This window comes from Bradyrhizobium sp. CCGUVB1N3, assembly GCF_024199925.1.
GTDB lineage: Bacteria > Pseudomonadota > Alphaproteobacteria > Rhizobiales > Xanthobacteraceae > Bradyrhizobium.
Window position 1 is genome coordinate 9730606 of record NZ_JANADR010000001.1, and the last position, 55819, is coordinate 9786424.

General features: G+C 64.5%; 54 protein-coding genes and 1 pseudogene (1 of these 55 cut by a window edge). 25 read left to right on the forward strand and 30 right to left on the reverse strand.

What is annotated here, in order from left to right:
• Positions 1 to 81, forward strand: partial view of a GntR family transcriptional regulator gene (locus tag NLM33_RS45930; protein ID WP_254105331.1) — the end only. It extends 639 nt beyond the left edge of the window; 81 of the gene's 720 nt are visible here — the last part of the coding sequence; its start codon lies off the left edge, out of view; the stop codon is at positions 79 to 81.
• 48 nt (positions 82 to 129) lie between these two features.
• Here the strand turns inward: NLM33_RS45930 and NLM33_RS45935 are convergent, their stop codons facing one another.
• From NLM33_RS45935 to NLM33_RS45960, 6 genes and pseudogenes are all read right to left on the reverse strand, one after another.
• The gene (locus tag NLM33_RS45935; RefSeq protein ID WP_254105332.1) at positions 130 to 357 is read right to left on the reverse strand and encodes a hypothetical protein; all 228 of its coding nucleotides are present in this window, start codon (positions 355 to 357) and stop codon (positions 130 to 132) included.
• Between the two features lie 430 nt (positions 358 to 787).
• On the reverse strand, positions 788 to 1417 hold the full coding sequence (locus NLM33_RS45940; RefSeq protein WP_254105334.1) for an FMN-binding negative transcriptional regulator: 630 nt from the start codon (positions 1415 to 1417) through the stop codon (positions 788 to 790).
• A gap of 60 nt (positions 1418 to 1477) precedes the next feature.
• A complete protein-coding gene (locus NLM33_RS45945) occupies positions 1478 to 3013 on the reverse strand; it encodes a PLP-dependent aminotransferase family protein (protein WP_254105336.1) in 1536 nt (511 codons plus the stop codon).
• A 218-nt stretch (positions 3014 to 3231) separates the two neighbouring features.
• Positions 3232 to 3858 (reverse strand): transglutaminase-like cysteine peptidase, encoded by a 627-nt coding sequence (locus NLM33_RS45950; protein WP_254105338.1) that lies wholly within the window; start codon positions 3856 to 3858, stop codon positions 3232 to 3234.
• A gap of 331 nt (positions 3859 to 4189) precedes the next feature.
• A complete protein-coding gene (locus NLM33_RS45955; RefSeq protein WP_254105341.1) occupies positions 4190 to 4801 on the reverse strand; it encodes a PilZ domain-containing protein in 612 nt (203 codons plus the stop codon).
• Positions 4802 to 4909: 108 nt separating this feature from the next.
• Positions 4910 to 6148, reverse strand: a pseudogene (locus NLM33_RS45960) (MFS transporter).
• Between the two features lie 143 nt (positions 6149 to 6291).
• Here NLM33_RS45960 and NLM33_RS45965 point away from each other — a divergent pair.
• On the forward strand, positions 6292 to 7443 hold the full coding sequence (locus tag NLM33_RS45965) for a zinc-binding dehydrogenase (protein WP_254105343.1): 1152 nt from the start codon (positions 6292 to 6294) through the stop codon (positions 7441 to 7443).
• Positions 7444 to 7601: 158 nt separating this feature from the next.
• Positions 7602 to 8114 (forward strand): hypothetical protein, encoded by a 513-nt coding sequence (locus NLM33_RS45970; protein WP_371930091.1) that lies wholly within the window; start codon positions 7602 to 7604, stop codon positions 8112 to 8114.
• Positions 8115 to 8137: 23 nt separating this feature from the next.
• Here the strand turns inward: NLM33_RS45970 and NLM33_RS45975 are convergent, their stop codons facing one another.
• Together NLM33_RS45975 and NLM33_RS50080 are read right to left on the reverse strand one after the other, a co-directional pair.
• Positions 8138 to 8491, reverse strand: coding sequence for a cupin domain-containing protein (locus tag NLM33_RS45975; protein ID WP_254105348.1), 354 nt, complete (start codon positions 8489 to 8491; stop codon positions 8138 to 8140).
• Positions 8492 to 8641: 150 nt separating this feature from the next.
• On the reverse strand, positions 8642 to 8953 hold the full coding sequence (locus tag NLM33_RS50080; protein ID WP_371930092.1) for a hypothetical protein: 312 nt from the start codon (positions 8951 to 8953) through the stop codon (positions 8642 to 8644).
• Between the two features lie 323 nt (positions 8954 to 9276).
• Here NLM33_RS50080 and NLM33_RS45985 point away from each other — a divergent pair, with 323 nt between their 5' ends.
• Both NLM33_RS45985 and NLM33_RS45990 read left to right on the forward strand, forming a co-directional pair.
• Positions 9277 to 9468, forward strand: a complete 192-nt coding sequence (locus NLM33_RS45985) for a hypothetical protein (RefSeq protein ID WP_254105352.1) — start codon at positions 9277 to 9279, stop codon at positions 9466 to 9468.
• 45 nt (positions 9469 to 9513) lie between these two features.
• Positions 9514 to 9735 carry a hypothetical protein gene (locus NLM33_RS45990; RefSeq protein WP_254106180.1) on the forward strand — a complete coding sequence of 74 codons (222 nt, stop codon included), beginning with the start codon at positions 9514 to 9516 and terminating at the stop codon, positions 9733 to 9735.
• 1081 nt (positions 9736 to 10816) lie between these two features.
• Here NLM33_RS45990 and NLM33_RS45995 read toward each other — a convergent pair.
• Together NLM33_RS45995 and NLM33_RS46000 are read right to left on the reverse strand one after the other, a co-directional pair.
• Positions 10817 to 11890 carry a tartrate dehydrogenase gene (locus NLM33_RS45995; protein ID WP_254105355.1) on the reverse strand — a complete coding sequence of 358 codons (1074 nt, stop codon included), beginning with the start codon at positions 11888 to 11890 and terminating at the stop codon, positions 10817 to 10819.
• The gene (locus NLM33_RS46000) at positions 11883 to 13214 is read right to left on the reverse strand and encodes an MFS transporter (protein WP_254105357.1); all 1332 of its coding nucleotides are present in this window, start codon (positions 13212 to 13214) and stop codon (positions 11883 to 11885) included. Before NLM33_RS46000 ends, NLM33_RS45995 begins: the two co-directional genes overlap by 8 nt.
• 129 nt (positions 13215 to 13343) lie before the next feature.
• On the opposite strand from NLM33_RS46000, the gene NLM33_RS46005 reads away from it, so the two are divergent.
• On the forward strand, positions 13344 to 14249 hold the full coding sequence (locus NLM33_RS46005) for a LysR family transcriptional regulator (RefSeq protein ID WP_254105360.1): 906 nt from the start codon (positions 13344 to 13346) through the stop codon (positions 14247 to 14249).
• Positions 14250 to 14741, forward strand: coding sequence for a DUF5680 domain-containing protein (locus tag NLM33_RS46010; RefSeq protein ID WP_254105362.1), 492 nt, complete (start codon positions 14250 to 14252; stop codon positions 14739 to 14741).
• 133 nt (positions 14742 to 14874) lie between these two features.
• Here the strand turns inward: NLM33_RS46010 and NLM33_RS46015 are convergent, their stop codons facing one another.
• The 3 genes from NLM33_RS46015 to NLM33_RS46025 form a co-directional block, all read right to left on the reverse strand.
• Positions 14875 to 15174, reverse strand: coding sequence for a hypothetical protein (locus NLM33_RS46015; RefSeq protein WP_254105365.1), 300 nt, complete (start codon positions 15172 to 15174; stop codon positions 14875 to 14877).
• Between the two features lie 141 nt (positions 15175 to 15315).
• A complete protein-coding gene (locus NLM33_RS46020; protein WP_254105370.1) occupies positions 15316 to 15837 on the reverse strand; it encodes a GNAT family N-acetyltransferase in 522 nt (173 codons plus the stop codon).
• A gap of 29 nt (positions 15838 to 15866) precedes the next feature.
• On the reverse strand, positions 15867 to 16421 hold the full coding sequence (locus NLM33_RS46025; RefSeq protein ID WP_254105372.1) for a PAS domain-containing protein: 555 nt from the start codon (positions 16419 to 16421) through the stop codon (positions 15867 to 15869).
• A gap of 453 nt (positions 16422 to 16874) precedes the next feature.
• On the opposite strand from NLM33_RS46025, the gene NLM33_RS46030 reads away from it, so the two are divergent.
• Together NLM33_RS46030 and NLM33_RS46035 are read left to right on the forward strand one after the other, a co-directional pair.
• Positions 16875 to 17681: a rhomboid family intramembrane serine protease gene (locus NLM33_RS46030; protein ID WP_254105374.1), complete on the forward strand. Its 807-nt coding sequence runs from the start codon at positions 16875 to 16877 to the stop codon at positions 17679 to 17681.
• Between the two features lie 191 nt (positions 17682 to 17872).
• Positions 17873 to 18301 carry a CBS domain-containing protein gene (locus NLM33_RS46035; RefSeq protein WP_254105378.1) on the forward strand — a complete coding sequence of 143 codons (429 nt, stop codon included), beginning with the start codon at positions 17873 to 17875 and terminating at the stop codon, positions 18299 to 18301.
• A 3-nt stretch (positions 18302 to 18304) separates the two neighbouring features.
• Here NLM33_RS46035 and NLM33_RS46040 read toward each other — a convergent pair whose 3' ends face one another.
• Positions 18305 to 19393, reverse strand: coding sequence for a patatin-like phospholipase family protein (locus tag NLM33_RS46040; RefSeq protein ID WP_254105381.1), 1089 nt, complete (start codon positions 19391 to 19393; stop codon positions 18305 to 18307).
• A 235-nt stretch (positions 19394 to 19628) separates the two neighbouring features.
• Between NLM33_RS46040 and NLM33_RS46045 the strand changes: the two genes are divergently transcribed.
• Entirely contained in the window at positions 19629 to 20690 is a 1062-nt protein-coding gene (locus tag NLM33_RS46045) for a hypothetical protein (RefSeq protein ID WP_254105384.1), read from the forward strand.
• A gap of 307 nt (positions 20691 to 20997) precedes the next feature.
• Here the strand turns inward: NLM33_RS46045 and NLM33_RS46050 are convergent, their stop codons facing one another.
• Complete coding sequence (locus NLM33_RS46050; RefSeq protein WP_254105386.1) at positions 20998 to 21891, reverse strand: LysR family transcriptional regulator; 894 nt, start codon at positions 21889 to 21891, stop codon at positions 20998 to 21000.
• Positions 21892 to 21992: 101 nt separating this feature from the next.
• Here NLM33_RS46050 and NLM33_RS46055 point away from each other — a divergent pair, with 101 nt between their 5' ends.
• The 3 genes from NLM33_RS46055 to NLM33_RS46065 all read left to right on the forward strand — a co-directional run bounded on the left by NLM33_RS46055 (position 21993) and on the right by NLM33_RS46065 (position 26258).
• Positions 21993 to 22976: an aldo/keto reductase gene (locus tag NLM33_RS46055; protein WP_254105389.1), complete on the forward strand. Its 984-nt coding sequence runs from the start codon at positions 21993 to 21995 to the stop codon at positions 22974 to 22976.
• A 272-nt stretch (positions 22977 to 23248) separates the two neighbouring features.
• Positions 23249 to 23443: a hypothetical protein gene (locus tag NLM33_RS46060; RefSeq protein WP_027525651.1), complete on the forward strand. Its 195-nt coding sequence runs from the start codon at positions 23249 to 23251 to the stop codon at positions 23441 to 23443.
• Between the two features lie 352 nt (positions 23444 to 23795).
• The gene (locus NLM33_RS46065) at positions 23796 to 26258 is read left to right on the forward strand and encodes a bifunctional diguanylate cyclase/phosphodiesterase (RefSeq protein ID WP_254105392.1); all 2463 of its coding nucleotides are present in this window, start codon (positions 23796 to 23798) and stop codon (positions 26256 to 26258) included.
• Here NLM33_RS46065 and NLM33_RS46070 read toward each other — a convergent pair.
• From NLM33_RS46070 to NLM33_RS49435, 3 genes are all read right to left on the reverse strand, one after another.
• A complete protein-coding gene (locus tag NLM33_RS46070) occupies positions 26244 to 27518 on the reverse strand; it encodes a serine hydrolase (RefSeq protein WP_254105395.1) in 1275 nt (424 codons plus the stop codon). The two genes, NLM33_RS46065 and NLM33_RS46070, sit on opposite strands and share 15 nt — an antisense overlap.
• A gap of 117 nt (positions 27519 to 27635) precedes the next feature.
• Entirely contained in the window at positions 27636 to 28199 is a 564-nt protein-coding gene (locus tag NLM33_RS46075) for a nitroreductase (protein ID WP_254106181.1), read from the reverse strand.
• 112 nt (positions 28200 to 28311) lie between these two features.
• Entirely contained in the window at positions 28312 to 31461 is a 3150-nt protein-coding gene (locus NLM33_RS49435; RefSeq protein WP_256570598.1) for an autotransporter domain-containing protein, read from the reverse strand.
• Positions 31462 to 31655: 194 nt separating this feature from the next.
• Here NLM33_RS49435 and NLM33_RS46085 point away from each other — a divergent pair, with 194 nt between their 5' ends.
• Complete coding sequence (locus tag NLM33_RS46085) at positions 31656 to 32570, forward strand: hypothetical protein (RefSeq protein ID WP_254105399.1); 915 nt, start codon at positions 31656 to 31658, stop codon at positions 32568 to 32570.
• On the opposite strand, the gene thrS is transcribed toward NLM33_RS46085, so the two are convergent.
• A complete protein-coding gene (gene thrS / locus NLM33_RS46090) occupies positions 32567 to 34615 on the reverse strand; it encodes a threonine--tRNA ligase (RefSeq protein ID WP_254105402.1) in 2049 nt (682 codons plus the stop codon). The two genes, NLM33_RS46085 and thrS, sit on opposite strands and share 4 nt — an antisense overlap.
• Positions 34616 to 34840: 225 nt before the next feature.
• Here thrS and NLM33_RS46095 point away from each other — a divergent pair, with 225 nt between their 5' ends.
• From NLM33_RS46095 to NLM33_RS46105, 3 genes are all read left to right on the forward strand, one after another.
• Positions 34841 to 36181 carry a hypothetical protein gene (locus NLM33_RS46095; protein ID WP_254105406.1) on the forward strand — a complete coding sequence of 447 codons (1341 nt, stop codon included), beginning with the start codon at positions 34841 to 34843 and terminating at the stop codon, positions 36179 to 36181.
• 49 nt (positions 36182 to 36230) lie between these two features.
• On the forward strand, positions 36231 to 37409 hold the full coding sequence (locus NLM33_RS46100) for an MFS transporter (RefSeq protein ID WP_254105409.1): 1179 nt from the start codon (positions 36231 to 36233) through the stop codon (positions 37407 to 37409).
• A gap of 104 nt (positions 37410 to 37513) precedes the next feature.
• A complete protein-coding gene (locus NLM33_RS46105) occupies positions 37514 to 37909 on the forward strand; it encodes a hypothetical protein (protein WP_254105412.1) in 396 nt (131 codons plus the stop codon).
• Positions 37910 to 37955: 46 nt separating this feature from the next.
• On the opposite strand, the gene NLM33_RS46110 is transcribed toward NLM33_RS46105, so the two are convergent.
• Together NLM33_RS46110 and NLM33_RS46115 are read right to left on the reverse strand one after the other, a co-directional pair.
• Positions 37956 to 38282, reverse strand: a complete 327-nt coding sequence (locus NLM33_RS46110) for a GrlR family regulatory protein (RefSeq protein WP_254105415.1) — start codon at positions 38280 to 38282, stop codon at positions 37956 to 37958.
• 158 nt (positions 38283 to 38440) lie between these two features.
• Positions 38441 to 39751, reverse strand: coding sequence for an alpha/beta hydrolase (locus tag NLM33_RS46115; protein WP_254105418.1), 1311 nt, complete (start codon positions 39749 to 39751; stop codon positions 38441 to 38443).
• A 347-nt stretch (positions 39752 to 40098) separates the two neighbouring features.
• Between NLM33_RS46115 and NLM33_RS46120 the strand changes: the two genes are divergently transcribed.
• Positions 40099 to 41466, forward strand: coding sequence for an APC family permease (locus NLM33_RS46120; protein ID WP_254105420.1), 1368 nt, complete (start codon positions 40099 to 40101; stop codon positions 41464 to 41466).
• 2 nt (positions 41467 to 41468) lie between these two features.
• Positions 41469 to 42683: a hypothetical protein gene (locus tag NLM33_RS46125; protein ID WP_254105422.1), complete on the forward strand. Its 1215-nt coding sequence runs from the start codon at positions 41469 to 41471 to the stop codon at positions 42681 to 42683.
• A gap of 127 nt (positions 42684 to 42810) precedes the next feature.
• On the opposite strand, the gene NLM33_RS46130 is transcribed toward NLM33_RS46125, so the two are convergent.
• The 4 genes from NLM33_RS46130 to yidD all read right to left on the reverse strand — a co-directional run bounded on the left by NLM33_RS46130 (position 42811) and on the right by yidD (position 44901).
• A complete protein-coding gene (locus NLM33_RS46130) occupies positions 42811 to 43017 on the reverse strand; it encodes a hypothetical protein (RefSeq protein WP_254094631.1) in 207 nt (68 codons plus the stop codon).
• Entirely contained in the window at positions 43014 to 44117 is a 1104-nt protein-coding gene (locus tag NLM33_RS46135; RefSeq protein WP_254094633.1) for an IS5 family transposase, read from the reverse strand. The genes NLM33_RS46130 and NLM33_RS46135 overlap by 4 nt, the downstream gene beginning before the upstream one ends.
• A 171-nt stretch (positions 44118 to 44288) precedes the next feature.
• Entirely contained in the window at positions 44289 to 44459 is a 171-nt protein-coding gene (locus NLM33_RS46140) for a hypothetical protein (protein WP_254105425.1), read from the reverse strand.
• Positions 44460 to 44562: 103 nt separating this feature from the next.
• Positions 44563 to 44901, reverse strand: coding sequence for a membrane protein insertion efficiency factor YidD (yidD, locus tag NLM33_RS46145; RefSeq protein WP_254105428.1), 339 nt, complete (start codon positions 44899 to 44901; stop codon positions 44563 to 44565).
• Between the two features lie 228 nt (positions 44902 to 45129).
• On the opposite strand from yidD, the gene NLM33_RS46150 reads away from it, so the two are divergent.
• A complete protein-coding gene (locus tag NLM33_RS46150; RefSeq protein ID WP_254105430.1) occupies positions 45130 to 46023 on the forward strand; it encodes a hypothetical protein in 894 nt (297 codons plus the stop codon).
• Between the two features lie 119 nt (positions 46024 to 46142).
• Here the strand turns inward: NLM33_RS46150 and NLM33_RS46155 are convergent, their stop codons facing one another.
• A complete protein-coding gene (locus tag NLM33_RS46155) occupies positions 46143 to 46598 on the reverse strand; it encodes an iron-sulfur cluster assembly scaffold protein (RefSeq protein WP_254105432.1) in 456 nt (151 codons plus the stop codon).
• 256 nt (positions 46599 to 46854) lie between these two features.
• On the opposite strand from NLM33_RS46155, the gene folE reads away from it, so the two are divergent.
• The 4 genes from folE to NLM33_RS46175 all read left to right on the forward strand — a co-directional run bounded on the left by folE (position 46855) and on the right by NLM33_RS46175 (position 50527).
• Positions 46855 to 47544 (forward strand): GTP cyclohydrolase I FolE, encoded by a 690-nt coding sequence (gene folE / locus NLM33_RS46160; protein ID WP_254105435.1) that lies wholly within the window; start codon positions 46855 to 46857, stop codon positions 47542 to 47544.
• A gap of 30 nt (positions 47545 to 47574) precedes the next feature.
• Positions 47575 to 47997, forward strand: coding sequence for a phosphoribosyl-AMP cyclohydrolase (hisI, locus tag NLM33_RS46165; protein WP_254105448.1), 423 nt, complete (start codon positions 47575 to 47577; stop codon positions 47995 to 47997).
• Positions 47998 to 48188: 191 nt separating this feature from the next.
• Complete coding sequence (locus NLM33_RS46170; protein ID WP_371930093.1) at positions 48189 to 49205, forward strand: lytic transglycosylase domain-containing protein; 1017 nt, start codon at positions 48189 to 48191, stop codon at positions 49203 to 49205.
• Positions 49206 to 49351: 146 nt separating this feature from the next.
• The gene (locus NLM33_RS46175; protein ID WP_254105451.1) at positions 49352 to 50527 is read left to right on the forward strand and encodes a DUF2336 domain-containing protein; all 1176 of its coding nucleotides are present in this window, start codon (positions 49352 to 49354) and stop codon (positions 50525 to 50527) included.
• Positions 50528 to 50648: 121 nt separating this feature from the next.
• Here the strand turns inward: NLM33_RS46175 and NLM33_RS46180 are convergent, their stop codons facing one another.
• From NLM33_RS46180 to NLM33_RS46190, 3 genes are all read right to left on the reverse strand, one after another.
• Positions 50649 to 51227, reverse strand: coding sequence for an Hpt domain-containing protein (locus tag NLM33_RS46180; protein ID WP_254105454.1), 579 nt, complete (start codon positions 51225 to 51227; stop codon positions 50649 to 50651).
• Between the two features lie 30 nt (positions 51228 to 51257).
• Positions 51258 to 51803, reverse strand: a complete 546-nt coding sequence (locus NLM33_RS46185) for a response regulator (protein WP_027525630.1) — start codon at positions 51801 to 51803, stop codon at positions 51258 to 51260.
• 78 nt (positions 51804 to 51881) lie between these two features.
• Entirely contained in the window at positions 51882 to 52661 is a 780-nt protein-coding gene (locus NLM33_RS46190) for an NAD kinase (protein ID WP_254106184.1), read from the reverse strand.
• 190 nt (positions 52662 to 52851) lie between these two features.
• On the opposite strand from NLM33_RS46190, the gene NLM33_RS46195 reads away from it, so the two are divergent.
• The gene (locus tag NLM33_RS46195; RefSeq protein WP_371930182.1) at positions 52852 to 54417 is read left to right on the forward strand and encodes a S10 family peptidase; all 1566 of its coding nucleotides are present in this window, start codon (positions 52852 to 52854) and stop codon (positions 54415 to 54417) included.
• Here the strand turns inward: NLM33_RS46195 and NLM33_RS46200 are convergent.
• On the reverse strand, positions 54407 to 55792 hold the full coding sequence (locus tag NLM33_RS46200; protein WP_254105459.1) for a serine hydrolase: 1386 nt from the start codon (positions 55790 to 55792) through the stop codon (positions 54407 to 54409). The genes NLM33_RS46195 and NLM33_RS46200 overlap by 11 nt on opposite strands.
• Between the last annotated feature and the right edge of the window lie 27 nt (positions 55793 to 55819).

Sequence of the window (55819 nt, forward strand, 5' to 3'; positions counted from 1 at the left end):
CTCACGGAGATCGAAGCCGAGCTGTTTCTGAAAGAGCCGGCGGCCGACGAGCCGCGGCTTTCCGACGTGCTTGGCGCCTGAGGAACGCAAGCCTGCGGCGGACGGTGGGGCCACGCCTGAGGCCTAGCGTCAATGCAAGCTTTCACTTTCGGCGGCGAGCTGTCCGTCTTGTGTGATCTCGTATTGGCCGTCTCGCTTCCTCATCCACCCGGACCTGACCATCTCCCGCGCGGTCTGAATGGAACAGATCGGATGGTTGCCGCCGGGGTGATACAGCCTGTCGTTGCGGACAACCAGATGCCCGTAGAGCTGAGCCTGGCGCAGTGCCCTGCGCATTCCGGGCGAAAGGTTTTTCATGTCGCTTCAAGCCACCCCCATGTCCTCGGCACTTTGTGCTTCAGGAGGTCGAACGAGATGCGCAACTGCTCGAGTGATTGGGCGGCTGCGAAGTCCGGTCGGACTGCAAGGCGACGCGCAATCGGTTACGCGCATGGTGGCGATCCTCCGGCCGCAATTGAACGATCTCGGAGCTCGGCTGTTCCTTTCTTCGGAACCGATTTCGAGCCGACGTCAAATTATGCCCAATAGGATGAAACACCCGACCTCAACCAGGAAAACGAGGCCGGTGACCACCGACATGAGAAAGACATCGCCCGGCGTCAGGAAGTGCATGGCTCGCCTCACCACTTGCGAGCCCCCATTGGCAATTCACATATGTTAGAAAAGTTTCGGTTCCCCGGTGGGTAACGTACGCGAAAGCGCGGCGGCCTTCGCCGCAAGCGCGCCCCTAGGTCTCTACCGGGATAAGGGAGGCCACTTCCCGATCCCGCGGTTTTTCGCTTGCCGCAAGGCCGCCAGCAACGCCGGTGCGGTCGGCGGCGGGACGGTTCTGGCTCATCTTGCGCTTGCCCTCGAACCGGCTGACGGGAATGCGCACGCCCACGATCCCACGCAGCTGCGCGGCGATGAAATCAGCAGGCGCGTCGCCGACCGCCCAGGGCTTGGTGCGCGAGCCCTCATGGAGGTTCGTCAGCCGCGTGACCACCTCGAGCAATCGTTCGCTCTCCTCGAAGAACTCAACCGGGCCATAGGCGTGGACGGCAATATAGTTCCATGTCGGCACCACCTTTCCGGTTTCCTGCTTGGTGGCGTACCAGGAGGGCGTCACATAGACTTCCGGACCCATGAAGATCGCGAGAGCTTCGCCGATGGGCGCGGCACGCCATTGCGGATTGGCCTTCGCCAGATGCCCGTACAGCACCCCGTTCTCGCTTTCGGTCTCATCCAGGAATAGCGGCAGGGGTGTCGCGGCCGGCCCTTCCACCGTGGCCGTGACCAGATTGGCGAGGCGGGCGGAGCGGATCGTGGCGCGGATGCTCGCGATATCGTCATCCCTGAAGGCAGGGGGCACATACATGGTGGTTCTCCGTTCTCGGGCCCGAGATAACCCCAAGGCTGGTATGTCGGAAACTGCCAGTTATCGAAGATTTTGGTAGTCCAGTTGCCGGCGCCTCTGCCGCGTCGCGTGGCGCGTCGAGCGCAGCTGCTCGACCGCTTGCACCAGGAGCTCGCAGCCGCGCTCGATCTGGCGGGTCTCCAGCGCGGCGTAGCCCATGACGAGGCCGACGACATCCGGCCGATGCCGGCGAGCCTGGCGCCGCTGATCGAACAGGGACGAAACAGGGTAGATGCCGACTCCTTTGGCGAGGGCAGCTTCGATCAATGCCGCTTCCGACGTCGGGGGCAGATCACGAAACCAGACCACGACATGCAAACCGGCCGCGGCGCCGTCGATCTGGATCCGGTCGCCAAATCGGCGGTGCAAGGCATCGAGCAGGGCTTGCCTGCGTTCGCCGTTGCGCCGTCGGGCGCGTCTGACGTGGCTGTCATAGACGCCGGTCTCGAGCATCGTCGCAAGCGCGTCCTGCCCGGCCAGCGGCGTGTGCCTGTCCATGATCAGCTTGGCCGCGGCGAACGCCGACCGAAGTTCTGGCGGCACGACCAGATAGCCGATCCGCAGCGTCGGCGAGAGCGTCTTGGAGACCGTCCCGAGATAGATGACGTTCTCGCTGCCTTCGAGGGCGTGCAGAGGGGGAACAGGTTTGGTGTCGTAACGGTACTCGCTGTCGTAATCGTCCTCGATCACGTAGGCATCGAACTTTCGTGCCCAAGCGAGCAATTGATGCCGGCGCCCGATCGGCATGACGGCGCCGAGCGGAAACTGATGCGACGGCGTCACGTAAGCGAGCCGTGCTTCGGTCTTCACAAGCTGCTCCGTATCCAGTCCGTCCGTGTCGACTGGAATTGAGACCGCGAGCGCACCCGTGGCCGAGAAGACGTGACGCGCCATCAGGTAGCCTGGATTTTCCATCACGAACCGATCGCCCGGGTCGAGCAGAAGCCGCGCGCACAGATCGAGCCCTTGCTGCGAACCGTTCACGGCGATGATCTGGTCGACCTCGCAGCGGACGGTCCGGGTGCGCCAGAGATAGGCTCGCAGTGCCGTTCGCAGCCGCCGCGAGCCGGAGGGATCATCGTAGGTCAGTTTTGTGGGCCTGCGGGTCATGGCGGCGACCACCGCTCTTTTCCACGCGAGCACGGGAAAGTCCGATGGTGAGAGATCACCGTAGCGAAAGTTTGCAATGAAGTTGCGAGATGGTTCGCTCGGGCGGGGCGCGACTTGGCTCAATCGCTGACCGTATGTCGAGAGCCGTACCTTTCGCGATGACGGGCGTGACCGGGTGTCCCGGTTCCGCGCCTCGGCAACAGCCTTCGCGACGCGCGGCCTTGCCCCAGGCCGAACATCGATGAAGCCCTCCGCAGCGAGTTGCTCGTAGGCGACCGTCACGGTCGAGCGTGATACGCCGAGTTCGCCGGCGAGCGCGCGCGAGGAGGGCAGCAGACCATCGGCGCCGTACACGCTTTCCAGGATCTGATCCCTGAGCGCTTCATAGATCTGGCGCGCGCCCATTTTCCGGATGCGCTTCTGAGCGGGCGTCTTGGTCTGGACCATCGAAAATTCAAAAAACCGGCTATTTGGCGATGCCAGTCTGCGGCCATCCGGTCCTGATGCCAAGCGGTTCCGATGCACGACGGAGCCGTCGAAGCTTTTGCTGTGGGCCCAAAAAGTTGCGGCCAGCCATTGGGGGATGGCTGGCCGCGCGCGAACCGGTCTGGGACGGGGAGGGGTGGGGATGTGACCGGGTCGCGTAACTCGCTTGTTGGTTCCTGCTACTGATCCTTGGCGCTGGCGGTGGAGACCGCCGGCTTGGTATCGCCGAGCGAGACCCAGACGTTGGGATCGCTCTGCGACTGGCGCTTGACGAAGCGGTAGCCGGTCTCGGTCCAGGCGACGACATTCTCGTTCTGATTGTCGAGAATGAACTCACCCTTGTCGGTCTTGACCGTCAGCACCGCGTGTCCTTCACCCTTCTTGTCGCGCACGACGGTGATCAGCAGGGCCTCGCGGGGCCATCCGGCATCGATCAGCATCTTGCGCTTCAACAGCACATAGTCCTCGCAGTCGCCGTAGCCGTCGGTCGGCAACGACCACTTCTCGATCACGCCCCAGTGCTCCATGTCGGTCAAAGGCTTGACGGTCTCGTTGACCCAGCGATTGACCTTCAGCAGATCGCGCCATGCCGTCTGCGACATCACGATGTCGCGCGGCTGCGACGGACCGCCCTGGCATTGGGCAGCATTGTCGTTACAGAACTCGACCCAGCCGATCGGCGCACGCGTGCTGTCGCCGAGGCTCGCGTAGAGCAGGCGGCCTTCGCCGGCCTGCACCGTCGCGCTGATCCCGAAGAGCATGGCGCCAACCGCCAGCCCTTTCCCCTGTCCCCTGAAGTCGAACATCGTGGCCCCCGTTTCTTGTTGGGACCACAATTGCCACGAAGCTTTTGCGTTGCCGCTAAGTGAGCCAAGTCAAGTCGAGACGAATGAAAGTAAAACGAGCGCTGAATTCGACTTTTACTTGAATATATTTCGAATAAAATTTGAGAATACTGCAATTGAGTAAAATTGTAGGCGTTAACGCGGAAAACCCGGGGAACTCAGCGTTTTCGCTCCGCACTGCCGCCCGCGTTAACCGGCTGCCGCATGCGCGCGAGATGCGAAAAAGGCGGCGTCCGCGCTGCGGAGGCCGCCTTTTTTTGCTCGATTGCTGGATTTTTCGGGCGGTTGCGCTTTACCGCGCGGTAACGCTCTCTTCGAGAGTCTCGATCGGCTGCTCGTGGACGAACTCGAGCGCAAAGCCGTCTTCGAGATTTCTGACCACGCGGCCCTGCACGCGGCCGAGCATGACCTGCGATTTCAGCGGCGGGCGGTTCTCCGCGGCAATGGCGGCGCCGGACAGCGACAGGTCGATGATGCGACAGGTCATCTTGGTGCCGTCCTCGAGCGTGAGCACCGCGATCGGGTTGCGCGGCACGATACGGTCGTGGCGGCGATCCTCCGGCAAATTGAGGATATCGCGGTTGGCGAGCCAGGTGAGCTGGGCCGCCAGCTTGTCGCGCTTGCGGGGCGTCGCACCCACCGTCATGGCGAAGCCATTGTCGATAATGCGGGTGATCTTGCCCTCGACGCGGCCGATATGGTCGAGATAGGCGACCACGCGATCGCCGACATTGCCGATGCCGGGGGCCAGCAGGGCCAGTCCGCCCGGTGACATGTTGATCACCTGGCAGGGGAATTCACGGCGGTCCGGCAGCATGTAGCGGCCGAGCAGGTGAACCTTCACCCGCTGGAAACGCCGACGTTCCTCGGCGGCCGGAAGAAATTTTTTGTTCGCCAACGCCATTTTCACTACCCGACCCCCGCCCGGGCGGAGTCCCAACGACCGTAAGGTGCACAGGGTTAACGCGCCGTTAGCGGGACACGCCGGACGTGCAGATTGGTGGGGCGGCGGTCATGCCCTCCAGGCCGCGCGATAATAAAGGACGAGCAGCAGCGCCAGCAGGACGGCGGCCGACAGGGCGAGCGACCAGTGAATGCCGATCGCCGCGCCGAACAGGCCGACGGTGATGCCGCTGAAGGCCCGCATCCCGAGCCCGGCCATGTTGAACAGGCCGACGACGCGGCCGCGGATATCGGCCGGCGCGTTGAGCTGCACCAGCGCCTACGCCATGGTGTTGAACGACAGCTCGAAGAAGCCGGCGGCAAACAGCAGCATGATTGCCAGCGGATAGATACGCACCGATGCGAAGGCGAGTAGCGAGACGCTCCACAGCATGGCCAGCGTGATCGCGGTCCGCGGCGTACCCTTGAGCCGTCCCCACGATTCCAGCGCAATGCCGGCCAGCAGCGCGCCGGCGGCGTCGGCCGCCAGAAGGACGCTGTAGGATACTCCGGGATCGCCATGGCCGAGATCGCCGGCAAAGCCCGGCATCTGCGCGTGGTAGGCGTTGCCGATCATGAAGGAGGTGAGCCCGGCCAGCCACGTCATCGCAGTCAGCACCGGCTGCGTGCCGATGGAGCGGATCGTCAGCACGATGTCGGCAAGGCCGCGGACGGCGAAGTGCCGCACTGCGACGCTTTTGTCCCGCGCCGGCGCCGGGAACAGCCAGAGCAGCATGGGCAGGTAGAACAACGTATTGAGGATGATGCCGTGCGACGACCCGAGCGTCAGCATGATGACGCCGCCCACGGCAGGGCCGACCAGGATGCCAAGGTAGCGCGCCATCGCATTCAGACGCACCGCGCTCGGTAGATCGGCAGGTCCAACGAGGTCGTAGAGCAGGAGCTGGTTCGGCGTCTGCCACAAGACGCCCGCGCAGCCATGGATGACCAGCAGCAGCATCGCGTGCCACATCTGGATCGTATCGGTGATGAAGAAGATGCCCCATCCGGTGGATGCGACGATGAACAGCAGCATCCCGCACTGGATGATGCGGCGCGGATCGAAGCGGTCGGCGAGGCTGCCGACCGCGACGGAGAACAGCAGGAACGGCAACCAGTGCGACAGCACCGCAAAGCCCGCGAGCGCCGGCGAGTGGAATTTCTGGAACACCACCCAATAGCTGATCACGTGCTCGATATTGTCGGCCATCATGGCCAGCACGTAAGCCATGAACTGCGCGCGATAGGGCCGCGACTGCATCGCTGCGAACGAGCTCGGTGCAGCCGCCGGTTTCGTCGAGGTGTGAATGTTCAATCGATCACCCGGGTAAGAACCTGGCCGGCTTGGGGTTACGCCCTGACGCCCTTCGCGGTTGGCATCACGCCGAACCTCACATAGGCTCCACCGCAGCCCGCGACATTCAACACAAGACGGGCAGCGAGGAAATAGCCATGGAGTCAATCCGCGTATGCACGCATGCTGGGCCGGGCGCTGAACCCGTCATCCGCACCGTGCCGTGGCCGAAGGTCGGGAAGAAGGCCGCGTTGATCAAGGTCGGCGCCTGCGGCGTCTGCGGCACCGACCTGCACATTCTCAGGGGACATTGGCCGAAGCCGCTGCCCTGGCCGTTCACGCTCGGACACGAACTCGGCGGCGTCATCGTCGAATGCGGCGACGAATTCACCGAGGACTTCATGAGCAAGCCGCTTCACGTCGGATCGAAGGTGATGATCCCGCCGCTGATGCCCTGCGGCCGCTGCTACTACTGCATCCATTATCCGGCGACGGCCAACAAGTGCCTGACGCCCGTCTATTACGGCCGCTATCTCGGCTTCGACAAGGCGCCGCATCTGTGGGGCGGCTGGGCCGAATACGTCTATGTCGATCTCGACCTGCTGCCGGGCACCAAGATCTACAAGCTGCCCGACGACATGTCGCTGCGTCTGGGCGCGCTGTCCGAACCGCTGACGTCCTGCATCCGCGCCTTCAACCGCGCGAGCCGCGCCGGCGGCTTCACCTGGGGCGACACGGTCGTGATCCAGGGTTCGGGTCCGATCGGCATTCTGGCGGTCGCGGCTGCGCGGGAGATGGGAGCAGGGCGCGTGATCTGCGTCGGCGCTCCGGAAGAGCCGCGGCTCAAGCTCGCGCGCGAGTTCGGTGCGGAGGCGACAGTGAATATCGAGGAGCTGAAGACGCCGCAGGATCGCATCAAGGCCGTGCGCGACATCGTCGGCGGTTTCGGCGCCGATCTCGTGATGGACTGCTCGGGCCATCCCTCTGCCGGCCCCGAAGGCATCGAGATGCTGCGCGACGGCGGCACCTATGTCGAGATGGGCCAGTTCACCGATGCCGGATCGATCGAGACCTCCTGGCATCGCATCTGCACCAAGGACCTCAACGTGCTCGGCTCCTGGGGCTTTACCGGCAACGACCTGCCGCTCGGCGTCGACATGCTCTACCGCACGGCGGGCAAATATCCATGGTTGAAGATGCAGACGATCTATCCGTTCACGGAACAGGGCGTCGCGCAGGCGGTCGCGGATGCGATAGCGATGAAGACGGTGAAGTCGACCATCGTGCCTTGGCCGGAATTGGTGGGGTAGAGGAGTTGCTGTCGGGTGGGTTGGAATCCACCCTGCGTTCGAGCCAGCCGCGCGTCGCCCTTTCACCGCCCAAAAAGTTCCATCAGGAATCCGCGAGATATCCCCGCTGAGGTGAAACTTAAGCCCAAGTTCCGGCTTTCACTTCTCGGGAGATGACTGTGAAGCGAATCCTGAAACCCCTGACTTACATCCTGGCCGTCGTCTACTTCCTGGTGGACGCGGTCTTCATGTCCGTGGCGAGGCCCATATCGCGCTGGCTTGGGCGGCATCTGGAATTCAAGCGGTTACGCGCCTGGATCAGATCGCTGCCGCCTTATCCCTCGCTCGCCCTGTTTTCCGTGCCCGTGATCGTCCTGGAGCCCGTCAAGCCCGTGGCAGCCTACCTCGCCGCAACGGGCCAGATTGTCAGCGGCGCTGTGGCTTTCATCATCGGCGAATTGCTCAAGCTCGTGCTGGTCGAGCGCCTGTTCCATCTGACGCGCGACAAGTTGATGAGGATTCCGGCTTTTGCCTGGGCTTATGGGAAGTTCGCCGAGGTGAGGGCATGGCTGCAAGCAACCGAGGCTTGGCGTGCCGTCCGCGCCTTGAGCCGCGCGGCGCGGGACCTTGTCGTGCAAGCCAAATCGAGGCTCGTCGGTGGCGTCAGCAAGCTCGCGACCTTTCGGGACTAGCGCTCGATAGAGCAATCTGCCCTTCAGGCGAGCTTGCGCGGTGCCGCGGTTGCCTTGTCTCCGGTGTTCGGCGTGCCGGTCGGCTCAATCAACAGAAGATGAACCTCTTCACGCGCCACGGGGCGATGTTCGACGCCCTTGGGGACGATGTAGAGCTCGCCTGGCTCGAGCGTCACCGTGCGATCGCGCAATTCGATGTCGAGGCTGCCTTTCAGGACGAGAAAGAAGTCGTCGGTGTCCGCGTGGCTATGCCAGGTGAACTCTCCCTTCACCTTCACCACCATCACGTCGCAGTCGTTGAAGGTGGCGACGGTGCGCGGAGACCAGAACTCCCCGAATGTCGCGAGCTTGTCGGCAAGCGATATCTTGTCGGCCATGCATCACCCGTGTTGCGTTGATCTCGTGCAGTAGCGATTTGGGATCGAACTGCTGACGCGACAAGGGGAAACCGGGTTGTCTTGGGATCCCTGGGTTGCTGCCCAGCAGGTTCGTTGACCTAGGTCAACATTCTCAGAACCAAAAGAATCTCATGCTGCACCACCATCATCTTGCCAGCGGATCGGCATCACATTCGTCGAGCGAGCAACATGAGATTTCCAGCAGGGGTCGTCGCGGGAATGCTCTTGCTCACAGGCACGGCGACGAGCCATGCCGTGGTTCGCATTACGAATGATCGAGGCGGACAGATTGGCTACTACATCGAAAGATACGAGAAATTGCGTGCCTCGCGTCAATCGGTCGTCATCGACGGCCTTTGCGCCTCCGCCTGCACGATCGTCCTTGCAACCATTGCTCCGGATAACATCTGCGTAACGTCCAGGGCGAGACTTGCCTTTCATGCTGCATGGGACTTCGGCAGGAATGGGCGCACATTTACAGATCGTGGGGCGACCCGGATGCTGTATTCGATGTATCCCTCGCCAATTCAACAGTGGCTCGATAGTCGCGGAGGTCTAACTCCCCGCACGGTTTTCCTCGAAGGTAAACAGCTGCATGGAATGTATCGGGGATGCGATCTTGATCCCCGGCCATCCGCCACACGATGAGCGACGCGATTATCGCCCCTGCATCCTCCTTGTACCAAGGGCCGATGGCACAAAGTACACTTGCCACACGTGGGGGTTGCGTTTTGAATGAGCATCAACACCGGCAGGGTTGAGTGATGGTGGAGAACACGCAGGATTTGCCTCCCGAGATCGCAGAGTTGTTTGCGGCTGCGGAAAAGCTGCCGGTGGGCAAAGAGCGCGACGACTTGCTTTGGAAGGCGCTGGAATTGGAAGCCAGATTGAAAGTCGAGCGCTGGGTCAGCTCGCCCGGGCTGCGGCCGCCGTGCGGAACGGCAGACGAGGACTGATTGGCTGCATTGCCATCCCTGCAGTTCCACCGTGCCGTCGAGCACATGGAAATATGGAGCGCGAGCAGCGACGGCTTTTCGTTCGTGATCAGTTTCGAAAGTCGCGATGGGACCGGCTTTCACGGAAGGCCAGGCTATGTCGCGTCATGGCGTCCAGTTTACCCGAGCCGTGGTGCGATCAGGATTTTCGGCTCGCCGTTCAAGACATTCAATGAGGCCGAGGCCGCCTGCGATGCCATGCTGAACCAACTGACGAGTGAAGATTGAAAGTCTTTGGGGGAGCGTCGACCACGACGCTCAGGGCTACTCCGCCTTATTCGGACACCGGGCCCAGGCCGCTATGTCGGCGCGGATGTCTCACCAACCGGGTTTCACAACAATGACGCGCCGCTGCCGTATCCTGCACAAGATCAAGTGCGGTCATTGCCGGGTCTAGGATCGTGGCGAGGGCTGGCGGATGTACCCAACCTCACACGTCCGAAACGCCCCCGGAGTTCCAACTCCGGGGGCTTTTTCTAGCTAGTCGGCCGGATCGCCTGCGGCGAATGCGCGAAGTCTATCGAAGGCCGACATGGCAGTGGTTGGTTCCTTGTCAGGAACAGAGCCAAATGATGACCACAGCCATTGGCAGGCCCACACCCAAGGCACCGACAATCATCAGCGCAAAAGCCGAAAGCAGGTTGGCCTCGGGCTGCATCTCACGCCCGTGCATCTCGTCGCCTCCATCGAGCCCCGCCCAAGGATGAACGATCCCCACCGAGTACAAGGCTGGACGCGCATGGTTAAGAAAAGATTAACAGGCTCCCGCAATCCACAATGCAGCTCTGTGCGGCAGCGGCTAAGCGCCGAACAGACCGGCACATTCGAAAACACGGGGATCGGCGGTGAGCCCTCTGGCGCCACCGCCGACAACACGGCATCTCACCAACAAACGTTCACGGGGACGACGCGCCATCCCCAGCCAGTCCAGACCCGACGCCATCTCGTACATCCATCCCACCCGGCATAGCCCCAACCCGGGGCACCCCAGCCCCAACCGGGCCCCCAAGCTGCCGCACTGGCGATGCCTAATCCGACGCCGAGGCCCACAGCCGGTCCGCCCCAACCCCAGCCGCCTCCACGCCACCCGCCGCCCCAGCCGCCACCGTGCCATCCTCCCCCTGCAAAGCCGCCGTGAAAGCCACGCTGTGCGGAAGCAGCGCCCGGTGCGAGAGCAAGGATCGCAGCAACACCGAGCGCGAAAAGCGCCTTCTTGACCATGAGAACCTCCGTAGGTCGAGGAATTGCGCGAAGTAAACGGCTCACAGTCGCGTTGGTTGCAGTCCCGCGGGACCGGTAGCGCGACAACTCACACGTTGGAGCTATGGATCGCGTCCACGACAGCTTCCGTCACCTGCTTCGTCGTCGCGCTGCCGCCGACGTCGGGCGTCTTGATGCCGGCGGCCGAGACCTTTTCCACCGCACGCATCAATCGTGCGGAGGCGTCGCGCTCGCCGAGATGATCGAGCATCTGCGAGGCCGTCCAGAAACTCGCCACCGGATTGGCGATGCCCTTGCCGGTGATGTCGAAGGCCGAACCGTGGATCGGCTCGAACATCGAGGGGAAGCGGCGCTCGGGATCGATGTTGGCGGTCGGCGCGACGCCGAGGCTGCCGGCGAGGGCGCCGGCGAGGTCGGACAGGATGTCGGCGTGGAGGTTGGTCGCGACGATGGTGTCGAGGCTCTGCGGCTTCAGCGTCATCCGCACCGTCATCGCATCGACCAGCATCTTGTCCCAGGTGATGTCGGGGAATTCCCTGGACACTTCGTCGGCGATCTCGTCCCACATCACCATGCCATGGCGCTGCGCGTTGGACTTGGTGACGACCGTGAGCAGCTTTCGGGGCCGCGACTGCGCAAGCTTGAACGCGTAGCGCATGATGCGCTGGACGCCGACGCGGGTGAACACGGCGACCTCGGTGCCGACCTCCTCGGGCAGGCCGCGATGCACGCGGCCGCCGCAGCCGGCATATTCGCCTTCCGAATTCTCGCGCACGATCACCCAGTCGAGATCGCCGGTGCCGACATTGCGTAAGGGAGAGGTGATGCCCGGCAGGATTTTTGTCGGGCGCACATTGGCGTATTGGTCGAAGCCCTGGCAGATCGGCAGGCGCAGGCCCCACAGCGTGATGTGATCAGGCACGTCCGGCGCGCCGACCGCGCCGAAATAGATCGCGTCGAATTTCTTCAGCTTCGCGAGCCCGTCGGTCGGCATCATCACGCCATGCTTGCGATAATAGGCCGAGCCCCAGTCGAAAGTCTCGACGTTGAACTTCACGTCGCCGAGGCGCTTTTGCAGGCTCTCCAGCACGGTGACGCCGGCGGCGATCACTTCGGGGCCGATGCCATCGGCAGGGATAGCGGCAATGGAATATTCACGCATGGTTGGATCTCCGTGGGAATGAATTGGCGTTGGGGATGGCGTCAGCGACGTCGCGCGCGGCTTGCGAGCGGGAGAGCAGCCAGGTCAGCAGGGCTGATAGCACGAGCAGGCCGGCGACGAAGAACAGTCCGCCTTGAAAACTGCCGGTCATGTCCTTGATCCAGCCGATCATGGCGGGACCGACGAAGCCGCCGAGATTGCCGATCGAGTTGATGGTGGCGATGCCTGCGGCCGCTGCCGAACCGGACAGGAACAGCGTCGGCATGCTCCACAGCGGCGGCTTGGAGGAGGAGATGCCGATATTGACGAGGGTGAGCGTCAGCACGACGGAGGCCACCGTGCCAGCGAAGCCGGCCATCGCAAGGCCAAGGGAGGCGAGCAGGCAGGCAGACACCACGTGCCATGTGCGTTCGCCGGTGCGGTCCGAATGCCGCGCCCATGCGACCATCGCGATCACGGCGACGATACCCGGCACCGCGTTGAGGAAGCCGACCTGGAGCGAGGAGAGCCCGAGCTCCTTGATGATCTGCGGGGCCCAGATGCCGAGCGTGTAGAGACCGGCCGAGGTGCCGAAATAGACCAGCGACAGCGCGAGCACGCGTGGATCCGCAAGACCGCGCCAGATGCTGTGGCTCGCCACATGCGCCTTGCTGGTCACCTCCGCATTCATCGTCAGCACCAGCCAGCGGCGTTCGTCGTCGGTGAGCCACTTCGCCTTTTCGGGCCGATCGGTCATGTAGAACAGCACGATCACGCCGAGCACGAGCGCAGGCGCCGCCTCGATCAGGAACATCCACTGCCAGCCGGCCAATCCGAACAGGCCGTGCATCTCGAGCAGCGCGCCGGACACCGGCGAGCCCAGCACTGTCGAGAGCGGTGCGGCGGCCATGAACAGGGCGGTGACGGCGGCGCGCTGGCGCGCCGGAAACCAGTAGCTGAGGTAAAGGATGATGCCGGGGAAGAAACCGGCTTCCGCAGCACCCAGCAGGAAGCGCAGGGCATAGAAGCTGTTGGGGCCCTGGACGAAGGCCATCGCGCCCGAGATCAGGCCCCAGGTGATCATCACCCGCGCGATCCAGATCCGCGCCCCGACCTTGTCGAGCACGAGGTTGGAGGGCACCTCGAACAGGAAATAGCCGAGGAAGAAGATGCCGGCGCCGAAGCCGAACACGGTCGGCGAGAAGCCGAGGTCCTTGTTCATGGTCAGCGCCGCGAAACCGATGTTGACGCGGTCGATGAAGGCAATGAAGTACAAGAGCATGATGAACGGGACGATGCGCAACGTGATCTTGCGCAGCACCCGTGATTCCAGTTCGGAACTCATCGAGCGATCTCCTCGCCTGACTGTTGTCGTTATGCTTGACGGCTCCCTGCACGAAAGACCCGGCAGGGCTCAAAGACAATCGGCTCGCGTTTATTCAAAAAATTGATATAATCGCACGCGGAGGACGGAATGGACCTGCATCAATTGCGCTGCTTCCTCGCGGCGGCCGAGGAGCTGCATTTCGGCAAGGCGGCGCAGCGGCTCGACATGCTGCCTTCGGCGCTCGGTCGTCACATCCGCCTCCTGGAGGAGGATCTCGGCGCGCGCCTGATGACGCGCACGACCCGCAGCGTTGCGCTCACGGAGGAGGGCGAGCTGCTGGTCAAGGAAGCCGGCCAGCTCCTGGCACAGGCCGATGCGATCGCCGACAAATTCCGCAACCGCGCGCGCAAGCGCGCCGCAAAGGTGCGCCTGGGCGCGATCGACAGCGCGGCGGCGGGCCTGCTCCCGATGCTGCTGCACGATTTCAGGAAGCGCAGGCCCGACGTCACGGTGCAGCTGGTTGAGGACAAGACCATCCGCCTGTTGCCGCGTCTTCTGTCCGGCCGGCTCGATCTCGCGCTGGTCCGCCCGCCGCAGCAGGCCGACAAGCGGCTCGAGTTTCTCTTCCTGTTTCACGAGACGGCGGTCGTCGTGGTGCCCGACCGCCACCGTTTGGCGTCGCGCAAGCGCGTCAGAATCGCCGATCTCGAAGGTGAGGCGCTGATCGTGCCCGAGCGCAAGTCGCGCCCGCACAGCCACGACCTCACCATAAAACTGTTCGCGGAGGCGGGGCTGGATGCGCATATCGCCCAGATCGCCGAGGAGAAGCAGACCATCGTCAATCTGGTCTCTGCCGGCCTCGGCGTCGCCATCGTCCCGCGCTGGACCGCGCGCATGGCGACACGCGGCGTGCGCTACATTCCGCTCGCGGCCTCCACGGCCAACAAGCTGCCGCTCGCCGCGGCCTGGCCGCGCGGCACCAGCGACCCGGTTCGCGACGAGATGCTGGCGATGATCAGGGCGGGGCTTGCAGCTTACGCGAAGGAGGCGTGAGTGACCCATCGCTTGCCTGATGCCCTCAGCGATCTTGCCGCCTTCCTCGTCGAGGCCAAGCGGCGCACCTACGCCGGTCTCGATGACGACGCGACCATCGCAGCGCCTCTGCTCGCCGGCTCGAAGCAGCTCGAGCACCGCGCGCCGCCTTACACATACCGCGACATCTATTTCGGCATGGGCTTTTTCGTTGGTCAGGAGACCGTGTCGCGGGATGACAGGGTCATCTGGTCGATGAGCTACTCGGGTGGCGCGCGGAGCGACATCGATGACCGTGCAACGCTGCTCTCGATCTACCAGTTCTTGCGCCAGGCGTTGCTCGCGGTGAGCGTCGACATGCCCTATCGTGGACCGGCGAGTCTCACCGCCGATGACTTGGCCTATCGCAACGATGTCGAAGGTTCGCTCGAACGCTTCCACGGCGTCGAGGTGATCGCGCAAGGCGGCGTCGATCTGTACGAGCTGCGCTACGGGGGCGGCCTGTTGAGATGACGTCGCGCGGATGAGGGACAGCCATCATGGTCGCTTCTCGCATCGATCCGAGTTTGTCAGCGCTCAATCCGCAAAGCAAATAAACGCCGCCGGAGCACGCCGGCGGCGCCGTATTCGGTCACGTCAGGTGAACTCAGCGGCCGCCACCGCCACCACCGCCACCACCGCCTCCTCCGGCGTTATTCATCGCGGAGCTGTAGCGGGGATCGGTCTGCTTCATGTAGGTCGGGGACGTGTCGCGGGGAGGCGGCAGACGATCGGTCCGGCGGGGGGCCGGCGCTTCAGTCAGAAACAGCGGGCCGCAACCCGCGACGAAGAGGATATCGCAGGTCGTAACGCGCTCGTGGAATGCGTTGGCGTTGGTCGTGGCCATCGCGGTCGTGGCGGCAAAACTGATCAATGCAATTGCTGTCAATCTGGATTTCGTAAACATGGGAGTTCTCCAGTCTTCGATTCAGCGAAGCCCGGAACGGCCCGCTCAGCCGTTGGACGGAGCCGGACGAAAACCGGTTCGAGCGCGTACACGGCAACGTGAATGGTCTGCGGCGACTGGGCAACGTGTCCACTGCGCCCACTATGCCTCGCGCAAACGGCTCTCAGCGAGATTGCGGACCATGTATCTTGCGCCGTCGCCATAGGACACGAGCTTGGTGCGCAACGCCGCATCGGGCGCGATCACGCGAAAATCGTGGCGCGCCCAGAACGGAGAGGTGTCGTAGACGGAGACGAGCGCGAGATGTTCGATTCCGCTCGCGCGCGCCAGGCGTGCGAGCGTCTCGATGTACGATGTCGCGACGCGGCTGCCGCGCGAGGCAGGCATTACCGCGACGTCATGCACGTAGAGGCAGTCCGGCGCAGGCGGCAGTCGTTGCAGGAAGTCGTCGAGCGGCGGAATCTGGTGGAGCGTCCAGGGATGAGCGATACCGTAGCCAAAGACGTCGTCGCCTGCGATGAGCACCCGGCAGCCCTCCGGAAACAAGCTCATCTTCTCCGCAAGCACGTCCCCGCGTTCCGGCAGATCGGGATGGACGGCCGTCGCGATCGCGTTGATCGCCGGCAGATCGGAAGGCTCGGCGCGGCGCCAATGTGATTGCACGTTGCTTCCCGCGCGCCCGGGGCGGGCGTCTATCTCAGCCCCTCATATACCATCAATCCGCGCGCGATCTGCAGCTTGCGGATGGCGCGGGGCAACAGCTTCTCAGGCTGGTGCAGATAGCGCCAGGAGGTGAGGGCGAATTCGCCGAGCGCACCATATTCGTCGTTGAACGGGGCGAGCACGCCGGTGACGCTCACCGGGGTATGCGGACGCGCGTTGAAGGGCAGCAGCAAGAGCTCGAGATGCGCGCGCGTGCCGTCCTGCCGCGTCGCGGTGAGGCCGGCGATGGCGCCAAGCGTCTCCTCTGCGACGATTGCAGTGATCTCCTCGATCTCGGAGCGGCACTCGCGCGCAAACAGCGCGGCAAAGCTCTGGTCCTTGAGGTCGCGTCCCGTGAGCGCGCAGACGCGCGTGCCGGCGACGCGGAAGGGAAAGCCAAGCGTCGGCTCGCAGGACAGGACAAAGATGTCGCCCAGCAGGCCGCGGACGGCAGCCGGATCGATATCGGCGCGGTCAGGCGCCCGCGCGGTGCCGCGCTTGTCGTCCCAATAGGCGAAGAATTCGCGGCTTGACGGATGCTTCATGACTCTACGCTCGCCCCTCGGCCGCACGTCATGGGACAGACTTGTCCCGCTTCAGTGCACCTCGGGTCCCCTTCTGTGTTGTGCAGGAGCGGATTTGCAGCGTCCATGCCGCAGGCGCGTTTTTTGCCCTCAAGGGCGGGTCTTTGCGTCGTTAACGTTAAATTAACGATGGGCTTTAACCCGTTCGCGCGGCTGCTATGGTCGCCGCGGTCGCAAGCTTCGCCGTTTTCCAGGTTTCGGCGAGGCCTGTACACAGGGCGTCAAACAGTTTGGTCACGGGCCGCGGGGAGGGGTGGGGATACTCCTTTTTCCTCCAAGTCCCGGAAGGCCGACACGGACAGGGAGGGCTTTCCCAGGGCCCTCCCTTTTCCTTTTGTGCACTTGCACGGGGTGGGCAAAGGCGACTATCTCCACGCCTGTCGCTCTGTTCGCGCTTTGAAAGCCAAAAATCCCTTGGACGCCCCGCCAAATTCTCCGCCGGATGAGCCGGCCGCACTTCAGGACGCGCGGCACGAGCCGGTTTTGACGCTGCCGGGGGCGCTGACGGCCTACATCGCGCTGCTGGCGGTGATCCATCTGCGGGTGCTGCTGCCGCCGGAACTCGAGAACTGGACCATCGACATCTTCGGCTTCATCCCGAAGCGCTATGATTCCTCGCTGCTCAATCTCGCGATCCCCGGCGGCAGCGGTGCGAAGGTATGGACCTTCGTCACCTATTCGCTGCTCCACGCCAATCTCACCCATCTCGGCTTCAACGTGCTGTGGCTGTTGCCGTTCGGCAGCGCGCTGGCGCGGCGCTTCGGGCCGGTGCGCTTCTACCTGTTCCTGGCGGTGACGGCGGCGGCGGGCGCGCTTGCCCATCTCCTCACCCATGAGCATGCGGTGGCGCCGATGATCGGGGCGTCGGCGTCGGTATCCGGCGCCATGGCGGCCGCGATCCGCTTTGCCTTCGTGCGTGGCAGTTTCCTGTCCTTCAGCCGCAGCGATGCCGACACGGCGGCAAAGGTGCCGGCGCTGCCGCTGTCGCGGGCGCTGCGCGACGGGCGGGTGATGGGCTTTCTAGCGGTGTGGTTCGGCGTCAACATCATCTTCGGCATCGGGGCCATCGGGGTCGACACCGAGGGCGCAACCGTCGCCTGGCAGGCGCATATCGGCGGCTTCTTCGCGGGGCTTCTGCTGTTCTCGCTGTTCGACCCCGTGCCGCGCGCGCGCCCCGATGCTGCAGATGCGTCATCACAGGACATTTCAGACCGCATTTGAAGCGGCGCTTGCGAGATGGAGCGATTTCATCCATCATCTCATGCGAAGAATGTCGTGATGCGACAAGCCGGTAGCGGCCCTGCTTCGCGCGGTGCCTGAGAATGAAACCGGCACTGAGACTGTTAGTTGAAGACTCGCGAACAAGTCCGGCCCGAAGCTTAGAGGGCTGGGTTGGATTCAGGGAGGCGGCAATGACGGTACGTTCTATCCTCAACACCAAGGGCCACCAAATCATGAGCGTCGAGCCCGACGCGAAGATGTCGGCCGCAATCAAGCTGCTGGGCGAGAAGAAGATCGGCGCGGTGCTGGTGATGAATCAGAGCCGGCTGGAAGGCATCCTGTCGGAACGCGACATCGTGCGCGTGCTCGGCGAGCGGGGTGCAGGGCTGCTGGAGGAGCCGGTCTCGAGCGTCATGACCCGCAAGGTCGTGACCTGCAAGGAGACCGACACGGTCGCCGAGATCATGGAGATGATGACCACAGGAAAGTTCCGGCATCTGCCGGTCCTCGACAATGGCAAAGTGGTTGGCCTGATCTCGATCGGCGACATCGTCAAATGGCGTGTGCGCGAATACGAGACCGAGCAGGAAGCCCTGCGCGACTACATCAAGACGGCATGAGCTCTATTCGCTGACTTTCTCGCCGGGCTTGTCGCCCGTCTTGGGCGCGGTGTCTTCCAGCGCCGGCGCCAGCACGTGGATCGCCTCCTGGATGGACTCGATCGCGCGCTCGGCGGCGCGGACGCCGAAGGCGATCAGATCGTCAGCGCGATGGAAGTCGAACCAGCCGATCTGGCCGACCCGCGGCGTGATCAGCATGTCCGGCGGATCGCCCGCAAGCCGCGCGCGGGTGATGCGGTCCTGCATGATGTTGAAGGCATCCACCATCACCGAGGAGATGCCGGGCCGTCCGACACTGCCGAAGAACTCGCGCTTCACCGTGCGCTCGGGCGAGAAAAACCTCGGAAAGCGCCGCTTGGCTGTGTCCTTGGCGCCGTCCTTGGCCGCGGCGTCCTCGGTTGCCGCCGGCGCGACCGGAGCGGCCATCGTGCCGTGTGAATAAATGGTCGTGGAATGGGTGAAGATGTCGCTGGAAAGATTTGCAGCGATGACGATTTCCGCGCCCAGCGCCCGCGCCGCCGAGACCGGCACCGGATTCACCAGCGCGCCGTCGACCAGCCAGCGGTCGCCGATCAGCACGGGCGAGAAGATGCCCGGCAGTGCATAGGAGGCGCGCATCGCCTCGACCATGCGCCCGCGCGTCAGCCAGATCTCGTGGCCGGTACGGACCTCGGTGGCGACCGTGGCGAACTTGATCGGCAATTCCTCGATCAGGGTCTGGCCGATCGCCGCTTCCAGCCGGGTTGCGAGCTTCTCGCCGCCGATCAGGCCGGAGCCATTGAGGCGGATGTCGAGATAGGAGAGGATATTGCGCACGCCCTGGAAGCTGCGGGCCCATTCCTCCAGCGTGTCGAGATGACCGGCGGCATAGGCGCCGCCGACCACCGCGCCGATCGAGGTGCCGACCACGACGTTCGGCACGATGCCGTTGGCCAGCAGCGTTTTCAGAATACCGATATGGGCGAAGCCACGCGCCGCACCGCCGCCGAGCGCAAGGCCGATAACCGGCCGGCGAATGCTGCCGAGCCCCACCTTTTCGCCGTTCGCACCGTTGGAGCCGTTCGCGCCGCGACCCTTCAACATATCCAGCACCGAAGATCTCCTACGACCCGACTGACGCAGACCAGACTAGGCACCGCGATCCTGTCCCGCCAGAAACACAGCGAAGCATGGTTTATGCCGCTTTGGGGAGGGCACTGGGCAGGAGTATGGCGATGGCCGGTTGCTGCAAGACTAATCATTTGAGGTTCCACCTGTTCCAGAAACAGGTGTTTCCCGGGGTTCCGGTGGCTTGAATTTGCCGCGTTTTCGGTGAAAAGCAGGTGGCATGATTTTCGGGGGTGACGGCATCAGACGATGGCGGCGCAGCGGATGGCTGCTGCCGGCTGTTTTGCTTGCCTGCGTCCTTGGCGAGGGCACCGCTCACGCGCAATTGTTCTCCGACCGCCCGCCGCCGGTGCCACCGGCCGCCGTGCCTGATCCCGGCGCGGCCGTCAGCCTCGCGCCGCCCTCGGGCCCCGGAGCGGCGCCGCCGAGCCTGCCGCCGACGCTGACGCAGCCTGCATCTCCGACCATTCCGCCCTCGGTCGCGACCGTTCCGCCGGCCGCGCCCATGGGGGCGGCCGCGCCCGGCCAAGCCGTGCTGTCGCTGACCGCGAAATACGGCAAGGATCTGCCGCCGATCACCAGCGGGCTGGTGTGGCGGGTGTTTGCCGACCGCCCCGACGAGAACGGCACGTTCAAGCTGATCAAAGAGGACCGCAACGCCACGCCCAACATCGTGCTGCAGCCCGGCAATTACGTTGTGCACGTGGCCTTCGGCCTCGTCAGCGCGGTGCGCACGGTGAGCCTGAAGGCCGAGACCGACCGCGAGGCCTTCGTGCTGCCGGCCGGGGGCCTGCGCATCGAGGGCCGCGTCGGCACCAGCCGCATTCCGCAGAACCAGATCTCGTTCGCGATCTACAAGGGCAGCCAATTCGAAGGCGGCGAGCGCTCCTCGCTGGTGCCGAACGTCGCCGCCGGCGACGTCGTGCTGCTGCCGGAGGGCACCTACTACATCATCTCCAACTATGGCGATGCCAACTCGGTGGTGCGCTCCGACATTCGCGTGCAGGCGGGCAAGCTCACCGACGTGACCATCACCCACCGCGCAGCCGTGATTACTCTGAAGCTCGTCAGCGACAAGGGCGGCGAGGCGCTCGCCAACACCGCCTGGTCGGTGCTCACCCCCGGCGGCGACGTGATCAAGGAATCGATCGGCGCCTTCCCGCGCGTCGTGCTCTCCGAAGGCGAATACCGCGCCATCGCCAAGAACGAGGGCAAGGTCTTTGAGCGCGGCTTCAACGTCGTCAACGGCGTCGACGGCGAAGTCGAAGTCGTCGCACGCTGACGCATCCAGCCTGAACCAGACGGCGATGCCTTCTCACCTCGCCCCGCTTACGGCAGGGCAATCGCATATGCAAAAGAACCGGGTGAGCGGTTCCTTTGCGGCCCATCCTTCGAGACGCCCGCCGCTGGCGGGCTCCTCAGGATGAGGTCCAGTTTCGCGGCAAAATCTTAGACCCTCATGGTGAGGAGCGCCGCTTGCGGCGCGTCTCGAACCATGGGGCCGAGCACGTTCACCAACCCAAATGCGATTGCCCTGCCGCGAAGGGCGCGGCGAGGGAGCTGATCTCGGCCGCGGTCGCAGCTCAATCTCATTTCCTATAGCGTAGCGCCTCGACCAGCACGGCGAAGGCAGGGGTTGGCTGCCGCCTGCTCGGATAATACAGATGGTAGCCCGCAAACGGCGGGCACCAGTCGGCGAGCACGCGGATCAGCCGGCCGTCGGCGATCTCCCGCTTCACCAGATCCTCCGGGAGATAGGCAAGACCAAGCCCCGCCAGCACGGCATTCATCCTGAGCGTGCCGGTGTTGAACACCAACTGCCCGTCGACGCGCACCTTCATCGCGCGGCCGCGTTTCTCGAACTCCCAGGCATAGATCCCGCCATAGGTCGGCAGGCGGATGTTGATGCAGCCGTGCTCGGTCAGATCCTGCGGCTGCTTCGGCCTGGGACGGTCCGTGAAATAGGCGGGCGCGCCGACCACGGCCATGCGCATGTCGGGCGCGATGCGCACCGCGATCATGTCCCTGGCGACCTGTTCGCCGAGGCGCACACCGGCATCGTAGCGCTCGGCAACGATGTCGGTCAGACCGTAATCGACGGCGAGCTCGACCTTGATGTCGGGATAGCGCGGCAGGAGCCTTGCGAGCGCAGGCCACAGCACGGTATGCGCCGCGTGCTCGCCCGTGGTGATGCGGATGGTGCCCGCGGGCTTTTCGCGCAGCTCCGTGAGCGCGGACAATTCCGCGTCGATCTCGTCGAACCGCGGCCCGACGGTGCGCAGCAGGCGCTCGCCGGCCTCGGTTGGCGCGACGCTCCGCGTTGTGCGGGTCAGAAGCCGCAAGCCGAGCCGCTCCTCGAGGGCGCGCACGGTGTGGCTCAGCGCGGATTGCGACACGCCGAGCTGGGCTGCGGCGCGGGTGAAGCTGCGCTCGCGCGCGACTGCGAGAAAGGCGATGAGATCGTTGACGTTGGCCCGGGCCATTCATGAATCCAGATCATCAGTACATGCCTATTTTATCACCTAATCGCTGGCCGCGGCGCGCTCTAAATTTGCGTCCGACGTCACAAGCCGGAGAAAATGCAATGCAAACGCGCAAACTGGGAAACAGCGGTCTCGAAGTCTCGGCCCTCGGCTTCGGCTGCATGGGGTTGAGCTATGGCTATGGCCCCGCGACGGACAAGAGCCAGGCGATCGCGCTGATCAGGACGGCCTTCGAGCGCGGCGTGACGTTCTTCGATACGGCAGAGGCCTACGGTCCCTTCGTCAACGAGGAGCTGGTGGGCGAGGCGGTGGCGCCGTTCCGCGACAAGATCGTGATCGCGACCAAGTTCGGCTTCAGGGACGGCAAGGTCGAGGCCGGTCTCGACTCGAGGCCCGCCAACATCCGCGCATTCACCGATGCCGCATTGAAGCGGCTGAAGACGGATCGCATCGATTTGCTCTATCAGCACCGCGTCGATCCGGAGGTCGCGGTCGAGGAGGTCGCCGGAGCCGTGAAGGATCTCATCGCTGCCGGCAAGGTCGCCCATTTCGGCATGTCGGAGGCAGGCGCGCAGACCATCCGTCGTGCCCATGCGGTGCAGAAGGTCACCGCGCTGCAGAGCGAATATTCGCTGTGGTGGCGCGAGCCGGAAAAGGAGATCCTGCCGACACTGGAGGAACTCGGCATCGGCTTCGTCCCGTTCAGCCCTCTCGGCAAAGGGTTCCTGACCGGTGCAATCACTGAAAGCACCACGTTTGATCAGAACGACTTCCGCAACATCGTACCGCGCTTCTCATCCAGCGCACGAAAGGCCAACCAGGCTCTCGTCGACCTGCTCGGCGCGATCGCGAAAGCGAAGGGTGTGACGCCGGCGCAGATCGCGCTCGCCTGGCTGCTGGCGCAAAGGCCCTGGATCGTACCGATTCCCGGCACCACGAAGCTCCATCGTCTCGAGGAAAACATCGGTGCTGCCGCCGTCGCGCTGACGGATGCCGATCGCCGTGCCATCGCCGACATTCTCGCCAGCGTCACCGTCGAGGGCGATCGCTATCCGGCGCATCTGCAGGCGCGAGTCGGCCGCTGAGGTTCGCCACGGGATTGACCGGTGAGTCTCTGCTCACCGGTCGACCCGCCTTGTGTTCCGATTTGAATCGCGTGCGAAAGCGCTACCAAACCGTGTTCAAGCGCAAGGCCTGGGGAAACACCGCACCTGCGATACAATTCCGATAATCAATTTTGTTCTCTTTCGCTCCTGCTGCGTTATACCTCTGGCATCCGTCCAAGGGGGCCGGATGCGCGGGTCGTCCGTCTTCGCCTCGCGTGGCCGGCAACGAGCAGGGGGCGCAGCCCGTCGGCATGTTCGAAGTGGTCCTTACGAGACGCAAGCGATTTGGCTGGCGGTGGCAGGTTTGCGACCAGTCGGGCAAGCTGTTTGCCGACGGCTTCGAGCGCACCCGACCGGCGGCCAAGTATCAGGGCGAACGCGCGCTGTTTTTCCTCCTGTCCCAGGCCTATCTCAACAACCGGTCGGCGGCCTCGAGCGAGGACTAGCGGCGCGCCCGCGCCCATACGACGCGCGGCGAGCGGCTGGCGGGCTGACGCGTCATTCTACTTTGCATGGGGTTGATTTCGATAAATAAGAAACCACGTGTGCCGTCGGGCAAATCACTCCTGGGACTTTGCCCGTCCGGATGACGTTGGGGTCAGCATTGGTGCCTGACGATGGTCGTGAACTCCTGTTGACGCGACTTCCTTTGTCCCACCGTCACACTCTCTAATGCGCCCTAACCATCGCCTGACTTAAAACTGTCATAATCGCGCTTTGGGCGCCGCACGCAAAAACCTTTTACACGCCATTAAGTGCGTCTGCCTTGGATGCGCGGCAGAGTGCGTGGGGAATGCAATGAGTGCCGCGAAGACAATGCCGGGCAAACCGGCCACCGACATGTTTGACGACATCCCGGTGCTTCAGCGCAAATGGCACGCTGCGTTGCGGCCGGGCGAACGGTTGCCGCGCTACGAGGACGTGATGCTCGGCAGCCTCGGACGGCTCGCCGACCACATCGCGCTGCTGCGGAACGACGGTGCGCTCAAATTGTCGCGCAGTGGACGCTACGTGCAGACTTGGCTCGGCGACGAGCGCTGGGACGTTCCGGTGGCAGCCCTTGCGCCCGATTGCGCCACCGCGCTTGCGGAAGTCGCGGCGAACGCGCTGCGGAACGGCCGCCCGCATCATGCGCGCGCGCACTGCGTGCGCGACGGCATGGTCAGGACCTACGACGTGCTGGCGCTGCCGACGGCCTCGCGCTGGGGCGCCATGCTGATCGGGACTTACGTCAACGAGCGCGGCGGACAATATAATCTCCTCGATGCGATCTTCTCGGCCACCGACGACGCGGTGGTGTCGCTGGCCGCGCTGCGCGATGCCGATGCGAGGCCCTTTGACTTCCAGATTGTGCATCACAACAGAAGCGCGGAGGTGCTCCTGAAGGTCGCGAGCGGAAGCTTGTTGTGGCGCCGGCTCGGGGAGGGCGACACGCTGCTGGCGTCACCGGACGTCGTGGAGATTCTGTATTCAGCCATCTCGGGCGGCCGCAGCGAGCAGCGCGAGATAGAGCACGATGGACGCCATCTCCGGCTCTGCGCCACCGCCTTTGCCGATGTCGTGTCGCTCACGATCTCCGATGTCACCGCGCTGAAGCAGCGCGACGCATCCTTCCGGCTGCTGTTCGACAGCAACCCGATGCCGATGTGGGTGTTCGACGCCGAGACGAAACGCTTCCTGGGCGTCAATGACGCCGCGGTCCAGCACTATGGTTACAGCCGGGATGTCTTCCTGCGCATGAGCCTGCCGGAAATCTGGCCGCAGGACGAATGGGACAGCCACGCCGAGGCGCTGGAGCGTCTCGGTGATGCCTATCACTCCTCACGCAACTGGCGGCACCTGCGCGCCGACGGCAGCGAGATCGAGGTCCTGACCTTCGGCCGCCGCGTCACGTTCGAAGGCCGCGACGGCTATCTGGTCGCGGTGGTCGACATCACCGAACGGCGCAAGGCCGAGGCGCGCATCGCCTACATGGCCCATCATGATGGGCTTACCAATCTGGCGAACCGGGAGCATTTCCAGGAGCGCCTGAAGCAGGCGCTCGACCAGGCCGGGGGCAAAAGGGTCGGCGTGCTCTGCGTCGATCTCGACCTGTTCAAGACCGTCAACGATTCCTTCGGCCATCCCGTGGGCGACCGCCTGCTGAAGCAGGTCGCGGAGCGCCTGGCAATCGCGATCCGCGGCGCCAACCTTGCCGCTCGCCTCGGCGGCGACGAGTTTGCCGTGATCCTTGCTGCCGACGTCTCGCCGAACGAGGCCAGCGCCTGTGCGAGCCTGCTGATCGAGATGCTGAGCGCGCCCTACGACATCGACGGCCTGGAGCTCGTCATCGGCGCCAGCATCGGCATTGCGCTGTCGCCCGGCGACGGCGTGACGTCGGAGGAATTGATGCGCAATGCCGACATGGCGCTCTACCGGGCCAAGTCCGACGGCGGCGGCATGCACCATTTCTTCGAAAGAGAGATGGATCTGCAAGCGCAGCGGCGCCGCGACATGGAGCTCGACCTGCGGCGTGCGTTTGCCAATGGCGAATTCGAGCTGCACTACCAGCCGCTGGTCTCGATCGCCTCCGACCGCATCTCGGGGTTCGAATCCCTGTTGCGCTGGCGTCATCCGGACAAGGGCATGATCTCGCCGGCCGAGTTCATCCCGGTAGCCGAGGACATCGGCCTGATCACGCAGCTCGGGGAGTGGGTGTTGCGCGAAGCGTGCAGCGAGGCTGTGAAATGGCCGCGCGACATCAAGGTCGCGGTCAACCTGTCGCCGGCGCAATTCCGCAGCCGCAACCTGGTCCAGGTCGTGATCTCGGCGCTGGCACAATCGGGCCTGGCGCCGAAGCGGCTCGAGCTCGAGATCACCGAGTCGATCTTCCTGGCCGAGACCGACGCCAACCTCGCCACCCTGCACCAGTTGCGCGAGCTCGGTGTCGGCATCTCCATGGACGATTTCGGCACCGGCTATTCCAGCCTCAGCTATCTGCGTAGCTTCCCCTTCGACAAGATCAAGATCGATCGTTCCTTCGTGAAGGATCTCGCGGAGCGCCCTGACTGCGTCGCGATCGTGCGCGCGATCTCGGGACTCGGCCGCAGCCTCAACATCACGACGACCGCGGAAGGCGTCGAGACCGAGGACCAGCTCGACTGGCTGCGCGCGGAAGGCTGCAACGAGGTTCAGGGATTCCTGTTCAGCGCCGCGCGCCCGGCGGGCGAGATCGAGCAGTTGCTGACGACGTTCGGACAGCGCGCCTCACGGGCGGCGTAGCCCGGGAGGGTAGGCATCGTAGACGAGCGCCTTGAAGGCTGGCGTGATGCGGCCGCGCTCGTTCTGGGTCTGCTGCATCATGACGTAGATCATGTCGAGCTTGGGATCGACGCCGAAATAGGTGCCGCTGCCCGAATCCCACTTCAATTCGCCGATCGAGCCCGGTGGCGGCGGTTTGGCATTGCCGGGATCGGTGCGCACCGCAAGGCCGTAGCCGTAGCCGAAGCCGTCGCCCGGGAAATAGAAATAGTCGCGATCGACGCCCGAGCCCGGCCCGATGTGGTCCGTCGTCATGTTCTTGAAGGCGGCGGGGCTGAGATAGCGCTTGCCGTCGAGCTCGCCGCCATTGAGCAGCATCTGCGCAAAGCGGCCGTAGTCGGTGATGGTCGAGAGCAGGCCGCCGCCGCCGGATTCCCATTCGGGATGGGCGAGGCGGTCGCGTTCGGCGTCGAGCAGGATCTTGTCGCTTGGCAGCGGCCGAGCCATCCGCTTGAACTCGTCGGGCGTCGTCAGCACGAATTTGGTGCTGGTCATGCCGAGCGGATCGAGCACGTTCTGCTTGAGGAACTGGTAGAGCGTCTGCCCCGAAATGACCTCGATGACGCGGCCGAGCACGTCGGTGGAATGACCGTAGCGCCAGAGCGTGCCGGGCTGGCGCGCCAGCGGCAGTTTCGCAATGCGATCGGCGAACTCCGTATTGTCGAAACCGCCTTCGAAAATGTTCGCGGCCATATAGGCCTCTTCGATCAGCTCGCCGCCGATATATCCGTAAGTGATCCCGGAGGTGTGCCGCATGAGGTCCTGAACGGTGACCGGCCGGATCGGGGTCACCGTTTTGAGGACATGCAATCGCTCGGCGGCCGCCGTGTCGAGCCCAACTTTCACGTCGGCGAAGGACGAGATGTATTTGGAGACGGGATCGGACAGGGACAGCCTGCCGGTATCGATCAGCATCATGGCCGCGAGGCTCGTGACCGGCTTGGTCATGGAGTGGATGGCGAAGATCGTGTCCGGCGTCATGGGCAGGCCGGTCCGCACGTCGCGCACGCCAATGGTCTTCAGAAAGAGCGGCTTGCCGTGTTGCTGAACCAGTATGACCGCACCCGGAAGCCGGCCAGTCGTGACCTCGTTGTCGAAGAACGCCGTGATGCGCTCGAGCTGATCGGGCGAGGGCACGGGTATGTCGTTCGCGCGGCTGCGCACGGCGGTGCCGGCGAGCAGCGCTGCGCCGGCGAGGAATGTTCGTCGCGTGGTGATCATGGCGAGAGCCCGCGCAGCATCAGGCGGCAGCGGTAAGGCTCGCTTCGGTATCCTGCCCGGCCGACGCAACGGGATCAAAGCCGGAAGATCAGCGGTCCGTCAACTCTGAGAAGTCGACTAGAACCGCGTCACGATCTCCGAGAGTGCCGGGCGCGGGCGGTCTTCGCTCGGCTTGGTCGGCCTGCCGATGTGCACGAGGCCGGCGAGCTTCTCGTCCGGCTTCAGCCCGAGCCCTTCCAGCACGTCGCGGTCGAAGGCGAACCAGCCGGTCAGCCAGCACGCGCCATAGCCGAGCGCAGTCGCGGCCGTGACGATGTTCATGGCGCTGGCGCCGGCCGACAATTCCTGCTCCCAGGCCGGCACCTTCGGGTGCGGCTTGGTGAAGCTGACGATCCCGATGACGAGCGGCGCGTCGGTGAGCCGCTTCCTTTCGATCTCGATGTCGGTCGCCGGCGCGCCCGGATTCTTGCGCGCGAACACGCGCGCGATCACTTCGCCGGCGCGCATCCGGGCCTCGCCTTCGAAGACGATGAAGCGCCAGGGCGCGAGCTTGCCATGATCCGGCACCCGCGCGCCGATGGTGAGGATCGTCTCGAGCTCGGACGGCGAGGGGCCGGGCCCCGCCATCTCGCGCGGCTTGACGGAGCGGCGGGTCTTCAGGAGGTCGATGGCGTCGGGCACAGGCGTCTCTTTCATGGGGCCAATTTTGGCCATGGCATTAGCATGCGATCCTGCCGGCCACGAGACCGTAGACCCCTCATCTAGACAGATTGTGATCTGCGCCCGTTGCAGTTCACCAGGCGTAGCGCACCGCGCCCTTGCCGGCATAGGAGTGCGTGACGGCGGAGAACTCGCCTTCGAATGTCGCCGCGGCCGACCAGCCGTTGGCCCACCTCATTTCGACCGAGGTCGTGGTGAGCGCGGAATCGCGCGCCTGCGCGGCCCCGCTGACCGCGAAGCTCGCGCCCGGCAGCACCAGGAAGCTGGCAGACGCCGAGCGATCGGGGTTGAAGTCATGCGCCCAGGCGAGGCGGCCGCGCAGGGTGAGGATGCCATCCCCCACGGCGAAGGACTTGTCGGTGCGCAGGCCAAGCTCGCTGCGGCTGTCAGCCACGCGTTTGCCGGCGTAGCTCAGTGCGAAGGTCGATGCACCGGAGACGACCTGTTCGGCGTAGGCCGGCTGATCGAAGACGGTCGCCTGAGCCGCTGCATAGGGCGTGAGGCCGATACCGCCGCTCACGGGTGCGACAAATCGATAGCCGCCTTCGACCCGACCTGCCCAGGCATTGGCCTTGAAGTTGGCGCGCAGGCGATCGACGCCGGAGATTGTCACGGTACGATCGGTGGTGATGTCCTGCCATCCGTAGGCGAGCGCGGCGGTGATGAAGGCAGGCCCCTCGACATGGCGCAGATAGATGCCCGCCTGAAACAGATCGGAGCGGCCGGACCCGAGACCATTCACGTTGAAGCTGGTGGCGCCGCCCGCGAGCGCAAAGCCGGCCACCGTGGCTGGCGAAAGCCGATAGTCGGCGCCGGCGGCGGTAGCGTAGGCACGGCTCGTCGCATCGTTCGACCCGACGGCCGTGCTTCCAGTGGTGGTTTGGGAACCGCCAACGCCGGCCGCCCAAACGCCCCAGCGCTGTTCAAAATTGCGGGGCGGGGCATCGGAGAACATCGCGAACGCGTCACTCCGCTTGGCGGCAGGACGGACGCTTGCACTGTCCTGCTCCGCAAAGCTGGTTACGCCGCTCGTTCCTCGTGTCCCTGCAATCGGCTGCAGGGCGGGATCGGTCAGCAGGCCCAGGAACCGGCCCATTGCGTCGAAGGTGGTTTGCTGCGGGGCGCTCGCGAGCTCGCCCGAGGCTTGAGTGAGTCCTGCCGGCGTCAGCGCGCCATAGACCAGCGGAATGCCGCCGTTCGCATTGAAGAAATTGGTCAGTGCGTTGCCGACGGCCTGCTGGTTGCCGTTCAGTCCACCCGGAACGGCGAAGGTCAGGATGAGATTGAGATAGGCGTCGTTAGCATCGTAGCTCAAACTGGTGTGAAAGTTGGCCGGCAGGTTGGTGTTCACCAGCGAGCCGAACGTGCCCGAGATGCCGCCGCTCGCGGTCAGAATGGTATAGCTCTTGCTGACATAGCTGCCATTGGCGAACACCGCGCTCACGGTCGCGCCGCCGAGTGTCGCGGTGCCGGTGACGGTTGCGAAGGACGCGGCCGACGGATCGAGCTGCACGAGATAGATCGCGCCGGATTGCATCGCGAGATTGCCGTCGATCGTCATCGACGATCCCGCCGTGCCGTTGCCCGGAGCCAGCACGCCGCCGGCATTGATCGTCACGGTCAAGGGATCGACGAGGCCCGTGCCGGTCAACGTGGCGCCGGCGTTCACCGTTACGGAGGAGGTGCCGGTGATCGCGCCTTCGACGTCGAGCACGCCGGCATCGACGATGGTCGCGCCGGTGTAGGAACTCGTTCCCGTCAGCACCAGCGTGCCGGTGCCGATCTTGGTGAGCCCGCCGGTGCCGTCGATGGCGCCTGAAAGCGTCATGCTGTAGCCGTTGGTGTCGAAGGTGCCGCCGCCCGTATTGAGCGTGATGGTTCGGCTGGTGGTGAAATCCGCCAAAACCTGCAACGTACCGCCACCGAAAGCGAGGCCACCGGACGCCGCGCCGAGGCTGGCGTCGGAGCCAACTGCGAGCGTGCCCTGATTGATGCTCCAGGGCGTTACCGCCGTCGTCGTGCCGGTCAGCGTCCAGGTGCTGCTGCCAGTTTTCACGAACGTCGAAAAACCCTGATACTGCGCCGTCGAGCCGATGCTGGAGACGTCGAACGTGCTGTCGGTCGAGCCGCCGAGTCGGAACGTATCGGTGCCGGTGCCGACGACGTTGCCGTTGATAACCGAACCGGCCCAAAGCTCCAAGACGTTGCTACCGCCGGTGAAGGTGATCGCGTTGGCGTCGACCGGCGCGCCGAGGTTCACCCCGGCCGAGATCGTGCCGCTGTTGATGATCGTGAGATTGGCGCCCACGACGCCGTCGCCGGCCGAGCCAGCCTCCCCGTCACTCTTCACGCCATTGAGTACGCTGGAGGAGCCGGCACCGAGCGCGCCGGACGTGCCGCCGGTGATGGTGCCCGAATTGATCAGCGTGCCGCCGCCGGCGAAATAGACGGCGGTGCCGCCATTGCCGCCGTCGCCGCCGGCCGAGCTCTGGGTGCTGGAGGTCGCGTTTCCGCCGCTGCCCCCGTTGCCGCCCGTGATCGTCCCGGAATTGGTGAGGATGCTGGCGCCGGTCAGGAAGACGCCGTATCCGCCGTCACCTCCGTTGCCGCCAAAGCCGTTGCCTGTGGTATTGGCGCCGCCGCTTCCGCCATTGCCGCCGCCGATGGTGCCGTTGTTGGAGTAGGTGAGGCCGCTGCCATCGATCACCACGCCATAGCCGCCGGCGCCACCGCCGCCCCCGCTCGCGGTGCCCGTGCTCGAACCGCCGCGCCCGCCCACGCCGCCCGTGATCGTTGCGGAATTGGTGGTATCCGTGGTCACGACGTCGCCATGCGCGCCGCCGCCACCTCCGCCGCCGCTGTTGCCACTGCTGCCATTGCCGCCGGTGCCCCCGCTAAGCCCCGCACTGATGCCACCATTGCCGCCGACCGCGCCGCCGGAGCCTGCGCCGCCGCCGCCCCCGGTCGCGCCGGCGCCGCCACCGCCACCGCCGCGGGTGACGGCTGCCGCGTTGCCGCCGTCGCCGCCCTGGCTGGTCGCCGAGCTCGTGCCGCCGTTCGAGAAGGAGGAGGACCCGGAACCGCCTGCGCCGCCTTCGGTCGCCTGCGCGAAGGCGGGGCCCACCGCGGCAAGCGACAGCGCCGCCGCAAGCCAGAACGGCCGGGCGAGCACCTGCGATTGTTTCAACAGTCCGCGGCGATCGGACGCATCAGCGAGCAGCACCTCATCCCCTTTGCACAAATTCGCGCGCACCGCCGGCTAAACGGCGCGCGCTTGCGTTCAGGTACCCACGCGACGGTGCGGCGAGAACTGCGACTTTTTGGGTGGATTGTGCTGACAGCGACCATGTGAGGCTTGTGTGCAACATGATGACCGTGCCAACGGATGTTGCACACGCGCATGGTCCAGTCTCCGCAATGTCCGCTTCGCAGCTAACTCCGTCGCCCGATGCTGTCGCCGCGCTGCGCCGCCATCCCGGTTTTTCGCGGGCGATGCGGTCGTCGGCGGAGGGGGCCGTGGCGATCTACCGGACCAACAGGCTCCTCAACCTGCTCCTCAGTGACCGCGCGCGTGCGCTGTTCACCCACGTCGCGCTCTATCTGCATTTCCGGGGAACGGATTCAGGCCAGCCCGGCCTGACCGTCGGCGCCATGAAGGACCTCTGTACCGAGCTCGGGCTGTGCAGCCGTGGCCGCTGCGAGGCGTTGCTCGCGTTGATGCGCGCTGCCGGGTTGCTGACGGCTGCGCCCAATCCCGATCGCCGAAAGCGTTTGCTGGCACCGACGGAAAAGCTGCTCGCCCTGCATCAGGCGCGCTGGGCGCGGCAATTCGAGGCGATGTGCAGCCTCTTCCCCGGAGCCGCGGACTATCTTGCCGCCGTGAACGATCCCGTCTTCACGAAGGCCTTCGCCATTGCGCTCGGCCGCCGTTTCGTCGCGGGCCTTCGTGTCCTCGACAATGCTCCCGACCTCGAGCCGTTTGCGGAGCGCAAAGCCGGCGTCGTCATCCTGTTCAGCCTGGCGCTGTCGGGCGTCGAGGGCGACGCATTTCCTCCGGCAAGGCCGGTGCAGCTTTCAATCAACGCGCTGGCGAGAAATTTTTCGGTCTCCCGCAAGCACGTCTTGTCGCTGCTGCGGGACGCTGAGGACAAGCACCTGCTCATGCGCAGCGGAGCCGTGAGCAACGAGGTCACGCTACTGCCTCATGGCCGCGATGCGCTTGAAAAGATGCTCGCGACCATGTTCCTGTATCTGGCGCAATGCGCGGACGAGGCGCTCGGCGCTTATACTGGGAGCGCCGAGCCGTCTGTGCGGACTGCAACAGCCGGTTAGGCCGCCGAAGCTGCGCGCATCCGCTGGACGTCCGGCGGGGTTGCTTCGTCGAGAAGCGCGGCAATCGCCTCCGCCGTCGGCATCACCTTCTGCCCGTCGCTGCCGAGGCGGCGGACGGAGACCGAATGCGTCTCGGCCTCCTTCTTGCCGACCACGAGCAATGCGGGGATCTTGGCCAGCGAGTGCTCGCGGACCTTGTAGTTGATCTTCTCGTTGCGCAGGTCGATCTCGACCCGAAGCCCGGCGCGCCGCGCCAGCTCCACCACTTGCTTGGCGTATTCGTCGGCTTCCGAGGTGATGGTCGTAACCACCACCTGCACAGGCGAGAGCCAGAGCGGGAAGTTGCCGGCATAGTGCTCGATCAGGATGCCGATGTAGCGCTCCATCGAACCGCAGATCGCGCGGTGCACCATCACCGGCGGTTTCTTGCCACCGTCATGGTCGATATAGAACGCGCCAAACCGCTCCGGCAGGTTGAAGTCGACCTGCGTGGTGCCGCACTGCCAGTCGCGGCCGATGGCATCGCGCAGCACGTATTCGAACTTCGGCCCGTAGAACGCGCCTTCGCCCGGATTGATCTCGGTCTTGATGTGATTGTTCTGCGACTGGATCTCGCGCAGCACCGTCGCCATCACGCGCTCGGCATGATCCCACATCGCGTCGGTGCCGACGCGCTTGTCGGGGCGGGTCGACAGCTTCACGGTGAGGTCGCCGGTGAAGCCGAAATCGGCATAGGTCGACAGGATCAGGTCATTGATCTTGAGGCACTCGTCGGCGAGCTGCTCCTCGGTACAGAAGATATGCGCATCGTCCTGGGTGAAGCCGCGCACGCGCATCAGGCCGTGCATGGCGCCAGACGGCTCGTAGCGATGCACCACGCCGAACTCGGCGAGCCGCATGGGCAGGTCGCGATAGCTCTTCAGGCCGTGCTTGAAGATCTGCACGTGGCCGGGGCAGTTCATAGGCTTCAGCGCGAACCAGCGCTTGTCTTCGGCCTCGTCGCCGGCGGACTGCGCCGCGAACATGTTCTCGCGGTACCAGCCCCAATGGCCGGAGGTCTCCCACAGCACCTTGTCGAGGATCTGCGGGGCGTTGACCTCGCTGTAGTCGCCGGTCAGTCGTCGCCGCATATAGGCGATGAGCTGCTGGAAGATGGTCCAGCCCTTGGGGTGCCAGAACACCACGCCCGGACCTTCCTCCTGGAAGTGGAAGAGGTCGAGCTCGCGCCCGAGCTTGCGATGGTCGCGCTTCTCGGCTTCCTCGATCTGCTTGAGGTAAGCGTCGAGGTCCTCCTGCTTGGCGAAGGCGGTGCCGTAGATGCGGGTCAGCATCGGGTTGTTGGAATCGCCGCGCCAATAGGCGCCGGCCACCTTCATCAACTTGAAGGCGTTGCCGATCTTGCCGGTCGAGGTCATGTGCGGGCCGCGGCACAAATCGAACCAGTCGCCCTGGAAATAGATCTTGATCGGCTCACTGCCGGGAATGGTGTCGACCAGCTCGACCTTGAAGGCCTCGCCCTTGTCGCGGAACACCTGCTTGGTCTTCTCGCGATCCCAGACCTCCTTGGTGAACGGTTTGTCGCGCGCGATGATCTCGCGCATCTTCTTCTCGATCGCGGCAAAATCTTCCGGGGTGAACGGCTCATTGCGGAAGAAGTCGTAATAGAAGCCATTCTCGATCACCGGGCCGATGGTGACCTGCGTGCCCGGCCACAGCGATTGCACGGCTTCCGCCAGCACATGCGCGGCGTCATGCCGGATCAATTCCAGCGCGCGGGGATCGTCGCGGCCCACGAACTCGATCTTGGCATCGGATTCGATGGGATCGTTGAGATCGGCGAGCGCGCCGTCGAGCGCCATCGCCACCGTGCGCTTGGCGAGCGAGGGCGAGATGCCCTTGGCTATGTCGAGGCCGGTGATGCCCTGGTCGAATTGGCGATGGGCGCCGTCGGGGAAGGTGAGGGTAACCTTGGCGGCCGGGGTCACGGGCTTCAAATTGCTGAGGCTGTACTGGAAGCCGGACTCGGACTTGTGGTCGTCGGACATGCTATTTCTCCTGAAGCTCACTCCTGCGAACGAGCGCAGGTAAGCGGGAACGAGCGGTATATCAGGCGATTCGGCCTGCGCAATCGGGCAAAACGAGGAAACTGCCTGCGAACATCCCATTTCGAAGCCCGACGCCAGACGCGATCTTGACGTTGCATACGTCCACAGGTTGTTGTTTCATGGGGCTTATCGGGGACGGACTGCGGTTTTGGGGTTGGTTGCTTCGTGACGTTCGTTGGATCGACTTGCCTCAGGGACGGCGCCGGCATTGTCCTCGTCACATTTCTGACATTGGTCGGCGGGCCGACGTCCGGTCTTGCCTGGGCCGCGGGCCGCGTCTCGCAGACCCCTCTGACGCCGCAGCTGAGTCAGCCGTTGCCGGGACGCACCGTTCCACAAGTGTCGCCAAAGACGCCGCCGAGTTCGCAACGGCCGATCGCGTTCTATGTCGTCAAGGGAAGGCCCGATGCCTGCGGCCGCGGTTGCGACCGCTGGATCGCTGCAGAAGGCACGATCGATGCCGGAGCCGCACCGCGGTTTCGCAAATTCTTGCAGAAGGTCCCCGATCGCGGCCTGCCGATCTATTTCTCCTCGCCCGGCGGCAATCTGGATCAGGCCGTGGCGATGGGCGCAATGCTCCGCGGGCGGTCCGCAGTGGCGCGCGTTGGGCGCACGGTGGCGGAGGAGTGTGGCTTCGAGGCCCAGGACAGTGACGTCTGTCTGAAGGTGAAGGCCTCGGGGCGCGAGTTGCATGGCGACCTCTCCACGCGCGGGGCAGTCTGCGCCTCGGCTTGTCCTTATGTGATGCTGGGAGCCGCGATACGGGAGATTGCGCCGGATGCCGTGCTCGGGGTGCACTCGCCGAAGGTCGTGACGCATTTCCGGGTCGAGGCGCCGACACTGGAGATGCGCGCGGCAGCCACCAGGCGCGGCCTCGATCGGGCCGAGCAGTTGCTGACGAACTACATCACAAAAATGGGCATCGACCTCGGCCTGCTCAGGCTTGCCGACACCGTGAGATATGAGGACATGCACATGCTCACGCGCGAAGAGATCGTGCGGTTCGGCATCGACCGGCGCGAGCACGTGGAAACGCCGTGGCTGTTCGAATTCGGCACGCGCAGCATGGTGCAGAAGATCGTTGCCGAGCGGAATGACACCGACAGATCCTTTCGCCTGATTGCCTGGCGCCTGACATGCTTCGACCTCGATCGTTTCGCGCTCGAGTTCCGGCGTCCCGCGGCGTCCGCCGCCAGCCCCGCCTCGGTTCGCGTGGCGCTGGGAAGCGCGAATTCGTTGGCCCTCATCTCGAGTCCCGTCAAGCTGCAGGGATTTGAGTTCTGGGGCGCGCAATTCAGGAAGGCCACGCTGCTTTCGCTGTCGGATGCGCCACACTTCGATTTCACGGAGGCCGGGCAGGGACCGGACGGAGTCGGACCTTCCCGCACCAGCCGGATATCGAACGAAGGACTAACGGCTGCGCTCGATCGGCTGCTCGCCACCTGCGCACCGGCGAAGGTGAACACGGCCCGCGCGCGCGGCGACACCGTCGATCCGGCGAAATAGATATGGTCGGCCCTTCCGCGCCGTGCCGATACTGCCTACATGCAGCTGCATGAAATCCGATCCCGTCGCCCACCGCTTCGCGCCAAGCGCCCTGATGCTTGGAAACGTCATCACCGGCTGTTCGGTGCTGGCGCCGGCCGGAATGCTCCCGGAATTGTCGTCGGGGCTCGACATCAGCATCCGCACCGCGGGCCTTCTGATCACCTTCGGTGCCATCACGCTCTGCATCGGCTCGCCGCTGACGGCGTGGCTGACCAGCCGGATCGAGCGGCGCATGCTGCTCACCGCAACGCTCGCGCTGCTTGCCGTCGGCAATATCGGCTCGGCCCTCGCGCCCGACTATACGAGCCTGCTGGCCATTCGCCTGGTGATGCTCGCGATCGGCGCGCTCTATACGCCGCAGGCCGCAGGCACTGCGGCGATCATCGTGCCGGTCGAAAAGCGTGGCAGCACGATTGCCTATGTGTTTTTGGGATGGTCGATTGCCGCGGCCGTCGGGCTGCCGCTGATCACCTTCATCGCCAGCCGCTACGGTTGGCGGGCATCCTACGGCGCGATTGGCGGGCTCGGCTGCCTCAGCTTCCTCCTGTTGCTATGGCGCTTGCCGGCGGGGTTGAAGGGTACGCCCGTCGATTTGAAGACCTGGGGCGAAGTCGGGCGCAATCGCACCATCGTGCTGCTGCTTGCGATCACCATGCTGCAGATGTCCGGGCAGTTCGTGATCTTCACCTTCATGGGGCCGCTCCTGAACAAGCTGACGGATGCCAGTCCCGACGCGATCGGTCTGGTCTTCGGCGTCTACGGTGTCTGCGGCTTCCTCGGTCTCCTCATTGCAACGCGTATCGTCGACACCTGGGGGCCCTACAGGACTTCGGTTCTGTTCACGAGCCTGTTGCTCGGGGGCGTCGCCGGATGGGCGCTTGGCGCCGGCAATTTTGCACTGATGATGCTCTCGGTCGCGATCTGGGGGGTGGGATTTGCCTCAACCAACTCGATGCAGCAGGTGCGCCTGGTCGCGGCGGCGCCGTCGCTGGCGCCGGCCACCGTCGCGCTCAATACGTCAGTGCTCTATGTCGGGCAGGCCGTGGGCTCGGCAGCGGGTGGGGCCTTGTTCGCGCGCGATCTCTTGCACACCATCGGCTTCGTGGCGGCCGGCTTCGTCGTCCTCGCGCTTGCCGTCGTCGGGCTGACCCGGCCCCGGCAGGCCGTGGCGACGGTCGCAGCATAGTGCAAAGCCCATCACATCCGGCTTTTCCCCTCAGCGGGCGCTTGGCAAACCGCGCAGGAGGGCGCTAGAAGGCGAGGGTTGGGGACCAACGAGAGCTGACTGAGATGAGGATGATTCTGGCGCTTGTCGCGGTGCTGTACTCGGCCGCCGCTTTTGCGCAAACCGACACGCCGATGGTTGGCGACAAGCCGCTGGTGCAGGTCAAGCCCAAGGGGGCCAGCAAGGGCACCAAGGAGGCGGCGGCCAAGGGCAAATCCGAGACGGCTGCGCCCAAGGGCAAGCCGCAGTCCATCGCGGTCAGGCTGCAGGCCTGTCTCGACCTCGACGACGGCACCAAGGACCGGCTCAATTGCTACGACGGGGTGATCCCGCCGCAGCCGAAGCCGAAGCCCGCAAAGGCGAAGGGCGTTGCAGACTGCCGCTTCTTCAAGGAAGAGGACGAGCGCCTGGCCTGCTTCAACGGCTTTGCGGAAAGCATTCCGAAGCTGCCCAAGAATTGATTGCGGACTGATTGCCGCCCGATCACGAGAGCGTGCCGATCCGCAGCTAATCGCTGATTCGGGTCAGCACGGCTCGGAAGGCGACGCCGGGAAGCTGAAGCGCGCTGCCCTCGAACTCCGCCATCTCGCCGTCTTCCCGGCCGCTAAGCGTCAGCGTGACCCTGTCGGTTCCGAACAGGGGGCGGAAGGTCGGATCGTCGTTGTAGCGCTCGGTCGAGATCTTGACCTTGATGCTCTCGCCTTCGCCGGTGTAGGTGCCGACGAAGGCGAAAGCGGAATTGCCGCCGCGGAGCTTGCCGTTCGTCACATAGAGCACCCCGCACCCGGTGCCGTGCACGGTGTGAAAGTTCGCCTTGTAGAGTCCCTCGCGCAACTTCAGTTCCTCACAGAATCCCCAGTCCACGTTATGGGCATCGTCAGGGGAAACAATCCCGGGCGTTCCGGGAAGCTCCGGCCATCAACATCGCATTTTGATCAGCCAGCGAGATTCTTGAAGGCCGTGCATGCGCATGCCGATACGCGCGGAAAACGCTAGCGACCTGAAGCCGACGAACTGCTCGCCGCAACGCGCGTGAGCGCCAGCGACGGTGTCGCCGACATCTTGACCAGTACGTCCTTGAGCGGATTTTGCGTCCAGGCGCGGGTCACGTAGTCGCGATGCCTGATGCCGTCGCCAGTTTCGACGAATACCACGCTGCCGGGACGCAAGGGGCCGTCCATGTCCTCCGAGACGCTGATGCCCTTTTGTCGGAGCATGCTCATCAGCTCGCGATCGCGCCGCGCGGTGTAGTGGGTGTAGGAGCTGACGAAGAAGCCGGAACGGTGGCTCTCGATCCAGGAGGCGAACTTGTCGAGCTCGCCATAGACCGCATCAAGCAGCACGACGCCGCGAACGCGGTCGCTGATGCCGCCGACCTCGAGGCTCCATGCGGTCGGCAGGAAACCGCCGCTATAGCCGACGATGATGATCGGCATGTTGGCGAAGGCGCGCGCGCTGCCGGGATCGCCATAGAGACGGGCGAGGTGTTCGCTGGATTCGGCCATGAAGCGCTTGAGCCCGCCAGGCTGCCAGAACTTGCCGGCGCTGGAATCGGCGGCGTCGACCGCCATCTGCGGTGCAAGCAGCACGGCGTTGGCGCCGGACTCGGAGATCTGCTGCGGCACCAATTGCCGGTCGCGCACGTCGCGCTCCAGCGTCGCGCCGTTGCCGTGGAAGAACAGCACGATCACGCCTGGCTTGCGCACGTCGAAATGATCCGGCACGTGCACGAGCACGCGGCTGTCATTGTAGGTCTCGTCCTGCCAGAATACGCGTCCCGAATAGCTGCGGTGGCCGCGGCGATCGCCCTTGGAGATGTTGAGGAAGGGCGCGTCGGAGGCGGGATTGTTGCCGAAATAGGGGAACGCGGACGACTTCATGCTGACGAGCGTCGTCAGGTCGTCGCGCTGCGGACGTTGATAGGGCACTTGCGGCTCGAGCGAGGCGACCTTGTAGGGGGCCGGCGCCGGCTCCTGCACCGCGCGCTTCGGCGAAAAGTCCGACATCTGCCGTTGCAGGAAGCTTTCGCTTGCCGAGGGGAAGCGCTCCTTGAACTGCGGGGCCGGGAAGCGATCCTCGAACGTGTCGCCGCTTGCGACTTGCGTGCTGGTCTTGGCGACGATCTGGGTATTGGCCTGGGAGGTTGCTTGGGAGTTCGCCGCCAGCATCGCCGGGTTGGGCGCCTTGCCGCATTGAACCAATGTCAGTGAGAGCGGCACCAAGACGGAGGCGAGGCCGATCCGGCAGGCAAGTCGAAACGCGTGATGATGCGTGCCGGGCGATCTCGCCCGGTCAGCACGCATGGCTGTTTCGACTCTCGGATCGGCCCCGACCATCCACCCACTAACCCCAAGGCAATCGGCTTTCTTGAGCTAATTCAGCCGACTGGCGTTTAGGTGACGTTAAGCTTCCGGAGAAAACTCCCCACATCCGGAACGCTGAAAATGACCACGGAATCGTGTCGCGATTGTGGGAGGGGAAGTAGGCTTTCCCCAGCGTGACAGCAGGTTTATTGCCCGCAAGGGTGCATATGTGGTTCTATAATACCTCTTTCGGTTGCCTCATTTAGCCCTTGTTAACCCTGCTTGAATTGACTGGACCAATCTGCACGATGCTTGGGAGAGGCGCGACGCCTCAGCTAAGGACGGCGATGACGGCATCAGATGCGGGAAGCACGGCGTGGACGGGCCGGCGTCTCGGAAGCGGGTCCGGCGTTTCCGTTCTCGTGGCGACCGCGATCGTCGTCGCCGACATGGTTGGCGTCGGAGTGTTCACGAGCCTCGGCTTCCAGGTCAAGGACATCCCGTCCGGCTTCTCGATCCTGCTGTTGTGGACGGTCGGCGGCATCGTCGCGCTGTGCGGCGTGTTCTCCTACAGCGAACTCGGGGCGATGTTCCCGCGCTCGAGCGGCGAGTACAATTTTCTCGGCCGGGCCTATCATCCCGCATTCGGTTTTCTCGCCGGCTGGGTCTCGGCGACCGTCGGCTTTGCCGCACCGGTCGCGCTCGCCGCGATGGCGTTCGGCCAATATGCGAAGTCGGTCATTCCGACGTTGCCGCCGATCCCGCTTGCCATCGGCGTGGTGTGGCTGGTGTCGATCGTGCAGCTCACCGGCGTCAAGCACTCCTCGACCTTCCAGCTCGTCTCGACGATTCTGAAAGTCATTCTGATCGTGGCCTTCCTGGTTGCAGGCTTTGCGATCGGCATACGGCAGCCGGTGTCGTTCATGCCGGCGTCGGGCGACTTCGGCCACATCACCAGCGCACCCTTCGCGATCGGGCTCGTCTTCGTGATGTACTCCTTTTCCGGCTGGAACGCGGCGACCTACATCATCGGCGAGCTGCACATGCCGCAGCAGAGCCTGCCGCGCGCGCTGCTCGCGGGCACGCTGATCGTGATGGTGCTCTATGTGGCGCTGAACGCGGTCTTTCTCTACGCAACCCCGATCGACAAGCTCGCCGGCCAGCTCGAAGTCGCCAGCATCAGCGGCGCTGCCATCTTCGGCGACCTCGGCGGCCGTATCGTCGGCACCATGATCTGTGTCGGCCTGATCTCCTCCATCAGCGCGATGATGTGGATCGGTCCGCGCGTCATGATGACGATGGGCGAGGACATTCCGGCGCTCCGCGTGTTTTCCCGGAAGTCGGCGAGCGGCGCGCCGGCCTATGCGATCCTGTTTCAGCTCGCGATCGCCAACCTCCTGCTCTTCACGCGCAGCTTCGAGGCGGTGCTGGACTTCATCCAGTTCGCGCTGTTGTTCTGCTCGTTCTTCACCGTGCTCGGGGTGATCAAGCTGCGCTTCACCGATCCCGCTCTGCCGCGGCCCTACCGCGCCTGGGGCTACCCGGTCACGCCGGTGGTTTTCCTGCTCGTGACCGCCTTCATGATGTACTATCTGTTGACCGAGCGGCCGGTTCAGTCGCTGTCGAGCATGCTGATCATGCTCTCGGGCCTGTTGATATACGCCATTTTCCGCAGGCGGCCGGACGCCGCTGCAACCTTACCCAATCGCGAATAGACATGTTTCGACCCATGAAGATTGCGGCCGTCGCCTTCACCTTGTTGTTCGCGATCGTGGCCCCCGCACGTGCGGCCGGCACCGTCACGGCCGATGACACGGCACGCTTCCTCGCGGGCATGCAGCCATCCGCGGAGTCTCCGCTCGTGGCGCTGACCAGGGATCCGTCCTGGCAGCGCCACGCCAAGTTCTTCGACGGCGCCTTCGCCCAGCTCGAGCAGCGGCAGCTTTCCAGGATCCGCGCCTGGTCGGAGGTCAATCTGGCCGCGCCCCGGCCGACCATGTTCTACATGTTCTCGGGGCCGGATTTCCTCTACGCCGACGCGTTCTATTCCAAGGCAAGCACCTACGTGCTTGGCGCGCTCGAGCCGGTCGGTAACGTTCCAGACCTGACGCGCGTACCGCGTGGCGCGATTGCGCCCGCGCTCTACAATGTCGAGCGCTCGCTCGGCTCGATTCTCAGCTTCAGCTTCTTCATCACCAAGCACATGAAGGTCGACCTGCACGCCAACGAGGTCAACGGCACCTTGCCGATCCTCTATGTCTTCCTGGCGCGTTCGGGGAAGACCATCCGCAACGTCGAGATGGTCTCGATCGACGACAAGGGCGGCCTGCATGTGGCAGGCGAAAACGCAGGTCCGAACGCCACCCACGGCGTGCGCATCACCTTCGTCGGCAGCGATGGCGGGGTGCGAACGCTGTATTACTTCTCGACCGACCTCTCCAATTCCGGCGCGCGCGCGGCCGGCTTCCTGAAGTTTTGCGAGACGCTCGGACCCGGCAACAGCCTGCTCAAGAGCGCCTCGTATCTCCTGCACGCAGGCAACTTCACGACGGTGCGCGACTGGCTGCTCGCCAACAGCGCCACCATCATCCAGGACGATTCCGGCATTCCGCTTGCGAACTACAATGCGCGGCAATGGCGGTTCTTCCCGTTCGGCCGCTATCTCGGCCCGATTGCGGAATTTCCCGGCCGATATCAGGAACGCTATGCCGACCTCTTCTCGCGCGCCCAGCCGATCGATTTCGGCATCGGCTATCGCTGGCGCATGAATGAATCGAACCTGCTGCTGTCGGTGAAGGTGCCGGGCACCGAGACCGCGCCGGCCGAGACCACCTCGTCGGCCGAACCGCCGCCAAAACCCGTCCGTCCGAAGCGGCCGCGGCCGCCCGAGTCGATCCCGCCGCCGCCCGGACGCTTCTTCTGGTTTCGCTAAAGCGCGAGGAGATCGCGCTTTAGCAGGCTGTTGAAGAAGTCTTCGAGCGACGCGCGATAAATGGGATGTCGTCGCCATTAAGGAGGCAGATTTCACCTTCGAGTGAGCCGTCATCCCGCAGTTCGGCCTAGCCATCACCGTTGGCTGGCTCCATTTCGTCGTTTCCCTGCCAGCCGAACTGGACGGCATCGCCGTCACAGGCTCCATGAATGCAGCCCGTGAGGCAATCGAAGGCGAACTCGCCGCCGTCGTCATCGAACAGGATGTAGGCGCCCGCCACGGCCATGTCGTAGCCTGGTGTCTCGACGACCCGCCATCTACCTCGGATGCTCATGCCGGTGCCGCCAGAAGCTTGGGCAGCCGGATCAGATTATAGGCCGCAAGCGCCAGGACGAAGACGGCATCCACCCGGTCGCGGCCTCGCAGCTTGACCTTGGCCAGGCCAGCGGAACTCTTGATCCAGCCGAAGACTTCTTCGATGCGTTTGCGGCAGCGTTGGCTGATGTCATAGCCGTCGTGACGCGTGGTACGCGCGTCGACCGCCGTCTTGCGCCGCTTGCCGGTCTTACTCAGATGTCCATTGATCGCGATATGCGGAGTAACCGATCTATCTCTCAGGTCATGCACGAACTGCGTGACGTCGTAGGCTTTGTCCGCCCCCAGAGTGACCCGCTTCGCACACCCGCGCCTGTCGATCATGGCAAGCGCAATCTCTCGTTCGGCGGTGCCAGTAGCTTGGCTCACTCCACCTAAAACCGCCAAACCATTGCGGTTCTCCATCAGCGCATGGCCCATATAGCAGAGTTTGGCCGGCTGGCCGTCGCCCTTTTTATAGAGCCTGGCCTCAGGATCGGTCGTGCTCTCATGGGTCTCGTTGGATCGCTTCTCCTTGTGGAAGCTGCGCTCGGCATTGCGTCCCGGACCGTCCTGATCTTTGTCGCTGCCATCCTTCCTCCGGAAGCTCTTGATCGAAGCCCAGGCTTCAATGAGCGTGCCGTCCACCGAGAAGTGATCGCTCGACAAAAGACGCTTCACCTTCGGCTGCGCCAAAAGCGCGTTCAAGAACTTGGCCGCAATCTCACCTTCAAGCAGCCGGTCGCGGTTCTTCGAGAAGGTTGAATGGTCCCAAACCGCATCGTCCACCCCAAGCCCGACGAACCAGCGGAACAGAAGATCGAACTCCATCCGTTCCATCAGATGCCTTTCCGAGCGAACCCCATAGAACGCCTGTAGGAGCATCGCCCGAAGCAGTTTCTCCGGTGCGATCGAGGGCCGACCGAAGTCCGTGTAGAGCTTGCCAAACTCCCCAGAAAGATCGCCCAGCGCCGCATTTGCCAGATCCCTGATCGCCCGCAGCGGGTGGTCGACGCGAACCCGAGCCTCCAGGTCAACATAACTGAACAGCGAGCCAGACCGTTCGTCACTTCCCCGCATCGTGCCACCCCAGCAAAATCCTGATCCTAGGGAATCACGATCCAAAACGCTTCGCCAGAGACTTCTTCAACAGCCTGTTAGGTTATCGTTTTGAGCATGATCTCCGCGCAAACGCGTTCCGCGTTTGTCGCGAGGGAAAACCGCTTCACACTTTTCCGGATCATGCTCTGACTACCAGTGAACGCTCTGGCTCGGAACGATGAAGGCCGTCGTGCTTGGCTGAGTTGCGAAGCTGGTCGCCAGGTACCAGCCGGAGCCGAGGACGAGGGTGAGCAGCGCGATGATGGCGAGCAGGTCGATGGTCCTGCTGTCGTGGCCGTGGCGGCTGATTTTCCAGCGCATTGTTGTTTCCTCCCGATGGGAGCATCACAACAACGCGATCGTAGCATTCCCGGTTCCCTGCACGTCAGAGATGCAGGGCACGCTTGGATGCGGTGCAGCTAAATCAGGAGGCGTTGACGCCGCGCCAGCGTCCATAACGCCATGGCAGATACCAGCATGCGCCTTGCGGGGCCGTCAGCGGCACGTTGTCGATGCCTGACGTTCCGAACGGGTGGCAGCGCAACAGCCGCGCGAGCGTCATCCAACCACCGGCCCAGAGTCCGAAACGCTCGATCGCCTCATCGCCATAGACCGAACAGGTCGGCAGGTGGCGGCAGTTGTAGCCGACGAGCGGGGACAGCGTGTGCCGGTACAGCCAGATCAGCCCGCGTCCGACAAGGCGCGGCAACCGCAGCAGCGATGCGACGATGGTGCGATCTGGTTCTGACGCTGAATGCTTCATGTGCGCCTTGCTGCGAAGCTGTGCGAGGAGTTGCGCGGTTCCAGCGCAGGGAACAGCAAGCCGTTGCGCGGACGCCATATTTTGCATGTTTTTAGAGGGCAGTGCAGCAAGTACCTATGGACGATCTGTATTCCCCCGGATACATTTTTTGTGACGGCTGTGTGATACAGAGTCGAACGTTGCCTGGGGCTTGCCTGATCGCTTTTGAGGCTTGGGGAAGGAACCACGTTGAGACTTCTGAGGGCGCTTGATGTTCGCGGCTGGTTGCTTGTGGGAACCGCTGCTTGTTGCGTTGCGCTGACGGGCGCGGTCGCGACCTTCAGCTCTTCCGCACATGCTGGCGGTACGCTCGAAGAGCGCAAGCTGCCCATGAGATTCAATTGGATTGCATGCGAGCCGAACTGCCGCGGCTGGGTCAGCGCGGTCGGCATCATCACAGCCGATACGCCGAAGGATTTTGAGGATTTTGCTCGTGGGCGCCAGCTTGGCGGGGCGACCGTGGTGCTCGACTCCAGTGGTGGTTCCGTCAACGATGCGATCTCGCTCGGGCGGCGCTTCCGTAACCTCGGCCTTTTGACCACCGTTGGCACCAGTGTGCAGAACCGCGGCGGGCTGGGCGCGCGTCCAGCCGTTGCGCCCGAGGCCTATTGCGAGTCCATGTGCGTGTTCCTGCTGCTCGCCGGCAAGACGCGCTACGTGCCGGAAGCAGCCCATGTCCGCGTGCATCAGATCTGGATGGGCGACCGTGCCGACGACGCGCGGGCCGCAAGCTACAGCGCGCAGGACCTCATGATCGTCGAGCGCGACATCGGCCGGCTCGCCAAGTACACCTTCGATATGGGTGGCGCCGGCGACTTGCTGTCGCTCGCACTGAGCGTGCCGCCGTGGGAAGACCTGCGCGAATTGGGCGCGGCCGAGCTCAAGATCACCAATCTTGTGACGACGGACGCTGCTTCCGACGTGCTGCCGCACGTCGATGTCGCTGCCCCGGCGATGGCTGACGCGGCACCAAAGGCGCAGGATCGCTTTGCGGCGGAGCCGGAGCAGCCGGCCAAGTCGACCAAGACGGCGGAAGCCGCGGTCCCGACCGGCGCAGCGCCGGTGGCGGCGTCGCAGAAGTAGCTTCGGAGCTTGATCGTCATTCAGGGGCGTCGCGAAGCGCCGAACCTCGAGTCCAGAGCTTGTGGAGCGAGATTCGAGGGCGCGCTGACGCGCGGCCCGAAAATGACGTTGAGATGGACTCAGCCCTGCGCTGCAGCCGGCTGCTTGGCCTTCGCTTCGATCTGGCCGATGGCGTCGACGACGGCGTCAAAGGTCAGCAGTGTCGAAGCGTGGCGCGCCTTGTAATCGCGGACCGGTTCGAGGAACTTGATCTCGGCCCATTTTCCGTCCGGCGGCGCACCGTTTTCTTTCAGCATCTTGCGAACGGTTTCGCGTAACTCACGGAGTTCGCTCGCAGTGGAGCCGACCACGTGACTTGCCATGATGGATGAAGACGCTTGTCCAAGCGCGCAGGCCTTCACGTCATGGGCGAAGTCGGTGACGGTGTCCCCACTCATCTTGAGATCGACCTTCACGGTCGAGCCGCACAACTTGGAGTGAGCGGTGGCGCTGGCGTCGGGATCGGAGAGGCGACCCAGACGGGGGATATTCCCGGCCAGTTCGATGATCCGCTTGTTATAGATGTCGTTCAGCATGTGATGGAGTCCGAGACCTTCCGGGCGGCTTCCGGCGGGATCGGCCTTGGCGGCCGCCGTCCTCGGCCCTATATAGGGTCGGAACTGGCGGAAAAACAGCCCGCTGGCCTTGTCGGCGGTGGTCGAGCACCTCGCATCCGACGTCGAGGCGGGGGTGGTTGGCTGCCAAACTTGGTTGTTCTCTCAGGCGTCCGGCGGCTTGACCGCCCCGTCTGCCGGTGACACTCCGGCCGCAAGGCCGTCGAACGGAGTTGACATGGACGCGTTGATCAAACCCATCCGCCCCAGCAAGCCTTCCGACAAGCAGGTCGATCGCCCCGCCGAGCTTGATCCCGCTGAATTTCTCGCAGCCGCCGTCCGTGCCGACCAGCCGCGCCCGGCGCGCGCCGAGGCCGAGCAGGCGGTGAAGACGCTGCTCGCCTATATCGGCGAGAACACCGAGCGCGAGGGACTGCTCGACACGCCGCGCCGCGTGGTCGAGGCCTTCGACGAGCTTTATCAGGGCTACCACCAGTGCCCGGCCGAGGTGCTGGACCGCACCTTCGGCGAGACCGCCGGCTATGACGATTTCGTGCTGGTGCGCGACATCGAGTTCACCTCGCAGTGCGAGCATCACATGATGCCGTTCTACGGCAAGGCGCACATCGCCTACACGCCGGTCGAGCGCGTCGTTGGCCTCTCCAAGCTCGCGCGGCTGACCGACATTTTCGCCCGCAGGCTCCAGACCCAGGAGCATCTGACCGCGCAGATCGCGGCCGCGATCGACGAGGTCCTGAAGCCCCGCGGCGTTGCGGTGCTGGTCGAGGCCGAGCATACCTGCATGTCGGTGCGCGGCGTCGCCAAGCATGGCGCGATGACGTTCACCAGCCGTTTCACCGGCATGTTCCGCGACAATCCCGCGGAGCAGGCCCGCTTCCTGTCCCTGGTGCGAGGCTCACCGCGCTGACCCTCGTCGACGATTGAGCCGAGGGTTTTCGTGTCCACTCACTCCCACGACATCGAGGAAGGGCTGAGCTTCCAGCCCAAATTCGACGCGGCTGGCCTCGTCACCTGCGTGGCGACGGATGCTGCGACCGGCGACGTGCTGATGGTCGCCCACATGAACGACGAGGCGCTGCGCAAGACCATTGCGACGGGTGAAGCCTGGTACTTCAGCCGCTCGCGCAATGCGTTGTGGCGAAAAGGTGAGACGTCGGGTCAAACCCAGCGCGTCGTCGAGATGCGCGCCGATTGCGACCAGGACGCGGTCTGGATCCGGGTCGAGCAGGTCGGCGCAGCCTGCCACACCGGCCGCAAGTCGTGCTTCTACCGCAGGGTGGAGGCCGATGGCGGAAGCGCGAAGCTCGTCTTCGTCGAGGCCGAGCGGCTGTTCGATCCGGGCGCGGTCTACAAGAAATAGCCTCCGTCATTCCGGGGCGGCTCGAAGAGCCGAACCCGGAATCTCGAGATTCCGGGTTCATCGCTGCGCGATGCCCCGGAATGACAGGGGATACAAAATTAACTCCGCATTAACCATACCTGTCCCACCGTGAGACGACATGGCGCCGAATTGCCGGCGTTATCAACGCCGCGCGGAGCGGGCTGCCCAATATGTCGGTCGACAACTCAAGTGCCACGACGACGGCGGGGATCGATCCGTCGCGGGCGCGTGTGACCGGCGCGATCAAGCAGGCCTCCAATCTCACCGGCGTCAGCTTCGAATACATGCTGACCACCGCGAAGATGGAATCGGATTTCAATCCGACCGCGGGTGCGTCGACCTCGTCAGCGCACGGGCTCTATCAGTTCATCGACCAGACCTGGCTCGGCACCGTGAAGGAAGCGGGCACCCAGCTCGGCTACGGCAGCTATGCCGATGCCATCACCAAGACCTCCTCCGGCAGCTACACGGTCACCGATCCGACCATGCGCAGCTCGATCATGAAGCTGCGCGATGATCCGCAGGCCGCATCGAGCATGGCCGCAGTGCTGACGCAGTCGAACAGCTTCAAGCTCACGGGCCTGCTCGGCCGCCGTCCGAGCGACAGCGAGCTCTATATGGCGCACTTCATGGGCGTCGGCGGCGCGGCCAAGCTGATCGCCAACGCCGAGGACAATCCGCAAGCCGTCGGCGCGCGGCTATTCCCCAATGCCGCCGCGGCCAACCGTTCGATCTTCTATGCCAAGGACGGCCGTGCGCGCAGCGTCTCCGAGGTCTATTCGGTGCTGGATGCGCGCTACGCCAGCGCCGCGAATTCGAAATCGACGCGGAGCGCGATGGCCATGTACGGCGACACGCCGTCGACGACCCAGGTCGCGAGCGCAAACGGCGTGCAGCCAACGCCGCTGATCGACAACGCCGCCTATCTCCAGACCTTCCCGGATACGCGCGTGGCGACGCCGGCCAGCGCGACGTCGGCAATGACGGTGGCGGACAATTCGCCGAGCACGCCGGTGTTTCGCTCGATCTATCAGCCCGGCGACAGCACGCAGCCGGTCTCGGCCACGGTGCAGAAATTATGGGGCAATAACGCCTCGCTCACCTCGGTTACGAATGCGACGCCCGACGTTCGTGCGCCGCAGCCGCTCGATCTCTTTAGCGATCGCAGCGGTACCTTCTCGGGCTGAGGGCGGGCTGCAAGATTTGCAGCCCTTAACAAAACGTCAATAAAACCAGTTGGTTATGGTGAACGCTTTGTTAAGCGTCGTGGTTTATTTTGTCTTGCGGGTGACGGGTGTCACCGTTTCGTTTGGTTGCGTAGGCCGGAAGCACAATGATCGTTCGGCAGTTTATCAATTGGATCAGGACTGCGTCCGCCGGTGAGCGGGCAGAGGCAACACGGGCGTTGGCCCGTGCCTGGTTGATTTCAGATCTTACCCACGACGACCGCGTCGCCGCCGAAGGCGCGCTGTTGATGCTGCTCGACGATACTTCGCCGCTGGTTCGCCAGGCCATGGCGGAAGCCTTCGCGCGCTCGACGGAGGCGCCGGCGGCGATCGTTCAGGCGCTGTCGACTGACCAGCCGTCGGTCGCGCTTCCCGTGCTCGAACATTCGCCGCTCCTGATCGATGCCGATCTCGTCGACATCGTCGCAACCGGCAATTGCGAGGTGCAATGCGCCATCGCCCGCCGTATCGCGCTGCCGGCCTCGGTCTGCGCCGCGATCGCCGAAGTCGGGTGCGCCGCGGCCGCGCTCGAGCTGATCGAAAATCCCTACGCCGAACTCGCGCCGTTCTCATGGGACCGTATCGTCGAGCGTCACGGCCATCTTGCCGCGATCCGCGAGGCACTGCTGGTGCTCGAGGATCTGCCCGCGGCCACGCGCGCCGCGCTGGTCGCAAAGCTCTCCGAGACGCTGGCGCAGTTCGTGATCGCCCGCAACTGGCTGAGTGCCGATCGCGCCGAGCGCATCGCCACAGAGGCGCGCGACCGCTCCACCGTCAACATCGCGGCGCGCTCGCGCGGCGAGGACATTCAAGGCCTCGTACGCCACCTGCGCGCGACGTCGCAGCTCACGGCAGGACTGATCCTGCGCGCGCTATTGTCGGGCAATCTCGAATTGTTCAATGCGGCGCTTACGGAGTTGTCGGAGCTGCCGCCGGCGCGCGTCGCGGCGCTGCTGCATGATCGCGGCGGGGCCAGCCTGCATGCGCTTCTGCGCCGCGCGGGCTTTCCGGAATCGACCTTCGCGGCGTTCCAGGTCGCGCTCGAGGCCTGCCACGAGAACGGTTTTGTCGACACCCAGGACGGCGCTGCGCGGCTGCGCAGGCGCATGGTCGAGCGCGTGCTCACCCATTGCGAGACAGATCGCGGCGCGACCGATCCGCTGCTCATCCTGCTACGCCGCTTCGCGACCGAGTCGGCGCGCGAGGAAGCGCGCCTGTTCTGCGACGAACTTGTCGCAGAGGAGGCGATCGCGCCGCTCTACGACGATCTGATCGCGGCGTAACGAAGATTCGGTAGGGTGGGTTAGCCGAAGGCGTAACCCACCTCTTTGATTCCCGCGTGTCGAGAAAAGTGGTGGGTTACGCTTCGCTAACCCACCCTACGAGACCTTCAACCTGGCAACGTTAATCCGCCGGCACGATGCTCGGTGCCATAATCGCTTCGAGATGCTCGGGGCGGTCACGGTTGACGTGGGCGAGGTATTCGTCGGCGACCTTGCGCAGGCGGCGGCTGAGTTCGCTGCCTACGGAGATACTGTCGAGCTTGGTGTTCTCGTGCACGATGGCCTGGATGGCGTTGATGTGGTGCGAGAATAGCTCGCTCGGCACCTTGGCAAGATCCGGCGCATGCTCGATGACGCGGCACAGGCTTTCGGCGATGATCCCGGCGGATGGATAGCCAAACGTCGCGGCGTCGCCCTTGATGTCGTGCGCCGCACGAAACAGCTCGTCGCGCGCCTCCTTGGTGAAGCCGTCCTTCTGCACGGCCGCGCAGGCCGCAGCCAGCCGTCCGGCTTCGATCGCCATCCAGTTCTTGAACTCCCCGGAGAGCCCGGCGAGCGCCTGCTCGGCGCGACCGACCGGGTCGTCCATGTCCTTTTCCTCGACCCGGCGCAGCACCTTGCGCAGCGGATTGGGCTGCGTGATCAATTGGTGGGTGGCGAAGGCCTTGACCTCGATGTCTTTGGGGCTGTTCTTGGCCATGATGCCTGCCTCGATGGTTGAGGGCGCTCGCTAGATGGAGGACCGCGCTTTGTCGAGCAGCGAGGGCTGCTGCAGCACCTCGTGCTTTTCGCCGACGCGGCGCTCGGGGCCCATATAGGCGGAGCTGGTGTTGCGGCGGCGATCGGGCCCGAAATAGGTCTTGGTCTTGATGAAGGGCCGGGGATTGGCGACCACGTTCAGGATGCGCTGGTAGAGGCCCTTGGCCGAGATCGGCTTGGCCAGGAATTCGGTGACGCCGGCATCGCGCGCTACGGTGACGCGGCGCTTCTCGGAATGACCTGTCAGCATGATGATCGGCGCGTAGGGGTTGCCCTTGGATTCCGGCTGCCGGATCATCTGCGCCAGCTCGAGCCCGTCGAAGATCGGCATCGCCCAGTCGGTGATGACGATGTCGGGCACGTAGTGGCTGTACATTTCGAGCGCGGTCGCGCCGTCTTCGGCCTCATAGACCTCGCGCGCGCCGAAGGAGTGCAACAGCGTCCGCAGGATGCGGCGCATGTGCGGATTGTCGTCGCAGACGAGGAAGCGCAGCTTGTTGAAATCGATGCGGAACATGACGCCCAGCCGAAGCGGTCAAACTTCGTTAACCATATCGCGTCCGAGGTTAACGAAGCGTTGAGGCCTGGCGTGGAGCTAGTAGCCGAACTGCTCGCGCAGAATCCGCTCTTCCAGGCTGTGGCCGGGGTCGAACAACATCCGCATCGAGATGGTCTTGTCGGACAGCACCTCGACGCGGCGGACGTCGCGTACTTCGTCATGGTCGGCGACCGCCGCGACCGGACGCTTCTCGCAATCGAGCACCTCGAACACGACATAGGCCGTGTTGGGGAGGAGGGCGCCGCGCCAGCGGCGCGGGCGGAAGGGACTGATCGGCGTGAGGGCGAGCAGGGCGGCGTTGATCGGCAGGATGGGCCCCTGGGCGGAGAGATTGTATGCGGTGGACCCTGCAGGCGTCGCCACCATGATCCCGTCGGCCATCAGTTCGGACATGCGCTCATGCTCGTCGACCAGGATCTTCAGCCGCGCCACCTGATAGGTCTGACGAAACAGTGCGACCTCGTTGATCGCGTGATGAATGTGCACCGCGCCCTGTACGTCGGTGGCGCGCATCAGCAGCGGATGGATCACGGACACATGTGCGGCCTCGAGCCGCACGCGCAGGTCGACCGTCGAGAATTCGTTCATCAGGAAGCCGACCGTGCCGCGGTGCATGCCGTAGATCGGCTTTCCCGTGCGCATGTTCTGGTGCAGCGTTTGCAGCATCAGCCCATCGCCGCCGAGCGCCACGACGACGTCGGCTTCATCGGGCGTGCAGTTGCCGTACAGGCCCGTCAGCTGCGCATAGGCTTCCTGGGCTTCGGTGCCCGCGCTGGCGACGAAGGCGATCCGATCATATCGCTTGGGCTTTGTCATGAAATCGCGGGGCTCGAAAGGGGTCAGGCCGGCTCGAAAAGGTGTGCCGAGGTCGTCTATACGACCTCGGCCGTTGTTGTCGAGCGTGACCCCGCGCCATGGCAAACGGTCAATACGCCGTGATGCCGCGCCATTGTCGCAATCTTGTGCTACAGCCTGTAGCGGATAACAGGGAGTGAGCAGCGTGACCATCACATCGCCGGCGCTTCGCCGCGGGGGGCTTTTGCTGGCGCTCCTCGCCTTTGCCACGTTCGGCCCGGCCCGCGCAGACGATCCGCCGCAGCGTCCCGAGGCGACGGCGCCTGCCGGCCAGAAGGGCGGCGGGCGCGGCGGCAACGCGCAAAATGCGCAGCAAAATCCCCCGGTAACGGCCGAGCAGCATCGCCTGCCGCCGGACTCCACCACCAGGCAGACGCTCGAGCTGCCTGGACGGACGCTCACCTTCACCGCGACCGCAGGCTCCATCCGCGTCTTCGACGACAAGGGCGAGCCGCAGGCCGAGATCGCCTATACCTCGTATCAGCTCGACGGCACCGACCGTGCCACGCGCCCGGTGACGTTCTTCTTCAATGGCGGGCCGGGCGCATCGTCAGCCTGGCTGCAGCTCGGCAATGCCGGTCCGTGGCGGCTGCCGATCAACGCCGACGAGGTCACGCCGTCGACCTCTCCCGAAGTGAAGCCCAATGCGGAGACCTGGCTCGATTTCACCGACCTCGTCTTCATCGATCCGGTCGGGACCGGCTATAGCCGCTTCGTGGCGACAGGCGAGGACGTCCGCAGGCGGTTCTATTCCGTGGACGGCGATGTCAGCGCGCTCGCGCTGGTGATCCGCCGCTGGCTCGAGAAGCACGACCGGCTGCTGTCGCCCAAATATGTCGCGGGCGAAAGCTATGGCGGCATTCGCGGGCCGAAGGTCGTGCGCCAGTTGCAGATGCAGCAGGGCGTCGGCGTCAAGGGCCTGATCATGATCTCGCCGCTGTTCGACTTCCGCGAGTTCACCGGCACCAGCCTCCTGCAATATGTCGCAACGCTGCCGAGCTATGTCGCGACCGTGCGCGAAGCCAAGGGGCCGGTGAAGCGGGCCGATCTCGCCGACGTGGAAGCTTACGCGCGCGGCGAGTTCCTGGCCGACCTCGTCAAAGGCGAGGCGGACAGGGGGGCGGCCACGCGGCTGGCCGACAAGGTCGCCACGCTGACGGGCATCGATCAGGCGGTGAGCCGCGGGCTCGCGGGCCGCTTCGACGTCGGCGAATTCCGCCGCGAGCTCGACCGCAAGAACGGCAAGGTGACCGGCCGCTACGATGCCTCCGTGCGCGGTTTCGATCCCTATCCGGATTCCAGTAGCTCCCGTTTCGGCGATCCCTCCGGCGACACGCTTCAGGCGCCGCTCACCAGTGCCGCCGTCGATCTCCTCACACGCAAGCTGAACTGGCGGCCGGACGGCTCCTATGAGGTGCTCAATGGCGCAGTCGAACGGGCCTGGGATTTCGGCCACGGCATCAATCCCGCGCAGTCGGTTTCGGAGCTGCGCCAGATCCTGGCAACGGACGCGAAGATGACGGTGTTGGTCGGACATGGCCTGTTCGACCTCGCCACGCCCTATTTCGGCTCGCAGATCGTGCTCGACCAGTTGCCCGCCTTTGCCTCAGCGCCGCGCGTCAAGCTCGTGGTCTATCCCGGCGGCCACATGTTCTACTCGCGCGATGGCTCGCGGCAGGCGTTTCGTGCCGAGGTCGAGGCGATGATCAAGCCGTAGGCCGGCGTTTCCGCGGCGTATATTTGCGCGCGATCTCGCGGGCGATGACGCTCTCCGGCTTGACGTTGATACCGGCGAGCCAGATGTCGCGGACCTTGCCGCGCTTGTCGCGAATGCGGCGCACCGGCTCGCCATGGCTGGCATAGCCGGCAGCTGCGGCGAAGGTGCCGGAATCGCGGCCGGTGACTTCGATCTCGGCCGCATCCATGAACGGATTGTTGAAGTGCGGATTGGCGACCACGACGCGGTTGCCCATCGGCACGAGATCGACGGCGCCCCAGATCGTCCACCAGCGGCCGGTCCAGTCGCGTGACCGCCGGTCAGGTGTCCCGCGGTTCTGGAACGCACGCAGGATCTGCATCGCGCCGTCCATCCAGATCGGCGCTGCGCCATCGATGCAGTTGCTGAGCATCGTGATCGCAAGCTCGCAGGCCGGAATGGAGCAGGTCCGGGAGATGTAGCCCTGGAAGCCGCCGCCATGGCCGAACCAGTCCCAGCCGTCGGTCTTGCCGGCGCTGACGCCGAGGCCGTAATGGACCTCGAAGCTTTGAGGAATGCGCCAATGGTTTCGCGTCATTTCGCGGCGGCTCGCGACCGACAGCACGCTCCTCTTAGCGTTGGGCGCGAGCTGCGCGAAGAAGCGGGCGGTGTCGGCGGCAGTTGCAACGAAGCCGGCGGCGGACGTCATCGCCTGGGTGGGGTTGTCGCCAGGGATCACGCAGCGCTCGCCGAGCGGCAGCTTGCGCGTATGGCCGCGAGCGAACGATGCGCCCTTGGCAAGCGGCGCGCTCGGCTCGGTCTCGCGAAGGCCGGCGGCTGCGATGATCTCGCGCTTGATCCAGGCGGGGTAAGGCTCTTTCGTGACGGCTTCGATCACAAGCCCGATCAGGCCAAAGCCGTGATTGGAGTATTTGAAGCGCGTGCCGGGTTCGATCGCGGTGGGCGTTCGCAACTCCGCCAGCAGCTCCTTCTCGTCGAGATAGGGACGGCTGTCGATGAACTGGCCGGAGTCGGCGCCGTCCCGCGTCAGGCCTGCGCTATGGGAGAGCAGCTGTGCGATCGTCGTCTCGGCAACGCGCGGATGCAGGTCGCCGACATATTGGCCGACGGGGTCGTCGAGCCGCAGCTTGCGCTGCTCGCGCAGTTTCAGGATGCCGGCGGCGGTGAAGCTCTTGGAGTGCGAGGCGATGCGAAAGCGGTGCCGCGGCGTCAGCTTTTCGCCGGTGTCGAGATTGGCAAGGCCGAAGGCATGCTCGGCGACGACTTCGCCGCGATGGGTGATCGCGATGATGAGGCCCGGCTGTTGCGATCCGATCAGTTGAAACTCGATCCAAGAGCCGATGTAGTCGATCGCGGCTCGTAACCACGCATCCATTGCCCACCACATGCGAGGGAGAGGTTC

Bases quoted from the DNA above. Each gene is read 5' to 3' on its own strand.
- NLM33_RS46120 (WP_254105420.1), top strand. From the start codon at position 40,099: ATGACGGCATCAGATGCGGGAAGCACGGCGTGGACGGGCCGGCGTCTC.
- NLM33_RS46070 (WP_254105395.1), bottom strand. From the start codon at position 27,518: ATGATCACCACGCGACGAACATTCCTCGCCGGCGCAGCGCTGCTCGCC.
- NLM33_RS45965 (WP_254105343.1), top strand. From the start codon at position 6,292: ATGGAGTCAATCCGCGTATGCACGCATGCTGGGCCGGGCGCTGAACCC.
- NLM33_RS46140 (WP_254105425.1), bottom strand. From the start codon at position 44,459: ATGCGCTGGAAAATCAGCCGCCACGGCCACGACAGCAGGACCATCGAC.
- NLM33_RS46155 (WP_254105432.1), bottom strand. From the start codon at position 46,598: ATGCTGAACGACATCTATAACAAGCGGATCATCGAACTGGCCGGGAAT.
- NLM33_RS45990 (WP_254106180.1), top strand. From the start codon at position 9,514: ATGGAAATATGGAGCGCGAGCAGCGACGGCTTTTCGTTCGTGATCAGT.
- NLM33_RS46200 (WP_254105459.1), bottom strand. From the start codon at position 55,792: ATGGATGCGTGGTTACGAGCCGCGATCGACTACATCGGCTCTTGGATC.
- NLM33_RS45985 (WP_254105352.1), top strand. From the start codon at position 9,277: ATGGTGGAGAACACGCAGGATTTGCCTCCCGAGATCGCAGAGTTGTTT.
- NLM33_RS46015 (WP_254105365.1), bottom strand. From the start codon at position 15,174: ATGTTTACGAAATCCAGATTGACAGCAATTGCATTGATCAGTTTTGCC.
- NLM33_RS45945 (WP_254105336.1), bottom strand. From the start codon at position 3,013: ATGGTCCAGACCAAGACGCCCGCTCAGAAGCGCATCCGGAAAATGGGC.
- NLM33_RS45975 (WP_254105348.1), bottom strand. From the start codon at position 8,491: ATGGCCGACAAGATATCGCTTGCCGACAAGCTCGCGACATTCGGGGAG.
- NLM33_RS46065 (WP_254105392.1), top strand. From the start codon at position 23,796: ATGAGTGCCGCGAAGACAATGCCGGGCAAACCGGCCACCGACATGTTT.
- NLM33_RS46035 (WP_254105378.1), top strand. From the start codon at position 17,873: ATGACGGTACGTTCTATCCTCAACACCAAGGGCCACCAAATCATGAGC.
- yidD (WP_254105428.1), bottom strand. From the start codon at position 44,901: ATGAAGCATTCAGCGTCAGAACCAGATCGCACCATCGTCGCATCGCTG.
- NLM33_RS45995 (WP_254105355.1), bottom strand. From the start codon at position 11,890: ATGCGTGAATATTCCATTGCCGCTATCCCTGCCGATGGCATCGGCCCC.
- NLM33_RS46135 (WP_254094633.1), bottom strand. From the start codon at position 44,117: ATGCGGGGAAGTGACGAACGGTCTGGCTCGCTGTTCAGTTATGTTGAC.
- NLM33_RS45940 (WP_254105334.1), bottom strand. From the start codon at position 1,417: ATGTATGTGCCCCCTGCCTTCAGGGATGACGATATCGCGAGCATCCGC.
- NLM33_RS46170 (WP_371930093.1), top strand. From the start codon at position 48,189: ATGTCGGTCGACAACTCAAGTGCCACGACGACGGCGGGGATCGATCCG.
- NLM33_RS46050 (WP_254105386.1), bottom strand. From the start codon at position 21,891: ATGGCCCGGGCCAACGTCAACGATCTCATCGCCTTTCTCGCAGTCGCG.
- folE (WP_254105435.1), top strand. From the start codon at position 46,855: ATGGACGCGTTGATCAAACCCATCCGCCCCAGCAAGCCTTCCGACAAG.
- NLM33_RS46125 (WP_254105422.1), top strand. From the start codon at position 41,469: ATGTTTCGACCCATGAAGATTGCGGCCGTCGCCTTCACCTTGTTGTTC.
- NLM33_RS46045 (WP_254105384.1), top strand. From the start codon at position 19,629: ATGATTTTCGGGGGTGACGGCATCAGACGATGGCGGCGCAGCGGATGG.
- NLM33_RS46060 (WP_027525651.1), top strand. From the start codon at position 23,249: ATGTTCGAAGTGGTCCTTACGAGACGCAAGCGATTTGGCTGGCGGTGG.
- NLM33_RS46180 (WP_254105454.1), bottom strand. From the start codon at position 51,227: ATGGCCAAGAACAGCCCCAAAGACATCGAGGTCAAGGCCTTCGCCACC.
- NLM33_RS46005 (WP_254105360.1), top strand. From the start codon at position 13,344: ATGGACCTGCATCAATTGCGCTGCTTCCTCGCGGCGGCCGAGGAGCTG.
- NLM33_RS46105 (WP_254105412.1), top strand. From the start codon at position 37,514: ATGAGGATGATTCTGGCGCTTGTCGCGGTGCTGTACTCGGCCGCCGCT.
- NLM33_RS45950 (WP_254105338.1), bottom strand. From the start codon at position 3,858: ATGTTCGACTTCAGGGGACAGGGGAAAGGGCTGGCGGTTGGCGCCATG.
- NLM33_RS46000 (WP_254105357.1), bottom strand. From the start codon at position 13,214: ATGAGTTCCGAACTGGAATCACGGGTGCTGCGCAAGATCACGTTGCGC.
- thrS (WP_254105402.1), bottom strand. From the start codon at position 34,615: ATGTCCGACGACCACAAGTCCGAGTCCGGCTTCCAGTACAGCCTCAGC.
- NLM33_RS46085 (WP_254105399.1), top strand. From the start codon at position 31,656: ATGTCCGCTTCGCAGCTAACTCCGTCGCCCGATGCTGTCGCCGCGCTG.
- NLM33_RS46185 (WP_027525630.1), bottom strand. From the start codon at position 51,803: ATGTTCCGCATCGATTTCAACAAGCTGCGCTTCCTCGTCTGCGACGAC.
- NLM33_RS46115 (WP_254105418.1), bottom strand. From the start codon at position 39,751: ATGCGTGCTGACCGGGCGAGATCGCCCGGCACGCATCATCACGCGTTT.
- NLM33_RS45935 (WP_254105332.1), bottom strand. From the start codon at position 357: ATGAAAAACCTTTCGCCCGGAATGCGCAGGGCACTGCGCCAGGCTCAG.
- NLM33_RS46025 (WP_254105372.1), bottom strand. From the start codon at position 16,421: ATGAAGCATCCGTCAAGCCGCGAATTCTTCGCCTATTGGGACGACAAG.
- NLM33_RS50080 (WP_371930092.1), bottom strand. From the start codon at position 8,953: ATGAAAGGCAAGTCTCGCCCTGGACGTTACGCAGATGTTATCCGGAGC.
- NLM33_RS46175 (WP_254105451.1), top strand. From the start codon at position 49,352: ATGATCGTTCGGCAGTTTATCAATTGGATCAGGACTGCGTCCGCCGGT.
- NLM33_RS46055 (WP_254105389.1), top strand. From the start codon at position 21,993: ATGCAAACGCGCAAACTGGGAAACAGCGGTCTCGAAGTCTCGGCCCTC.
- NLM33_RS46190 (WP_254106184.1), bottom strand. From the start codon at position 52,661: ATGACAAAGCCCAAGCGATATGATCGGATCGCCTTCGTCGCCAGCGCG.
- NLM33_RS46130 (WP_254094631.1), bottom strand. From the start codon at position 43,017: ATGAGCATCCGAGGTAGATGGCGGGTCGTCGAGACACCAGGCTACGAC.
- NLM33_RS46100 (WP_254105409.1), top strand. From the start codon at position 36,231: ATGAAATCCGATCCCGTCGCCCACCGCTTCGCGCCAAGCGCCCTGATG.
- NLM33_RS45955 (WP_254105341.1), bottom strand. From the start codon at position 4,801: ATGGCGTTGGCGAACAAAAAATTTCTTCCGGCCGCCGAGGAACGTCGG.